Origin of the sequence: Bacillus cereus group sp. BfR-BA-01408 (assembly GCF_022663305.1) — a bacterium.
In the GTDB taxonomy this organism is placed as follows: domain Bacteria; phylum Bacillota; class Bacilli; order Bacillales; family Bacillaceae_G; genus Bacillus_A; species Bacillus_A pacificus.
In genome coordinates, this window is the sequence record NZ_JAKUFF010000033.1 from 1 (window position 1) to 45,316 (window position 45,316).

The window sequence follows — 45,316 nt, forward strand, 5'->3', positions numbered from 1 at the left end:
AATCGATTACGCATTTTAATATAAATTGTTTGTTCCAATTTCCATTCACCTCTTCACTCTTCCTCGTAGTTGTAGTATGGTTATTCAATTTTTTTCTAATACAATTTTTTCATAAAAAAACATCTGTACCATTTCGGTACAGATGTTTTTTAGTTTATGCTTTTTTCTTAAATAAATTTGCAATGCTTAATGCGAGCCCTCCCCAAATGACTACTATTCCAATAACCATCATCATAATCGCCGATCCACTCATTATGAAACACCTCGATCTTTCCATTCTTTTTCAAGCTTAGCAGAATCTGAATGTATTTGTGCATTCCATTTCTTTAAACTAATGATTAGCGCAATGATAAGGAACGCTGCTGCAATTGACCAACCATATGTTACGACAAACTCCGTTGAGTAACCTCCATAGTTCTTTTTAATATTTTGGATTGTACCATCAATTAACATGTACCCTAACATAAGCGGAGTAATAACGAGTAAACTCACCCTCCAAAACGTCCCTAACTTAATATCAGATACGAAGTTTGCGTGGTTTTGATAAACCGGTAAACGACGTAAAATGAGTCCTATCGTAACTACTTCCGCTAGAGCAATTGTAATTAATCCGAAGTTATTAGCGAAGTAATCCACAACATCTAAGAACATAAGCCCGCCACGTGTCGCAAAAACGAGAGAAACGAGTACGAGAAGCGTCCCCATAATTCCAATTGTTTTCTGGCGGCTTAAGCTAAACTTTTCAGATACGGCAGCAAAACAAACTTCCGCAAGCGAGATGAGGGATGTAATTCCGGCAACCGTTAATGATAAGAAAAATAATACGCCAAATAAAGATGACATCGGTAATTCATTAATAATTTGCGGGAATACTACGAAAGCAAGCCCTACACCAGCACTTGCTACTTTATCAACTGGTACTCCCATATTGTTTGCCATAAATCCAAGAGCCGCAAAGACCCCAATCCCTGCTAATAATTCAAATCCTGAGTTTGCAAACCCAGTAATAAAAGCGTTATTTGTTGTATCTGAGTTTTTCGGTAAATAACTAGAATACGTAATCATAATTCCGAATGCTAAAGATAAGCTAAAGAAGATTTGACCGTAAGCAGCAAGCCATACTTTTCCGTCAAAAATACGACTCCAATCTGGTTTAAAGAATGCATCTAATCCTTGCATCGCACCTTCCATCGTCACTGCACGAACTACGATAATAAGGAACATAACAACTAGTAAAGGGATGAAAATACGGTTCACAACTTCGATTCCTTTTTTAACTCCTTTAAAAGCAACACCAAGCACAATAATCCAAACGAGAGCTAGTGGAATTAATACTTCCGGTACGAGCCCTCCAAACTGTCCAGGTTTATCTGCAACATGTAAATACTCTTTAAATAAAAATGATTCCGTGTCTTTCCCCCATGCGCCAGTAATTGCAAAATACGTATAAGAAATAGACCAAGCAATAATTACTGCATAATATGTTGAAACGATAAACGTTACACACATTTGCCACCATCCGATGAATTCAGCACGCGGATGAATACGAAAGAACGTAAGTGGCGCTGAACCACGGTGACGATGCCCAAGAGCAAATTCAAACGCCAATAATGAAATCCCAGTCGTTAATAATGCGAATAAGTACGGTAAAAAGAATGCGCCTCCTCCATTTTCATACGCCGTATAAGGAAAACGCCATATATTTCCTAATCCAACGGCAGAGCCGACCGCTGCAAAAATGAATCCAGCCCTCGTTCCCCATTGTTGCCTCGTTTCCATATTTCCTTCCCCCTTTGTGACAAGTTCATAACTGGATTATATTTTAAATTTACTAAATTATCAATAAATTCTGTTAATTTTTAAGAAAGTTTACAATCTCCTCCTATTAAAGTCATAAAAAAAGATCGAATAGATAGCTATTCATCTATTCGATCTTTCATCTGTTTTAATATTTTCTTTTCAAGTCTTGAAACTTGCACTTGCGAAATACCTATTCGCTCTGCTACTTCTGATTGAGTTTGGTCTTTATAATAGCGTAAATATACAATTAAACGCTCTCTCTCATCTAATTCTCTAATTGCTTCTTTTAAAGCAATTTTATCAAACCATTTCGTTTCAGATTGATCTGCAATTTGATCTAAAATAGTAATTGGATCTCCGTCGTTTTCATACACCGTTTCATGTATGGATGAAGGGGCACGACTCGCTTCTTGCGCCAGAACCACTTCCTCTGGCGTTAGTTCTAACGCTTCAGCTACTTCATTAATCGTTGGAGCCCTTCCGAATTCTTTCGAAAGCTCGTCTCTCATCTTTCGAATTTTGTTTCCTGTTTCTTTTAAAGACCTACTTACTTTCACTGATCCATCATCACGTAAAAATCGTTGTATTTCGCCAATAATCATGGGAACTGCATATGTTGAAAATTTCACGTCGAAAGATAAATCAAATTTATCTACCGATTTTAAGAGCCCAATACATCCAATTTGAAACAAATCGTCTGGTTCGTATCCGCGATTAAGAAAACGCTGCACAACCGACCATACGAGACGCATATTACTTTGAACAATTGTATCTCTTGCTTGTTGATCTCCATCTTGACTTTTTTGAATTAACGCTTTTAGCTCGTGGTCCTTTAACTGAGGTTTCTTCTTCTCATTTTTGACCTCTATGTCCATAGGCTATTCTCCTTAATTGCATAGAGCGTTACTATTTGATAAGTATTTTGTCAAATGGATTGTTGTCCCGAAAGATTCGTTTGAAATAACTTCTACTTCATCCATAAAATTTTCCATGATAGTAAATCCCATTCCGGAACGCTCTAATTCAGGTTTAGTTGTAAAAAGGGGTTGTCTCGCTTCATCTAAATTAAAGATGCCAATCCCTTCATCTCGAATCGTGAGTTTCACCATTGCTTCTTCCAAAATTACAGAAATATAAACAACACCTTCTGCATTTCCTTCGTACCCATGAATAATTGCATTCGTAACCGCTTCTGACACAACTGTTTTAATCTCTGTAAGTTCTTCCATCGTAGGATCTAGTTGTGCAATGAAAGCAGCTACTGTAACGCGAGCGAACGATTCATTTTGACTTAATGCTGAAAATTGAAGGTTCATTTCATTTCTCATTTATGCCACCCCCAACGTCGCGAGCGCATGCGCTTCACTTTCTTCTAAGCGAACAATTTTAAATAAGCCCGACATTTCAAATAAACGTTTAACAGGCGGTGAAATTGCACAAACAACCATTTCTCCACCTAATCCCTTTACATGCTTATATCGGCCTAATATAACACCTAAACCAGAACTATCCATAAACGATAAGTTCTCTAGGCTCAAAACAATATGATGAACACCATGTGTCTCAATCATATCTGTTACTTTCGTTCGCAACTCTTCAGCAGTATGATGATCTAATTCACCCGCTAGCCTCACACATAGGACGTCACGTTTTACTTCTAATTGCATGGAAAGACTCACACGATTTCCTCCTTATGCTCAAACTTTACTCATTTACATACATAAAGATTTTCGTGATACAACATAAGAATCCTTCTTACTGACAAAAGAAGAACTATTTCGCCATAAAGTGAAACCATTCAGCAATTATTTACTTACATACGAATAGAAAAGCGGCAAAATGTTTGCCGCTATTTTGATGTTGAAAACATCCCAAAACTTCTTTTAAATAACTCCCACCAGCTCGCTGCAGCAACATCTTCTTTTGCTACAATTGTTTGTTTTAATAAAACATCTTTATCTTTTTTAATAACAAGTGTACCAAGTGCATCGCCCTTTTTAATCGGCGCTTTCACTTTCTTTTCAGCAATTACTTCTTGCTTTACCTTGTCCATATTTTCGCCCTTCTTCATAAGAAGAGATACATTGTCTGACGCAACTAAATCTACTTTTTCTTTCTTCCCTTTTCCTACTTGGACAGTCTTAATTTTTTCGCCTCGTGTATACAATTTCTTTGTCATATATTGACCAAATGCGTAGTCAAGAAGCTTCGTTACTTGATTGTTCCGTTCTTTTGATGTAGGTGCTCCCATAACAACTGAAATAACACGCATCCCATTCTTTTCAGCCGATGCTGTTAAACAATATTTTGCTTCTGTCGTAAAGCCCGTTTTTACACCATCTACTCCAGGATAAAAACGCACTAACTTATTCGTATTAACGAGCCAAAACTTCTTATCTGTATCTTCACGTAAATAGTCTTCGTATTTTCCTGTGTATTTGCGAATAAGTGGGTACTTCATCAATTCTTTCGCCATTATAGCCATATCATTTGCTGTGGAATAATGATCTTTAGCCGGAAGACCTGTCGGATTTTGAAAATGAGTATTTTTCAGTCCTAAATCTTTCGCTTTTTTGTTCATCATATTTACAAAACCTTCTTCTGAACCAGCGATATGCTCCGCTACTGCAACAGACGCATCATTTCCAGATGCAATTGCAATACCCTTTAGCATTTCATTTACGGTCATCTCTTCTCCAGGCTCTAAAAAGATTTGTGATCCACCCATTGAAGCTGCATGCTCACTTGCTCTCACTTTATCGGTCAGTTTTAGTTTTCCTTTTTCAACTTGTTCCATAATTAATAGCATTGTCATAATCTTCGTCATACTAGCAGGTGGTAACTTCTCATTTGGATTTTTATCAAACAAAACTTTACCTGTATCTTGTTCAATTACAATTGCTGATGACGCTTGTTCCGCTAACTTCGGTGTTGTTTCTTCTGTTTTCTCCTGCTTCGTCTTCTCAGATTGTGCGAAACTAACTGAAGTACCAGAAAGCAATAACATGAAACAAACAAGTATTCCAAAAACTCGCTTCATGACTAACCCTCCATTCTATATCAAACCTATTTTTTCCAATTCACTGTTTTTTAATACCATATTTTTCTAACATTTTCAGTTGACAAACACATTCATCACCTTTATTGTATTAAGTGTATTACACATAGTAGTACACTTAATACAAGTCAGAAAGGAGACATTGCTCTTGCATATTCAACTTGATCCAAGAAGCAACACTCCGATATGGGAACAAATTGTTCAAAATATAAAAGAACTCGTATTAAAGAACATGTTAGCTCCAAGTGACAAACTACCTTCTGTACGGGAACTCGCTTCTTTACTCGTTATAAATCCAAATACAGTGAGTAAAGCGTATCAAGAGTTAGAGCGACAAGGGATTATTGAAACATTACGAGGAAAAGGAACATTTGTATCCCAATCGATTACCCCAACATTAGACGAAAGGAAAATCGCTATGGTTGAAAAGCAATTTCATCAATTACTATTAGAAGCCTCTTATCTTGGTGTTACGAAAGATAAAATTCATGATTGGATAGATTCATACTATAAAGAGATTGGAGGAAATGCGAATGCTGAAAGTGACAAACTTGAAGAAGACAATTGATAATCAAACAATTTTAGACGATGTTTCTTTCACATTGCAAAGAGGAAATATCATCGGATTACTCGGAAGAAACGGTGCGGGGAAAACAACTTTATTACGAACGATGGTCGGCATTTTAGACCCTGATGAAGGATGTGTTACATATGAGGATACCGACATTCATAAGAATCCTGAAACGAAACAAAAAATCGTATATGTTCCGGATTCTACTAACATACTGAACGGCTATACGGTAAAAGAAATTGTAAAGTTTTATAAATCAGTTTATGCCGCATTTGATGAAGCATATTTCTATGAACTGTTAGAACGTTTTAACTTACCAAACAAACGAATTCGTAGTTATTCAAAAGGAATGAAAGCACTGCTTGCTATCATTTTAGCGGTTTCTACAAAGGCAGAATATATCATTTTAGATGAACCGACAAATGGGCTTGATCCTATCGTTAAACGGCAGATCCTCCAATTTCTCGTTGGAGAAGTTGCAGAAAAAGAAATTACCATTTTCATCTCAACTCACCATTTAGATGAAGTGGAACAAATTGCAGATACAATTATTATATTAAAAGGCCATACTATAGCTTCTATTACATCACTAGACGATGCAAAATCACAATTTGCTAAAATCCAAGTAGCTTATGAACGTTCACTACCTCAAAAACTAGAAAACTTAAGCAATATTAAAATATTAAATCAAACAGGAAAAGTATATACAATCTTAATTGAGGGAAATGTGGCTACAACACTGGAAAAGTTTTATAAAGAACAACCGCTGCTCATTGAAGAATTAACAATGTCGCTTGAAGATGTCTTCGTTACGACACTGGAGGAGGATGGGTATGTTTCATAAAGCGTTATGGATGTGGAATTGGAAGCGCGGAAAATATGCTGTGTTACTATTCTTCTTTAGTTCGCTTTACTTGTTATCTTTTGGATACTATAGAAGTGCTCAGATGGAACTCGATAAATATTACGAATTACAAGAAAAAGGGAAACAGTATTATTATTTTTATACCTTTTCGCAAGGGGAAGGTAATAGTTTTTGGTTAACTGTTCTTATCATTGCTTTAGCCTGCTTATTGATAGGATGGGAACGTAGCAACCAATCGAATACACTACTTATGACATTGCCATTTAAAAGAAAAGATGTTTTCTTATCTAAATGGGCTTTCGGTTCATTTTGTATTGTGGGCTCATTACTTATCAATTGGGTTCTTATGTATGTTATTTATAGAACAACTATTCATTTTGATTATCAATCTTTTAGTCCGTTTCATCGATACTTTCTTTATGCGATAGTTTCTTATGTTGCAGTCTATACAGCTGCCTTATGTATCGGTACTTTTACTGGAAGCATCGTTTCGCAGATTATTTTTTGTATTCCATGGTTACTAGCAGGGGTTACATTTATTACATTACTATACACTTTTACAACTAACCATTTATACGCTGCAAATATTAAAAATGAAAACTTATATCGACAACTTTATGAAATCAATCAAAAAACAAATACAGCTGCACCAATTAGTCATTTTTCTATCAATTATTACTATGATCCGGAATCCCGTAAGATCGAGAACAATCCAACTACTTTAAGAAATCCAGCATCTCATATATATTATTCAGCCAAATCAATGTTAGTACCTATTTTCTATACGATATTTTATTTACTACTTGGGACATATTTATATACACGATCGCCAAATGAAAACGGTCAGAAGATATTTATTTTCCAAAAGCATTTACGAATATGGATATGGGGGACAACCATTTACTTTGCATTACTAGGCGGCTATAAAATAAACCATTTTCATTTCTTACCTAGCTACTATATCGGTTTGTCTCTAACTGGAATCATTACTTATGTTATATTATCACGCCTAACAAATTATAAAGTTTTTTAAAGGAGAGATCCTATGTTTCAAAAAGCACTATGGCTAAGAACGTATCACCAAAGTAAATATGTTGTTTGGTTATTTTGGCTCGTCAGCTTCTATACTTTGTCATATAACTACTATATGACTTCTATTCAAGAGCAGCAATTTCTAAATGACAATAAAAAGTGGAACTATATATATCATTACACCTTTGATTTAACACTACTAGATCCTGTCATGCTGTTAGGTAGTGTACTTATCGTGCTAGCTTTTACGTTAATTGGATGGGAAAGACAAAATAACGCTAGCGACTTACTATGGTCTATGCCCTTTAAACGTTCACACCTTTATATAACAAAGTGGTTGTTTGGAATTTGTAATATCGTCGCTGTTGTCGTTTTAAACTGGGGACTATTTGCTATTATGAAAAAGTTAACTTTTCATAATAAATATCAAGTCTTCTCCCCCTTTCACAGTTACTTTATATACATGTTAATTGTATTAATTGCTATTTATACACTTGCCTTATGTATAGGTACAATTGCAGGGAATATTATATCACAAGGATTTCTTACTATAGCTATATTAATCCTCCCAGCTTTACTTCCATCACTCATCTCAGGAGTCATTGCCGTTCACTCAAACACTGAATTTCATGAGGACAATGGTCTTGTACATGATGTGATGGAAAACATACGTATTTCTAGTCCGGCAGAAGATTTTGCTATTCGCTTTAATTACAGTCCTCAAAGTGCTTATACTGATGAAGATGGAGTACGTCATAACGAACCAAACTTTACAAAAATTCCACCGGCAAAAACATTGATTGGACCTATCGCACATATCATTGTGTTATTACCACTCGGTATATATTTATATGCCCGTTCAGTCAATGAGCGAAATGGTAACTACTTATTATATCCAAAACTACAAAAAGTAGTTTTAGCTTGTGCGATTTTCTTTGGTGGGATCGTTGGAGGTTTAATACTAAGTCGTGCGCACTCATTATCCAGCTTTTACATCGGATTTTTAGTAACTAGTTTCATTACATATTTCCTACTACCTAAAATATTAAAATGGAGAGTCTCTTGGAATTTTAAATAAAATAACCTCCTCTTATTGAGGAGGTTATTTTACATTCTCTCTCCTATCCCCATACACCATCTCTTCTTTCATCCCAAATCCATCACCATTTTGCACAATTTGCTCTGTCGGTGCAACTACACTTTCAGCAATTTTCCATTCCCCACGCTCTTTCACAAATACTTGTAGAAAATAGTTCATGCCATCTAATTGATATGCATTTTCTTTTTTCACATTATAGTGAATCGCAATGTAGTACACTTGAATATTTTCTTTTCCTATTTTTGATACGTATTGCGATAGTCTCGGTATATAGAGTGCTGCTTTCTGAAAAGATAGTTGCTTCGCTTTAACAAGCGATGAACTTGTTACATTACGTAATGTGTCCTGATTACGAATATTATCGCTATGGTGGAATAATACTGTGTTTTGCATAGAACGAACCCATAATTTTGAATATAAGACTGTATTATCGTTTTCAATGTACTTCACTTCTTTTCGCACCACTTGGATAGGCGTATCTGCGTACGTGAATGTTTGAAAATAGAAAAAACCACCAAATAAAATGGTAAGTGCAGCAATATATTTCATAATCTTTCCTCCGATCTTTTAATTAAAGTATCGGAGTTTCAAAATGTTTTTATTCAAAAGAAAAAGGATAGGAAAGCTGTCGCTCCCTATCCTCATTTATTATAATACGCGGCCAAATAGCTCTAACACCATTTCTATTTCTTGGTCGCTCCAACCTTTAAATCTCTCTTTATAATACTCTTTACGCACAGCTTCAAGTTTTTCAGTTACTTCTCTTCCGTGTTCTGTAATTTCTAAGTACACGATACGACGGTCTGAATTTGAACGTTTTCTTTCTACAAACCCTTTTCGTACGAGACGATCAGTAACAGCTGTAATATGACTGGAGGTTACGTTTACTTCACTCGCAATTTGCGAAGCCATCTGTGGACTTTTTAAAAATAATGCGCGTAATACAGAAAATTCATTATATGGCATATGTTCTGCAAAACGTGTATTAATATCATTTTGTAATAAACGTATCATCTTTCTAAATGATCCGGATAACTCTAAAATCAATGTTTCTCTTTTTTCGTTCACTAGCCTCGTCCCTTTTTTATCATATTTACACATATTATAATCTATAAATACCCTCGTTGTATATGCTTTCTTTCTTTAACATTCCCATTTATGTAACTTTTTCATACAAATTTCTTTTTTGTTCACACATATACATATAAAAAGGATGGTGATGGAAGATGCAAGGTGGAATGAACCCTTATTTACACAACGTACGTACAGCAAATACTGGTAAAGAAGCTACCATTACGGTGCAAGGTGAAGGCGTTGTGAAAGCAAAACCAAATGTCGTTATATTAACAATCGGTATTCGTACAGATCATAAAAATGTAAAACAGGCACAAGAAGAAAATGCAGTGCAATCAAAACAATTATTAGATGCACTGAAACAACTAGGTATCGCTGAAAAAAATATAGAAACCATTTCATATACGATTACGCCTCAATACGAATATATAAATGATAAAGCATTACTACAAGGATATCGTGTGGAACATTTGTATGAAATTACCGTTTTAAATGTACAAAAAGCAGGGGAAGTATATGATATAGCCGTTTCAAATGGAGCAAACGTAGCAAAAGGATTACGTTTTAGAATATCTCACCCAAATAAATATTATGAGCAAGCTCTCATTCAAGCTCTGCAACAAGCGGTAGAAAAAGCTCGTGCTATTGCGAGTACATACAATTTAAACATTAATCCTGTTCCACTCTCATTCGTTGAAGAATCTGCTCAATTACCACGGGAAGTTGCATCCTATGCTGCTTTACATGCACAAGCAGCTCCTCCCATTCAATCGGGAGAATTAGAGATCATTTCTACAATACGAGCGATTTTTACGTATTTATAAATAATTTCATTTATAAGTAAACGTTATCATTTTCCTTGTTGTAAAAACATGATGTTCTGATATAATAAAGGACGGTGAGCTCTTACAAAAGAGATATCACGGGTGGGAGAGGGATATGAAAAAGAAGGTTTAACATGAAAGGAATACTTGAAAGAACATTTAAATTAGGTTTACACGAAACATCACCAAAACAAGAAGTTTTAGCTGGAGTTACGTCATTTTTTACGATCGTATATATTATGATTGTAAATGCATCCATTTTATCCGATGCTGGCATTCCTCTTGAAGCTGGAATTTTAGCAACTGTTTTCAGTTCATTTGTCGGATGTCTGCTCATGGCATTTTGGGCAAATGCACCTGCTATTCTTGTCCCTGGTATGGGTGTAAATGCATTCTTCACGTACACTGCTGTGCATACGCTCGGATTAACTTGGCAGGAAGCATTAGCAGCTGTCTTCATCTCTGGTATTATTTTTGCAATTGCTGCGTTTACACCAATCGCTCGCGTGCTTTCAGTATCGATTCCAAAGTCACTAAAGGAAGCTATCACTGTCGGCATCGGATTATTTTTAGCATTTATCGGATTGCAAAAAGGTGGTTTAGTCGTTTCGAATCCAAATACTGCTGTTGCAATGGGTAAATTAAGTAGCCCTGTCGTTCTTGCGACCGTGCTTACTCTTATCGTTGCACTCATATTATTTATTCGTAACGTACGTGGAAACTTTTTATGGACGATTGCAATAGGAACTGGTATTGCATGGCTATTTGGCCTTGTTGATACAAGTCAAATCGGAAATAGTTCATTCTCATTCGCGAGTTACGGCGATGTGTTTGGGGCTATGTCATTTGGCAAACTTTCTTCCTTACCATTTTGGATTGCAACATTCTCCTTAAGCATGGTGCTTATTTTTGAGAACATGGGACTTCTGCACGGTTTATTAGAAGATGACCGTAAATTCCCACGTGCTTACCAAGCCAATGCAATTTCAGCAATGACATGTGGTCTATTTGGCACAAGCCCTACCGTATCAACAGTAGAGAGTGCCGCAGGTATTACTGCAGGTGGGAAGACAGGTCTGACGTCTATCGTTACAGGGTTGTTATTCTTTGCCTCATTGTTTGCACTTCCGTTTGTCAAACTAATTCCTGATAGTGCCATTGCACCAATCTTAATTATTATTGGCGGCCTGATGATTACAAGCATTCAACAAATTCCTCTGAACGATTTTTCAGAAGGATTTCCAGCGTTCTTAATTATCGTCATGATCCCGCTCACATATAGTATCGCTGATGGCATTGCGTTCGGATTTATTGCTTATCCTATCTTAAAAGTTGCTCTTGGAAAGCGTAAAGAAGTCGCACCGTCTATGTATATCATTACATGCTTATTCTTAGCCATGTTCGTATTACATGCTATTGGTTAAGTAAAAACACCGAGGAATTTTCCCTCGGTGTTTTTTATTTAAACCATCCTTTTTTATAAAACCAAGCCATCATGCCGCCGCCAATTAGTGCCATAATAAGTAAACAAATAAAATAACTATATTGTCCACCGAGCTCTGGCATATGCGTAAAGTTCATTCCATATACTCCCGCAATAAATGTTAATGGCATGAAAATAGTCGAGAATACAGTTAATGTTTTCATAATGTTATTCATATGATGCGAGTTTAATGAAAAATAGCTATCTCGAATATCTGCTGTTAACTCCCGGCTTGCTTCAATCATTTCGGTCAGTTTAAGCAAATGATCATGTATATCTTTAAAATAAATTTCATGATCACTTATACCGTAAAAACGAGTCGAATTTAAAATGCGATACAATAAATCACGCATCGGAATAATTGTACGTCTTAACTTCGATAAATCTGCACGTATATCAAATACTTCTTCTAGTACACTTCCTGCCGTTTCACCCGTTAAATTATCATCAATTGCATTTAAATGATCCTCAATGTAATATACAGGCGCAAAATAGTCATCTACAATTTGATCGATAATTGTATGCGCTACGTGTAAAGGACTATTTTTAATACGCTTCTTTTCTCCAAGCGTTTTCCATACTCTTTCAATTGCATTGTTATGAGAAAAGTGGAAAGAAACAATATAACGATCACTAATAAATAAATCAATCTCGTGCGGTTCTAATCCATCCTCACCAAATGCATGAAGAACTAAAAAGTTATATCCATCATAAAAATCAACTTTTGGCCTCTGTACATATTCTATGCAGTCTTCAATTGCAAGGGGATGGAACTTAAAATGATCTTGCAAAATGTATGTATACTCTTCTTTCGTTGGCTTATATAAATCTAGCCAATACCATACAATATGGTCTTTCTTTGTTTCCTCTAGCGAAACATCATATAATACTTCATCTGTTTTTGTTATTGCACAAATTCTAATCATATTTTCACCCATTATTATTATAAACAAAAAATAGTAAAAAAAGCCAAGGAGAAATACTCCCTGGCCCTTCTTTATTATTCAGTAACGATGCCGTGCACTAATGTTGGTGCATCTACATGCTCTTTAGAGATCTTCATGTTCTCATAAATTTTTGCTTTTACGTCTTCTACATTTTCACGGTTTGCGTAAATGGTAACAAGGGATTCACCTTTTTTCACGCTGTCCCCTACTTTTTTACGAAGCATTAAGCCAACAGCTAAATCAATTTCAGATTCCTTCGTCGCACGTCCTGCTCCTAAAAGCATTGCTGCTGTTCCGATTTCATCTGCAACGATTTCTGATACATAACCGTCTTCCTTCGCTTCCACTTCAATTTTAAATTGTGCTTGTGGTAATTTAGAAGGATCATCAACAACAGATGCATCGCCGCCTTGCGCTGATAAGAACGTTTTAAATGATTCTAGCGCCTTACCGTTGTTCATTACTTCAATTAATTTCTCACGTGCATCTTCTAGAGATGAAGCTTGTCCAGCAAGGTATACCATTTGACTTCCAAGCGTTAAACATAACTCTTCTAAATCTTTCGGTCCTTTACCTTGTAACGTATCAATTGCTTCTTGTACTTCAAGTGCGTTACCAATAGCCTCACCAAGTGGTTGACTCATATCAGAAATAACAGCCATCGTATTACGACCAACGTTATTACCAATGCGTACCATTGCTTCTGCTAAACGTTTTGCATCTTCATCTGTTTTCATAAATGCACCTGCTCCAGTTTTTACATCAAGAACAATTGCATCTGCACCAGCAGCAATTTTTTTACTCATAATTGAGCTTGCAATAAGCGGAATTGAGTTTACTGTTGCCGTTACATCACGAAGTGCATACAATTTTTTATCCGCAGGTGTTAAGTTTCCACTTTGACCAATAACTGCGATTTTATTTTCATTTACAAGACGCATGAATTCATCATTTTCGATTTCAACATGGAATCCTGGAACTGCTTCTAATTTATCAATTGTACCACCAGTATGTCCTAGACCACGTCCAGACATTTTTGCAACCGGTACACCTAAAGCGGCTACTAATGGACCTAATACAAGTGTTGTTGTATCACCAACGCCACCTGTCGAGTGCTTATCTACTTTTACTCCTTCAATAGCTGATAAGTCGATTGTATCACCGCTATTTACCATTGCCATCGTTAAATCTGCACGCTCTTGATCGTTCATATTTTGGAAGAAAATTGCCATTGCAAGTGAACTTACTTGATAATCAGGAATATCACCATTTGTATATCCTTCAACAATAAAGTTAATTTCTTCTGTCGTTAATGCATGTCCGTCACGTTTTTTTGCAATTAGGTCCACCATTCTCATTGTGAGGTCACCCCTTCATTTGTTTTACGATTGCTTTTACTAATGCTAAGAAGTTAGCTTTAACACGTTCTGTCGTTTCGATTACTTCATCGTGGTGAAGTGGCTGATCTAAAATACCAGCTGCCATATTTGAAATACAAGAAATACCAAGTACTTTCATACCAGCATGACGCGCTACAATTACTTCAGGTACTGTTGACATACCAACTGCATCTCCGCCAAGTGTACGAAGCATACGAATTTCAGCAGGTGTTTCATATACAGGACCTGTCATTCCAACGTATACACCTTCTTGTACTTTAATATTTAAGTCTGCTGCAACTTGTTTCGCCATTTCGCGAAGCTCTACTGTATATGATGTAGACATATCAGGGAAACGTACACCCATTTCAGAATCATTTGGTCCGATTAATGGATTTGTACCCATGAAGTTAATGTGATCTGAAATTAACATAAGATCGCCTGGTTCGAATGATGTATTTACACCACCAGCTGCATTTGTTACAACAACTGTTTCTACCCCTAGTTCTTTCATAACACGAACTGGGAATGTTACTTTTTGCATATCGTATCCTTCATAGAAGTGGAAACGTCCTTGCATTGCTACTACCGTTACACCTTGAAGTGTACCGAATACTAGTTGACCTGCATGGCCTTCTACAGTTGAAACTGGGAATTCAGGGATTTCACTGTAAGGTACTGTTACTGCGTTCTCGATTTCATCTGCTAATACACCTAGTCCAGATCCAAGGATTAGTCCTACTTGTGGTGTCTCTTGAAATTTCTCTTTTAAGTATGAAGCTGATTTTGTAATAAGTTCACGATTCATTTGTTTATCCCCCTATTTCTTTAGCTCGTTTAAGAAGCTTGTTCCGTATTCTGGCATTTTCACACCGAAGTTTTCTGCTACAGTTGCACCAATATCAGCAAATGTTTGACGAAGTGGTAACTCTTTTCCGCCTTCTTTCATGCTTGGGCTATATGCTAATAACGGTACATATTCACGTGTATGATCAGTACCATGATGCACTGGGTCATTACCGTGGTCTGCTGTAATTAATAATAGATCATCTTCTTTTAGTTTTTCGAATACTTCTGGAAGACGTGCATCATATTCTTGCAGAGCTTCTCCGTATCCTTGTGGATCACGACGGTGACCGAATAATGCATCAAAGTCAACTAAGTTTAAGAAGCTAAGACCTGTAAAGTCCATATTTAATGTATCTACAAGCTTATCCATTCCATCCATGTTAGACTTCGTACGAAGTGATTCAGTTACCCCTTCACCATCATAGATGTCAGAGATTTTACCGATAGCAATCACATCATAATCACTATCTTTTAATTCATTCATTACTGTACGGCCGAATGGTTTTAATGCATAGTCATGACGGTTCGGTGTACGTGTAAAGTTTCCAGGCTCACCAACGAATGGACGAGCAATAACACGGCCTACCATGTACTTCTCATCTAACGTTAATTCACGTGCAATTTTACAAATTTTATATAACTCATCAAGCGGCACTACTTCTTCGTGTGCTGCGATTTGTAGTACGCTATCAGCAGAAGTGTAAACAATTAAAGAGCCTGTTTCCATTTGTTCTTGACCAAGTTCATCAAGAATTTCAGTTCCAGAAGCTGGTTTATTACCGATGATTTTACGGCCTGTTTTTTCTTCTAATTCATCAAGTAATTCTTTTGGGAATCCTTCTGGGAACACTTGGAATGGTGTATCAATGTAAAGACCCATAATTTCCCAATGACCTGTCATTGTATCTTTACCAGTAGATTTTTCTTGCATTTTTGTATAATATCCAAGTGGTTTTTCTACTTTAGAGATGCCTTTCATTTCACGAATGTTACCAAGACCTAATTTCACCATGTTAGGCATTTGTAACCCATTCATATGTTCAGCAATGTGACCAATTGTGTCAGATCCTAAATCACCAAATTGTTCAGCATCTGGTGCTTCACCGATTCCAACAGAGTCCATTACGACTAGGAATATACGTTTATATTTATTCATAACTGCGACCTCCTATAAGTTCAGTTCTACTTCTTGTAGTATGTTCAAAACGCTATAAAGTGAAACTGTTCTCCATAAGAATTATCTTTCGTTCTCATTATCGAACAGTACTTCTTTAAATCATTCTCTAACCTATTTCGTTTACCTTGAAACGACGCAAAAACATTTCTAGTTTTTTCTAAGTCAGATGTCAGACATCTGATACTGATATCATAACATGTTTACGCTTTCTTTTTAATACATTTTCGTAGAATTTCTCATTTTCTTCACACTTCTATTGTAATCCATTATGCAAAGAAGTGCTAATTATTTTATGATTTATTCCTTCATATAAAGTAAAATTTTAATCAGTGGCGGTTTTGTTCTTTCCCACTGATCATTTTTCGGGATAAAAATAAAAAAAGTAGCTCTAAAGAGCTACTTTTTTATTTTACTTCTACTGTTTCTTCTTTATGTTCATGCAGTTCGCCTTTTTTAACATGAACTTTCACTTTGTAAGAACCGTTTTCTTTGAAAGTATGTTTCGTTTCATACTCCCCTTTATTTCCTTCTTTCGCTGGAATAAATTCGTGTTTTTCAACACCATCTTTCCAAATTTCAAGTTGGACTTCAGCACCAGTTAACGCTTCTTCTTTTTGTTTTAAGTGAACTTTCATTGTTGATTCAGCATTTGCTTTTATGTCACCAGCCATAAGGTGGATCATTGTATCGCTTTTATGATCGCCATGTCCCGCACCATGATCACTATTTTCTTTTTTCGCATCTTCTACCTTCGCATTCCCTACAGCCACTTTTACTTCTGGCATAACATGCATTTCACGTGCATTTGTGTGAGCAATAATGTGGTATACTCCATCCGTTTCGAACGTTTTCTCTACAGCATAAACACCTTTTCCTTTATGCTTACCTTCTAGCATCTCGTGCTTTTCGTCGCCAGCTTTCCAAATTTCAAACTTTACATCATCAGCATCTGTTACCTTTTCTTTTCCTTGTGTAACAAGTGCTTGTACTTCTGTTTTTTCACCAGGTTTAATTTCTTTCGGATTTGTTTGAACTGCTACTTTTACAGCTTCTAGTTTCTGTTCTTTTTTCGGTTCTTCTTTGTTTGTATTACAGCCAGCCAATGCTAGCATCGCGATAAATAAAGTCATAATAAGTTTTTTCATCATCATTTCCTCCTTCATACTTTATTTAGTATAGAGGAAAAACATTGTAATATTCTAGTCTTCTGCTGAAAACAATGTACGAAATGTTTGTGAAGTTTCTGTGAAGTGCTATAGCCTTTTGAATCTATGAAAAAAGAGCATAGTATCTATGCTCTCGGATGAAACTGTTTATATACATCTTTTAATCTAGTTTTTGAAACATGCGTATAAATTTGTGTCGTTGAAATATCTGCATGTCCAAGCATTTCTTGCACAGCACGTAAGTCTGCTCCATTTTCTAATAAATGCGTAGCAAAAGAATGACGCAACGTATGAGGTGTAAGCTCTTTTTCAATATTTGCTTCTTTCGCTAATCGTTTTAAAATTTTCCAAAATCCTTGTCTTGATAATCGATTGCCATGATGGTTTAAAAAGAGTGCATCTACTACTTTTTTTCCCATCAATTCTCTTCTTCCCTTTTCAATATACTTTTGAATCGCTTCCGTCGCTAAACTTCCTAGTGGAATAATTCTTTCTTTATTCCCTTTCCCTATGCATCGAACAAATCCCATCGTTAAATGTACATCTTCTAAATTTAATGCAATTAATTCTGAAACACGAAGTCCTGTTGCATATAATAACTCTAGCATCGCTTTATCACGAACCCCAAAAGCGCTCGTCATTTTTGGTGTCTGCAGTAACGCCTCTACTTCATCAACTGACAATACTTTCGGTAATTTCCGTTCACCTTGCGGTGTTTCAATATGTACGGATGGATCGTGCTCTACTGCTCGTTCACGAAGTAAAAATTGGTGAAACGAACGAATCGATGCAATATGACGTGCTAATGTTTTCGAAGATTTTCCGTTTTCTTTTAAGTGCTGCAGAAAATTAACAATGTGCAAGCGTGTCACTTCGTGAAAGCTTTTCGCTTGTTCTACATTTTGCAAATACTTTACATAACTTTTTAAATCACGTTCATAAGATACTACTGTATTTTTCGCTAGCCCTTTTTCAACAACCATATAATGAATAAAATCTTTTAATTGATCTTCCAATCTACACTACTCCCCATTTTCATAGAAAAACATCATTCTATTTACGAAAGCATCCTTTGCCGGCTCTTCATTCCCTGATACTTTTTCTACTGTCTCTTCTTTTGGCTTTTCATAACGATGATAGCTTTCATATTCTTCATTTATCCATAGTATAGCGAAATAAAACAAAATCGTACAACTTGTAAATAATAAAAATACTTTTATCCCATCAAAAGTTAATTTTAAAGCTCGACGCATTGTAAATTCCTCCAAAATATAAGTTATTACAACATATGCCAAGCTTTCACCAATTTATACCTTATTCAAATAAAAAACCTCTTCCTAGTTAAATAGGAAAAGGTTATTTTTCATCCGTTTCATTTTCTTGACAATTTTTACAAATCCCATGGAATGTTAAACGATGATCCTTCACCTTAAAGCTCCAGTCATGTTCTACTTTCCTTTCCACTTCACCAAGTAAATCTTCTTGTATTTCTTGTACAGCACCACATTGTGTACAAATCAAATGATGGTGGAAACGCTGCGCACCTTCTTGGCGTAAGTCATAGCGTGAAACACCGTCTCCGAAGTTAATCTTATCGACAACTTTTAACTCAGATAATAGTTCTAAAGTTCGATAGACGGTTGCTAATCCGATCTCTGGCGACTTTTCTTTTACAAGGAGGTAAACATCTTCTGCGCTTAAATGATCTTCTTCATTTTCTAGCAGCACACGAACTGTTGCTTCACGTTGCGGTGTTAATTTGTAGCTCGCTGCATGTAATTGCTTCTTAATTCGTTCAATTCTTTCTTCCATTCGGTACTACTCCCTCCTCGCCACTCTTACACCATTATATCAGAAGAAGGGCTTCTGTCAAAAGAAAAACAATAAAAACAAATTGATAATTATTCTCATAAAGTATTTATTGTTTATTAATAGCCTCAACGACTTCTTTCATTAAAACTGGTGATGCATAAGCTTCCACACTAGAAGCAAGAGCTAGCACCGCTCCAATTACAAGAAAGAAGCATGTATAACGGATCAATAATGGTAATAGCGGCTCAGTTATTTTTCGTATAAATTGATGCCTAATCATGCGTAAGGAAAAACTTGCGGCAATTGTTGTCATAACGAGAAATACTGGGATGATAATGAGATTTTGTGGCAATACAGAAACGAATGCTAATAATAATCCATTCCATCCATGCTGACTTACTAAGAAACCTACTGTAAATCCGACAACTACTCCTTTTGCAAATAATAAAATAAAAATGAGTGGCAATCCAATAATTGAAATCCCTAAAATCCAAATAAATCCAATGTATTTTAATTGTGAAAAGTAACTTTCTCGAAACATTTCGCCTGCAATAGCAAATTCTCCTTTAGAAACTTGTCCAAAAAAACGTTGCAAATAAAAAGATAAATCTTGTTTTTGATTTAATTGTAAACTATTTACAAGAATCGCTCCAAATATTACTCCCATCAATAACAAAACAGCGTTAAATATATATAATGAAGAGTTTTCCTGTATGTGAGACATTACACGGTCTTGCCAAGTTTTTCTCCACATTTTTCTTCCCTCCGTTCACACTCTTACTAAAAATGTATGAAAGAAAGAAAAAAGTATGACGAATTAACATTGAAATTCCGCTCTACTTTGCTAAACTAAAAAGTAGAGAATAGGAGGGATTTCTCTTGAAACCATTATTATTAGATTTTCCAACATTATTTCAAACTGAACGCTTACAAGTTCGTAAGCCATTTCCAGGTGATGGTGCAGAAGTGTATGAAGCAATACAAGCTTCTCTAGAAGACTTAGTACCGTGGATGCCAATTAACGCTGAAACAGAAGAAAGTGCTGAAGAAATCGTTCGTAACGCTCACGGACAGTTTTTACTTCGTGAAACACTTGATTTTCACTTATACGATAAAGTATCTGGTACATTCATCGGAGCTATAACGCTCAAGCCTGAAAACTGGGATATTCCAAAGTTTTCACTTCACTTCTGGCTACATAGCGCTTATACAAAACAAGGCTATATGACCGAAGCTGTGAAAGGTGCCATTCAATTTGCCTTTGATAAGCTAAGCGCTCGAAGAATTGAAATTCGTATTGATGCAACAAATACAAATGCATGTAACTTAGCAGAACGTTTAGAATTTATTCTAGAAGGTACAATGGAAAATGATTTCATAGCACCAGATGGTAGCTTACGTGATGCACGCGTATATGCAAAAATTAATTAAAAAACACTCGCCTTTGGCGAGTGTTTATTTTTGTAGTTGTAAATATTGTACTGCAAACATCGTCTTCGCATCGTGAATACGAAAATCTTTCATAAGAGTAGTTGCTTCTTCTAATGATACTTCCATTAATTCCACAAACTCATCTTCATCTAACGCAGCTTTATTTTCTTTTTTCGTCAAACCTGTCGCTTTATATACATATAAAATTTCATCTGCAAATCCTGGAGATGTATAGAAAGAAGTAATAAGCTCCATATTTTCACATACATAACCTGTTTCCTCTTCTAATTCACGAACTGCTGTCACCTCAGGTTTTTCACCTGGTTCTAACTTGCCAGCCGGAATTTCTATAATCGCCTTTTCAAGCGCTTTACGATACTGCTCAACAAGCACAATTTTCCCCTCATCAGTAATAGCAATAATAGCAACTGCACCAGGGTGATTTACAATTTCACGTTTACTCATTGCTCCATTTGGTAATACTACATCATCAACACGAACTTTTATAACTCTACCATCAAAAATCGGCTCAGTTTTTACTGTTCTCTCTGCAAGATTACTCATACTACTTCATCTCCCTGTTCTATTTCCTATTCTTTCCTCATACATTTTACCACATTGAAAGGAGCGTGATAGAAATGAAAGTTTATATTTTACCAAATCGCGTCACTTTAGTCGGAAAAGCATGGCAAATTCGCCATAAGCTAAAACAATATGGCAAAGAGTATACAACTGTACAAGAGTGGATTACAGCAACTAAAAAGTAAACGTTTGTCAACCTCTTTTCCCTTGCGTACAATAAGAATAAGGAGAAGGAGGTTGACTTATGAAAAAACGTCAATTAGGAAACTCAGATTTATATGTGACAGAAATGGGACTTGGCTGTATGTCTCTCGGTACATCTGAAACAGAAGCCCTGCGTATTATCGATGAAGCAATCAATTTAGGAATCAATTTTTTTGATACAGCGGATTTATATGATTATGGATTAAACGAAGAATTTGTTGGAAAAGCCTTAAAAGGAAAACGAGACCAAATTGTCCTTACAACGAAGGTTGGAAATCGATGGACAGAAGAAAAAAATGGCTGGTCTTGGGATCCTTCTAAAAATTACATAAAGGCTGAAGTGAAAGAAAGTTTACGTAGACTTCAAACTGATTATATTGATCTTTATCAACTTCACGGCGGAACGATTGAAGATCCTATAGATGAAGTAATTGAAGCCTTTGAAGAATTAAAAAAAGAAGGTATCATTCGCCATTACGGTATTTCTTCTATACGTCCAAATGTCATCCGTGAGTATGCAAAGCGTTCAAATATCGTTAGTGTTCTAATGGAATATAGCCTTTTGAATCGTCGCCCTGAAGAATGGTTCCAGCTTCTTAATGAACATCAAATTAGCGTCATTGCTCGCGGACCACTTGCAAAAGGAATTTTAACTGACAATAATGCAAGAAAGATAGAAAGAGTAAAAGAAAAAGATTACCTTTCTTATTCTTACGATGAATTATATGCGACGCTTACGAATGTAAAAGAAATAATTGGAGAAAACGCCTTAACTGGAACAGCTATTCAATATTGCTTACATAACGAAACTGTTGCAGCTGTTATACCTGGTGCAAGCTCTATTCAACAATTACGAGAAAATGTACAGTCTAGTAAACAAACACAGTTAACAACAGCAGAATATACACAGCTTCAGCAAATTGTGAAATGTGATACGTACGCATTACACCGATAAAAAGACGCTACCATACTGGTAGCGTCTTTTTATAACGTATCATATTTATCAGGATTCGTTCCTACATGTAAATTACGATTTAACGTATTAATTTGAGTCATCTCTTCTTCCGTTAGTGAAAAATCAAAGATAGAAAAATTCTCCTGAATGCGAGATGGTGTAACAGATTTAGGAATCGTCACAACCCCGCTTTGAATATCCCATCTTAATATAACTTGCGCAGGTGTTTTTTCATATTTAGTAGCAATAGCCTGAATAATTGGGTGCTGAAATACTTCTCCACCTCTCATTAACGGACTCCATGCTTCCATTTGAATTTGCTCACCTTGACAGAAATTACGCAATTCAAATTGTGTTAACATTGGATGAAGTTCCACTTGGTTTACCATCGGCTTTACTTTGCAATTTGGTAATAGCAGTTCTAAATGATGTTTATGGAAATTAGAAACACCAATCGCGCGCACTTTACCTTCTTCATACAGCTTTTCTAACGCTCGGTACGTATCAACATACTTCCCTCTTATTGGCCAATGTATTAAATATAAATCTACATAGTCCATTTGTAATTTTTTTAAGCTTTTCTCAAAAGCCTCAAGTGTTTCCTCGTATCCTTGATCATCGTTCCAAACTTTTGTTGTAATAAAGATCTCTTCTCTCGGAATCCCTGATTCACGAACCGCTTCTCCGACACCGCTTTCATTTTCATATACAGTTGCTGTATCAATCGAACGGTATCCAACTTCTAACGCTGTTTTTACTGCTTGTTTTATTTCGTCGCCTTCTTTCGCTTTATAAACGCCTAAACCAATCATCGGCATTTTTACGCCATTATGAAGTGTAGTTGTTGGAATGTGCACAGTCGTCTCCCTTTCATTATTACATTTTTTTATAAGCCACCACTTTATTTGAACAAGATTCAACAAAAAAGTCAAAACATATATACAGTTTACATAATAAACTTATATACTTTCTAAAATAATGCGAACTCATTCATTCACATTATTTTCTATCCATTTCTTCGCTTTTTCATCAACATTACGTACAAACTCAGTTTTCCCTTCCGAATATAACGCACCATCATATGTATACTTTTCAGCTAATTCTTTCTTTAAAGTTGCATATGCCTCAGCTTCTTCACAATGAGCCATCATATAATCACGAAATGCTAAATGCCTTACTATCTCAGGGTTTCCTTTTTCAAACACGTGTAAGTGATACGAGCGTTTTTCCTCCGTTCCATGAATAAAATAACGGCGTCTTGAAATACCATTCTCCCCTTTTACGATATAGCCAAGCTCTTCAAAACGTTCATTCCACCTATCTACTCTGTCGATACTCTCTACTTCCATAATCATATCTATAATTGGTTTCGCTGCCAGTCCTGGCACCGACGTACTTCCAATATGATGGACCTTCACCTTTTCTGGCATCGCCGCTTTTAATCTTTCAGCCTCCATTTGAAATTTTTCACCCCAATGATTTTCATGCGGAACAACTACAATTTTTCTCATTCTAACTCCCCTTTTCTTACAAGCTCGTCAAAAAAATGATCAGCGTTATTCACTGATCATTTTCGTTATTATTTAAAGTCTTTCCAAGTAAGGTTACTTTCACTTAACAGTTCTTCAAATGATTTATTCTTTTCACGTTCTTTTTGTTCTTGGCGCTTTCTTTCCTGTTCAGCTGCCTCTTTTTTCTCTTCTCTTACTTGCAACTCTTTCTTCTTATTCTTTAATTGCTGCATGAGTGAATCATTTAATTGATCACCTAATGTAAGCGACTCTTTCTTTTGTTGATTCACTTGCGATTGTCTTTGCATTTGTCTTTGTTTCTTTTTCTTCATACTACTCACCTTTTACTTTTTTTCTCCATTATAGTAGATACACAATGAACTCGACAATAAAAAAGGGTCTTTACTCTATTATTCATCTTTTGTAAATATGTTAATTTTTCGAAAAAACCAAATTTTTGTATAGATATAATCCTATGAATCTATTAAAATTATGTCGTATGATGTCAGATTATAAAAAAGGAGAATTATATTATGTGGAAAAAAATTATTCCTGCTGTTGCCGTTTTAAGCACCATTACTTTTTCAACCGTATTTGCCGCTCCCCCATCCCAGGCTCCAGCTGAACAAAACCGCTACATAGACGTACAAATACTTGGTATTAATGATTTCCATGGACAACTAGATACTGTTAAAAAAATTAATAACAAAGAAGCTGGTGGCGCTGATTACTTAGCTACTTATTTAAAAGAACGTAAAAAACAAAACCCGAATACACTTCTCGTACACGCTGGTGATATTGTCGGAGCTAGTCCACCAGTTTCAGCATTATTACAAGATGAACCAACGATTGAATTTTTAAATGACTTAAAATTTGATGTTGGTACAATCGGAAACCACGAATTTGATGAAGGTATCGATGAAATGAAACGTCTCATTTATGGTGGCTATCACGAAAAAACAGGAAATTTCAAAGGTGCTAATTTCCCTTATGTCGCTGCAAACTTCTATAATAAATCCACTGGCCGCTTATTTTTACCGCCATTTACTGTAAAAATGGTAAATGGTGTGCCTGTAGGATTCATTGGCGTAGTTACAACTGATACACCAAATGTGGTGATGCCTACTATGCTTAAAAATGTAGAAATCACTGACGAAGTAGAAGCAATTAATAAATCAACACAGCAATTAAAGCGTCTTGGCGTTAAATCCATTGTCGTCCTTGCTCATGTCGGCGGAACAACAGATGAGTCTGGTGTGACAAATGGAGACCTTACTCGAATTGCAAATGAAACAGATCCGGAAGTTGATGTTATTTTTGGTGGGCATAGTCACACGTATGTAAATGGTACTGTAAATAATAAACTAATCGTCCAAGCAAACTCTTACGGAATGGCTTTCTCAGATGTAGATGTAACAATTGATCGTAAAACAAAAGATATTGTAAAGAAAAGAGCTGAAGTTGTTACAACATACCATGAAGGTGTAGAACCTGATAAACAAGTAAAGAAAAAATTAGATCAATATAAAGAAAAAATTGCACCACTTGTAAATGAAGTTGTCGGAAAATCTACAGCACCTATCGACCGTAAACAAAATGATGCTGGTGAGTCCACTCTTGGAAATTTAGTTGCCGATGCCCAGCGGCAAACGATGCAAACTCAAATCGCACTTATGAATCCAGGTGGCATTCGTAATGACTTAGATGCTGGCGATATTACATGGGGCGAATTATATGGCATTCAGCCTTTTGGAAACCAATTAATTAAAGTAGATTTAACAGGCCAAGATATTCGTGACATTTTAAATCAACAATGGCAAAAAGGTACGACGAGAATGCTTCAAATTTCAGGTATTCAATATACGTGGGATGCAAATAAACCAAACGGTGAAAAAGTTACAAATATACGTTTAACAAACGGTGAAGAATTATCTCCATCTAAAACGTATAGCGTAGTGGCAAATGCCTTTTTAGCTTCTGGCGGTGATGGATTTGTATCATTTAAAAATGGTACAAATCCAGAAACTGGTCCAAACGACTTTGAAGCGCTAGTCGATTACGTAAAACAATTAAAAGAACCTATTCAGCCAATTATCGATGGTAGAATTCAAAAAATAAATTAAGTACACTCATAATAAACAACCTTAATTTTTCATCGTAAAAGATACACATGGACCTTTTATTTTATCCGTCATATATGTGAAACCTAAAAAGGATACTCGTTCTGACAATGAACATAGTATCCTTTTCTTTAGTTATCAATATGTGATGTGTTGTTAAAATCATATTGTTGTAAAAATTGTTGTAACGCCTCTTCTACAAGTTTAGATTTTTGAATTCCTTTCGATTCTGATATAACGTCTAGTTTTGCTAATATTTCTTTATTAATAGAAAAGGTACGTTTCTTTTTTTCTGTACTTATATTCATCATGGGCGCAATTACTTCTTCTTTCTTTCTTAATAACTCATAAATACTTTGTAATTGTTCATAAATTAATAGTTGATAATCCGTTTTCGCATATTGAAGGGCTGTCGCTTCTTGGAGTTGTAAGTGACGCGGTTCTTCTCCATCTCCTACAAAAATACGCTTTTTCTGTTCTCCATCATATTCGTATCCAATCAATCTTAATTTCTTCGATAATGTATACGGGCTTATTTCAAGACGTTTTGCTATAATAGCGATGGATTCACGCCTATTTAAACAATCGATAATTTCTCCAATCGTCACAATTTCCCTCCTCCCGTGTTGAAATGACACTAGTATGGTATGTTACAATGATTTTCTAACAGTATATGCAAAACGAATAGCCTGTGCGATTCATACGATTTTAGAAAAGGAGGTTTTCAATATGCTTTTTCGTAGCAATACCCCGCAGTTCTATAATAAAAATAAAAAACTCATGCCTAATAGTATCGCTACGATGGAAAGCGTTATGATTAACAACCGAAAACAAACTCTCCTTATGCGCGGGCAAAACGTAGAGCAGCCTATTTTATTATGCTGTCACGGTGGACCAGGCATGGCACAAATCGGATTTATTCGTCATTTTCAAAAAGAATTGGAGAAACACTTCATCGTAATTAATTGGGATCAGCGCGGGGCAGGTAAATCCTTTTCAATGAAAGATTTCGGAGCAAATTTTACAATCGAACAATTCATTTCCGATGCAAAAGAAGTGATTCAATATGTACTTAAAAAGTTCAATAAACAGAAACTATTTCTCGCTGGTCATTCTTGGGGAAGTATTATCGGGCTTAACATAGCACACCATTATCCACAATATATCGAGGCTTATATCGGTATTGGGCAAATTGTACATATGAAACAAAACGAAGAATTACTATATCAGCATTTAATTCGTTCTGCAAAAAAACATAATCATAAAAAAGCATTAGCGTCCCTTTTAAAATTAGGAAAACCGCCATTTTTAGATACGAGACGCCTTATTATTCAAAGAAAATGGCTTGGCACATTCGGAGGAGCAATCCAAAACGGATCTTCCTTTTCGTTCATACGAAAAGGCTTCTTTTCCCCTGAATATACGCTATTAGATTGGTTCAAGTTTCTCGCAGGGAATTTAAAATCTGGCGTTTTATGGGAAGAAATGTTGACAATCGATTTCTTTTCTTCTATTACGAGTTTATCTATTCCAGTTTATTTTTGTTCTGGTCGCTATGATTATCAAACTCCTTATGCACTCGTTCAGGAATATTGTGATGTAATAGAAGCACCGATAAAAAAGATGATTTGGTTCCCAAATTCAGCACATTCTCCCGATTTAGAAGAGCCAGAATTATTCGCTCGTTCTTTACAATCCATTAAACAAGAGCTAGCTTTTCACCATTAGTAACAAAAGGCTCTTTTACATTTCATAAAAAACAATTTATAATAATATGTCGCAACTATGTATAAATATAGCAAGGTGCTTCATATTTACTTACCTTAACACAATAAAATTTTGGGGAGATTACATTTATTATGAATGCTGTACTCGTTGCAGTAGCAGTTATGCTATTGCTTAGTTTATTACGTGTCCAGGTCATTGTCGCCATCATTGTTGGAGCTTTAACAGGCGGAATTATCGGCGGACTCGGTATTTCAGAAACGATTAACACTTTTACAACTGGTCTTGGAAACAGTGCTCCAATCGCTTTAAGTTATGCAATGCTTGGCGGTTTCGCTATTTCTCTTTCCAAAACAGGACTTCCAGATGCCATGATTCAAACGGCATTAAAATGGATTGGCAATGAACAAGACACGAAAAAACAAGTTTATTCTAAAATACTTATTCTATTCATCATTTTAACGATGGCTTGTTTCTCACAAAATGTGATTCCTGTTCATATCGCTTTCATCCCCATCTTAATTCCAGCACTTTTAAAAGTATTAAATGAGCTGAAAGTGGATCGCAGACTTGTTACATGTATTATTACATTCGGATTGATTACTCCTTATATGTGGATTCCAGCAGGGTTCGGAAAAATTTATCATGACGTATTGCAAACAAATGCTGCGCAAAGCGGTCTTACATTTGATGTCGCGCTTATTCCAAAAGCAATGACGATTCCAGCAATCGGTATGATTATCGGATTATGTGTAGCGGTGTTCATTACGTACCGAAAACCTCGTACGTATGAAACAGAACAAATTCATACTACCGCAAATGAAATCGTTCCCTATACAAAACGTAGCATTACTTTCGGATTATTATCTATCATAGCCACATTAACTGTTCAATTAGCAACAGAATCAATGATTTTCGGTGCTTTAGCTGGGATTATCGTCTTATCAGTAAGTGGTAGTCTACCTCTTAAAGAAGCAGATGCGATATTAACAAGCGGAATGCGCATGATGTCCTTTATTGGTTTTGTTATGATTGCGGCTGCTGGATTCGGAGCTGTGCTTCGAAAAACAGGACATGTTGAATCTCTTGTGCAAACGAGTGCACATATAATTGGAAACAACAAACCACTCGCTGCATTTCTTATGCTTGTAATTGGACTTCTCGTTACGATGGGAATTGGTTCATCCTTTTCAACCATCCCTATTTTAACAACAATTTTTGTACCCCTTTGCATGCAGCTTGGATTTAGTCCAATGGCCACCATTGCCATTATCGGTACAGCCGGAGCGCTAGGAGATGCAGGATCTCCAGCATCAGATAGTACACTTGGACCAACATCTGGTTTAAACGCTGATGGTCAACACCATCATATATGGGATACATGTGTACCAACTTTTCTGCATTATAATATACCGTTACTTATATTCGGATTTATTGCCGCAATTACATTATAAAAGGTGCGTTTTATACGCACCTTTTACTTTTTTATTTTTCTCTTTAATTGTTGCAACGCTATTTTCCCATTTTCTTCGCTACAACTTTCCATTTGCATAAATGACGGACCTGCCCATTCACTGTCTATACTCCCGTTTATTCCAATAATTTTCACTTTATCCGGTATACGGATATTTAATTTTTTTGCTGCTCGAATTAACTCAAAAGTAATCTTATCACTTGAAGTTACAATTCCATCTACATACGGATTGTTTTGCAATAACGTAACAAACTGTTTATTCGTATACCCTTGTACACATTCTTCTCGATAAAAGATTCCTTCCTCCCAAACAGCATCTAAAAATCCTGATATGTACTCTTCCATTTCTTCACTATCTTCGCCCTCACCGAAATAAGCAAGAAAGTGACAACCTTTTTCTTTTAATAAAGAGACCGCTCTTTGGCCACTTTCATAATAATTTGCATGGGATTTTTTTTCATCAATCACAACAAACGGAAGTGGGATTTCTCCTATACTTTTAAAAACGGATCTTGTCAAAATAACACCTGCAACGTTATTTCCCTTCAACATATGTATGTATTTATCTTTATTCTCTATATTACAAACAATAATTTGATATCCTTCTTTATACGCTATTTCCTCAATACAATGTAGCAAAGTGATGTTTGATGGGTCATATAGATTATCTACAAGTAATGCAATTATCGTTGAATTTTCTTTAAATAGTGGCTTTGCTGCACTATTTGGCCTATAACGTAATTCCTCAATTGCTTCCTTTACTTGTTTTACTGTGTCCTCATGAACGTATCCTTTTTCATTTATAACTCGTGAAACGGTTGCGACTGAAACACCTGCCAATTTTGCAACATCACGTATAGTTGCCACATCGTCACCCCTTAATATGGTAATAGATTACAATTTTACGGTAACCTAAATTACAATATTCGTCAAGGTTAATAACTTATATTTCTGAAAATTGTTACATCATTACACTAAACTATATTCTAATTGAATTTCATGTAAAATCGGGATATTATCATACCCAATGCGAGGAATTTCTTTCTTTATTTTTCTTGCCTCTTCAACTGCATTTACATATAAATTCGTCATTAAAAAATTACGTTTTTGGTAAAAACGTAACGCATTCATATTATCATTTGTTGTTATAAGCCAAACCTGCCTGCACTGTTCTTCTTCTGCAACTCGTAATACACAATCCACAAGTTTTGTCCCTATTCCTTTTCTTTCTTCAAAGCTATCTAACGATACAATTTCGCACATATTTCCGATCAATTCATACGTTACAATTCCGATTATTCTGTCTTCTGAGAGCGCAACAAATCCTGGCAACTCTTCTAATTGATGCTCCTTACCACGTGAAACCATCAATGAACTCCCCCAGTTCTCACACATGAACATTCGGATTGTTTCTTTCATCGCTGGCGTAATTTTTTGTATATGCACCATTTCCTATTTCTCCCCTTTTCTATCCTTGTGATACAATATAAGTGTATCACATGTAACGGTATTTGGAGGATGAGGTAAAGTATGAAACGTTTTTTTGCAGCATTGTTTACTATACTAGGTGCGATAACTGCCCTTGGGATTTTCTTTACAAATAAGGTGATGTACTTAAAGAAAAAAACAGAGGAAGAAATACTCGAAAGAGAAACGAAAAAACATTTTCGTATAGAGGATTTTGATGCTCTTCATAAAGAAGAAATTCATATTCCTTCGCAATTCGGATATGATCTTCACGGATATTACATTCCTGCTGGTCATTCCAATAAGTTTATGATTTTCTGTCACGGCGTAACTGTAAATAAAATGAACTCTGTAAAATATGCAAGGTTATTTTTAAACAGAGGATATAATGTCGTTATTTATGATCATCGTCGTCATGGTAAAACTGGCGGAAAAACAACAAGCTATGGATACTATGAAAAACATGATTTAAAATCTGTAGTTGACTGGCTAAAAGGTCGTTTTGGAACAAATATAACACTCGGTATTCATGGTGAATCGATGGGCGCTGCAACACTTCTTCAGTACGCAGGACTTGTAGAAGATGGTGCTGACTTCTATATTGCAGATTGTCCTTTCTCTGATTTCTACGGACAATTACAGCACCGTTTAAAGGTTGAATTCCATTTACCGAAATGGCCTTTATTACCTTTAGCAAATGCTTTCTTAAAAGTGCGTGACGGTTATACGATTCGTGAAGTTTCACCAATCGATTGTATAAAAAACATTAACAATCCCGTCCTCTTTATTCATAGTAAAAATGATGATTATATTTTAGCTGATATGACGAAAGCACTCTATGAAGCAAAAGAAAACAATAAACAACTTTATATTGCAGAACACGGCGCACACGCTTGCTCTTATAACGAAAATAAAGAAGAGTATGAAGCAGCCATTGATCAATTTTTAAACTCATATGTAAAAGAAACAAAAAACAGGCTTGCATAAGCCTGTTTTTTTATTGCGCTAAAACGTCTGTAACTTGTTCCATATTTTCAGAAATCCACTTTATTGCATCATCTAACGTTGGAAATTCTGTCGTTTGAAATGTTACCTCATCTTGCAGTAACCAAACATCCTTTGACTCTTGTCCTACACCAGCAATGGACCAGTGCAACAAACTATATGGATGATTATCATTCAAAAATGATGCCCATGTGCGCTCATTTGCAATATTTCGTAATGTACGTAATTGTTTATCCATCTTTCGTCACCTTACTCTAGTCAGTTATAAAAAACATTATAACACTCTCTTCTCTTCCAAAGAAAGTGCTCTTTTCATATTGTCAAGTACTTCTCTTGATTATATGATGAAATTAAGCGTTTGGGAAGGAGGGATAGCGTTGGCTAAAGTACAAATTAAAGTAAATGATAATGGCTCTTTTCGCGTTACAGGGGACGTGGAATTAGTTGATTCACAAGGGAATGTATTTCCAGCAAAACCGGCATTTTCTTTATGCCGTTGTGGTTTATCAAAAAATATGCCTTATTGCGATGCTTCGCATAAAGGAAAATTTGAATCTGTTGTTAGAGCACCAGAGGCAGAATAATTTCACATGTGACATGCACATTTTTTTGTGCATGTTTTTTCTTTTGATCAACTCCATTACATCCCTTCTCCTTACAACATTTCTAATACTTCTGTCCTCATGCCAGCATACATATATTTTCACACAATTCTTCACATTCGAACATTTTTTACTAGCCTTTTTTCTTTTTTGTGCTATAATTTGAGCAAACAGCATCCTTCGGGGTCGGGTGAAATTCCCAACCGGCGGTGATGAAGTGCAAACTTCTAAGTCCGTGACCCGTTTTCAACTCGAAAACGGTGGATCTAGTGAAACTCTAGGGCCGACAGTATAGTCTGGATGGGAGAAGGATATGTTTTCTAGTAATTTTATATAGCGAATACACTTTTATTTCAGTATGCATATTTTTAAGTTTCATTTTGAATCTTTATATATGTTTTATTTTGTATACTTATGTTTCTATACTGGAATAAAAAGATACGACTAGCGTTTGAAAAATTCGATATTTTGCTAGGTTTTTTCCTTATGCCAAAATATCAATCATCGTTAGGTTTCTTTCCTATACTTTCGTATTCGAACTATATTTCTAGAAATCACGTCTCCCAAACCCCAAGGATATAAAATCCTTGGGGTTTTTTGATTTTTTCAGGAGAGGTGAAGAGAATGACAGATCAAGAATATATGAGGATTGCCCTGCAGTTAGCAGAAGGAACATCCGGACAAACAAGTCCAAATCCTATGGTTGGTGCTGTTGTTGTAAAAGATGGAAACATCGTCGGTATGGGAGCTCATTTGCGTGCTGGTGAAGAACACGCAGAAGTCTATGCTCTTCATATGGCTGGCGAAAAAGCAAAAGGAGCTACCGTTTATGTAACACTTGAACCTTGTAGCCATTTTGGAAAAACACCACCCTGCTGTGAATCGCTCATCAAAAAAGGAGTCAAACGGGTTGTAATTGCTACTCTTGATTGTAATCCGCTCGTTTCTGGCAATGGAAAAAGGAAATTAGAAGAAGCTGGCATCGAAGTAACGACTGGTGTTCTTGAAGCAGAAGCAATTTTATTAAATCGCTACTTTTTTCACTACATGAAAACGAAGCGTCCATTTGTAACAATAAAAACAGCAATGAGCTTGGATGGAAAAACAGCAACCGTAACCGGTGAAAGTAAGTGGATTACAGGTGAAGAATCACGAGCTGATGTTCACCAATACCGCCATACACATGATGCGATTCTCGTTGGAGTGAATACAGTTATAGCTGATAATCCGCATTTAACAACAAGAATTCCTAACGGGGGACAAAATCCTATACGCGTTATTTTAGATACCCATTTACGAACGCCACCATCTTCTCATGTCATAACAGATGGTTTAGCACCGACATGGATTTTTGTCGGTAATGGTGTAGATAAAAAGAAAATAGCTTCTTATGAATCTGAAAATATAGCTATATTCCAAATGAAAACGAAACAGATTGAAATACAGGATGTTTTACACCTACTCGGCGAAAAACAAATTCTTTCTCTTTTCGTCGAAGGTGGTCAAACAGTTCATGCAAGTTTCTTACAAACAAAGTATTTCAATGAAATTGTAACTTATATAAGTCCAAAATTAATTGGTGGAAAAAATGCCCCTACTTTATTTGGCGGCAATGGTTTTTCAACATTACAAGATGCACTTTCCTTGGAAATTCAAGAGATGAAACAAATTGGCGATGATATAAAAATTGTTGCGCATGCCCGAAGTGAGGTGACGGAATGTTTACAGGAATTGTAGAAGAATTAGGAACGATTGCAAACATGCAACAAAGCGGCGAAGCGATGAAGTTAACGATTCATGCCAATAAAATTTTATCAGATGTTCACTTAGGTGATAGCATCGCGGTGAACGGTATTTGCTTGACTGTAACGAGTTTCACAACAACTTCATTCACAGTAGACGCAATGCCTGAAACGATGCAATCAACATCACTTCGCATGCTTAAACCGCAATGCAAAGTAAATTTAGAGCGTGCAATGGCTGCAAACGGACGATTCGGTGGACATTTCGTTTCAGGACATATCGATGGCATCGGAACGATATTAAACAAAAAACAACACTATAATGCCGTCTATTACAAAATAGCTATTTCTGATGAATTGCTACGCTATTGTTTGCATAAAGGGTCCGTTGCTGTTGATGGAACGAGTTTAACAATATTTGATATAGACGAATCTTCCATTACCATTTCACTCATCCCGCACACAGTAAGTGAATCTGTTATCGGAGAAAAAAATGCCGGTGACATCGTAAATATTGAGTGTGACATGATTGGTAAATATATCGAACGCTTTATTTCTAAACCAGTAAAACGAACAGGTTCAATGACAGAAAGCTTTTTACAAGAAAACGGATTTCTATAAGGGGGAAGCATTATGTTTCATCGTATTGAAGAAGCTCTAGAAGATTTAAAACAAGGAAAAGTCGTGATCGTATGTGATGATGAAAACCGCGAAAATGAAGGCGACTTTATCGCTTTAGCAGAGTATATTACGCCAGAAACAATTAACTTTATGATTACACATGGGCGCGGCCTCGTTTGTGTACCAATTACAGAAGGATACGCAGAACGTCTACAATTAGAACCAATGGTAGCTCATAATACAGATTCGCATCATACTGCATTTACAGTGAGCATTGATCATGTTTCTACAACAACTGGGATTAGTGCCCACGAACGTGCAACTACGATACGAGAAATGTTAAATCCTGCATCAAAAGGTGCTGATTTCAATCGTCCTGGACATATCTTTCCATTAATTGCGAAAGAAGGTGGTGTCCTGCGCCGTGCTGGTCATACAGAAGCTGCTGTCGATTTAGCACAGCTTTGCGGAGCAGAACCAGCTGGCGTCATTTGCGAAATTATTAATGAGGACGGTACGATGGCACGCGTACCTGATTTACTACAGTGCGCAAAACAATTTGATATAAAAATGATTACAATAGAAGATTTAATTGCTTATCGCCGCCACCATGAAACATTAGTGACGCGTGAAGTGGAAATTACATTACCTACAGATTTCGGTACTTTCCATGCAATTGGCTATTCTAATTCATTAGATACGAAAGAACATATTGCACTCGTAAAAGGTGATATTTCAACAGGAGAGCCTGTACTTGTACGCGTTCATTCAGAGTGCTTAACAGGAGATGTATTTGGCTCGTGCCGCTGCGATTGCGGACCACAACTCCATGCTGCACTTGCTCAAATTGAGCGTGAAGGAAAGGGCGTTCTTCTTTATATGAGACAAGAAGGACGAGGCATTGGGCTTCTTAATAAGCTTCGCGCTTATAAGTTACAAGAAGAAGGCTTCGATACTGTAGAAGCAAACGAAAAGCTTGGCTTCCCTGCTGATCTGCGTGATTACGGTATTGGCGCTCAAATATTAAAAGATTTAGGTTTACAACATTTACGGTTATTAACGAATAATCCTCGAAAAATTGCTGGCTTACAAGGTTACGATTTAGAAGTAATCGAGCGTGTACCGTTACAAATGCCAGCAAAAGAAGAGAATAAAACGTATTTACAAACGAAAGTAAACAAATTAGGACATTTACTAAACTTATAATTAAGGGAGAGATTTATTATGGTATTCGAAGGTCATTTAGTTGGTACAGGATTAAAAGTTGGAGTTGTTGTTGGACGTTTTAATGAATTTATTACAAGTAAATTACTTGGTGGTGCTTTAGACGGATTAAAGCGTCACGGTGTAGAAGAAGCTGATATCGATGTTGCTTGGGTTCCTGGTGCATTTGAAATTCCTTTAATCGCTAAAAAGATGGCGAATAGCGGGAAATATGATGCTGTTATTACGTTAGGCACTGTCATTCGTGGTGCTACAACACATTACGATTACGTTTGTAATGAAGTAGCAAAAGGTGTTGCATCTTTATCACTACAAACAGACATCCCAGTTATTTTCGGTGTATTAACGACTGAAACAATTGAGCAAGCAATTGAACGCGCAGGCACGAAAGCTGGTAATAAAGGCTATGAATCCGCCGTTGCTGCAATTGAAATGGCTCACTTATCAAAACAATGGGCATAAAAAAATAAAAAAGAGGCTGCGGCCTCTTTTTTATTTCTTCACTTTTTTCCGTACATCTTTTATTAATTCATCCATTGTTTTTCCTTCTGTTTGTATACGAAGCGTTTGTGCTGTTCTCCATACATTCTCTCTTTTCTTCGCTTCTTCTATAATAGTAATTTCTTTTCGTACTTCCTTTAAATCTTTCCCTTCTGTTTTCAATCCAAAATGTTCAGCTTTCGTTCGAAAATGTTGTTCAATTCGTTGTTGCATCTCTTTTTGTTCAGGATTTTCGGCGGCCTTAACTGGATCAGCACTTATTGCTTTTAGTAAAATGAGACAAGTCATAATCGCTAATATATATTTGTGCATGTAAAATCCTCCAACCCAATATAAATTACATATTTACTATGTACAATTGGTGCTTGGAAAATTCGTCCACCAAAATTCTTTTTTCCGCTCAAAAGCCACTAGTATCAAACGTTCACAACTATTTATTACATTTTATTTACAAAAAAAAGCAAACTCTTTTACAAGTTTGCTTTTTTCTATTTTATAGTGCACACTCTTCAATCTCAAATCCTAAATCTTCAATCATACCCCAGTCTGCAGTCGGTTCTTGTCCAGCTGTCGTTAAGTAGTCCCCAACAAAAATAGAGTTTGCTGCAAATAAACCGATTGGCTGTACAGAACGTAAATTGATTTCACGCCCTCCTGAAATACGAATTTCTTTCGTTGGGTTTACAAAGCGCATCATCGCCAGCACTTTTAAACATTCTACTGGTGTTAACTCTTTTTGTCCTTCAAGCGGCGTACCCTTTACAGCAACAAGGAAATTACATGGAATTGAATCTGCATCTATACGTTGTAATTCGAATGCAATTTCAGCTCGCTCTTCTATTGTCTCTCCCATTCCAAAGATCGCCCCAGAACATGGTGAAATACCGGCTTGTTTCGCTTTTTGAACTGTATCAACACGATCGTCATACGTATGAGTAGAGCAAATGCTTTCGTAATTATCCGCATGTGTATTTAAGTTGTGGTTATAACGATGTACACCCGCTTCGGCTAAACGTCCTGCTTGATCTTCGTTTAAGAACCCTAAACAACAACAAATCTTCAAGTCTGTCGTTTCACGAATCTCCTTAACTGCTCCAATTACGTGATTCACCTCTTTATCTGTCGGGCGACGACCAGATGCTACAATACAATATGTACCCGCTTTACGACGAATTGCTTCATGTGCCCCTTCTACAATCTTTTCCTGCGTTAGCCATGCATATTTATCAATCGGTGCTTCTGAAATAATAGACTGTGAACAATATCCGCAATCTTCAGGGCATAATCCAGACTTCGTATTAATAATCATATTTAATTTTACTTTCTTACCAAAGTGATGATGGCGAATGATATACGCAGCATTCATAATTTCTAAAATCTCTGTATCGTCAGCCTCTAATATCGCTATTGCATCTTCTTTCGTAATCACTTTCTCTTCTACTACGTCGTATGCAAGTTTTTTCCAATCCCTTTTTGTTTGTACTTGTTTCATTTCATCTCTTCCCCTCTTTTGTTATATGCACAAATAAAGCATGATACGTTGCCATTATCCCTTCATTTCCCGTGAAGTCTCTTTCGTATATGCGAAGCATCGCACGAAAGAGTGAGGGACTTTGACAATATGATTCTTCATTACTATTGGTCGCTCCTACTTTACGAATAGAATGTAGAAACTCCCTAACTTCTGTAAATCTCTCTATGTAACACGTTTCAGAAACATGTACATCCCCTGTTTCTATCTCACATATATGGCGCAACTGATTTTTCGAATAAAAACGTTGCCCAATCGATGTTTCATTTTGTATATTTTTTTCTTCTTTCGCCCGCTGGAACGAAGCATGCAATTCTTGAAATGTTTCCTGTCCAAACGTTGAAAAGAGTAATATCCCCTCTATAGATAAATGACGAAATAAATTTGTTATCACTTGTTTTAAATCATTTAGCCATTGAAATGTGGCATTTGAAATAATGACATCATACGTTTCTTCTAGTCGTAATCTTTCAATATCCTCACAATAAAATGTTACATTGTTTACATTTTGTCTAGTTTTCGCAACTGCAATCATACTTTCAGCAAAATCAATAGCTGTAATTTGTGCTTTCGGAAATAAGTTTGATAATTGCTCTGTAACATATCCTGTCCCGCATCCAAGTTCTAAAATACGTATCGATGAATTTGTACTATATCGCCGATTCAATGTAGAAAGTAATGAATGCGCCATCTTTTTTTGTACATTTGCATATTGATCGTAGGATACAGCTGCCACGTTAAATCGTTTTTGTAGTAACGTTTTGTTGATCATGTCGTATCCCCTCTACAAATTGAATGATTTCATTTGCGCAATATTCGAAATTCGTTACGCATAATGCATGTCCAGCCTCACTTACTACTTTTAACTTAGCATTCGCATTCTCTGTCATACTATGAGCTGCAGATAATGGACATATCACATCCTGTTCTCCATGAAGAAGTAACAACGGGACTTTGACATCTATTAATTCGTTTCTCATATCTGTTTCTATTAAATAATCTAAGCCTAATTGTAATGACTGAATCGAGTCTCCTTTAAAATTCAGCGCAATCTCTTCAAAACTCGTATTCTCTTTCAGCTCATCTTTTGTAAACATATTTTCATAAAACCGCTTGAGCGTATCTTCTTTCTTTCTCGCCACATTCTTTTTTAGCCGCTCTACATGCAAAGCATTCCATCCACTCGTATAGTCGCTCGTATTTGTAAATTTGGGAGTACCACCAATTAGTACAATACCTTTTGTCTGAATCTTTTTATGTGCTTGAACTGCCGCTAACGCCCCTAGTGACCATCCAACTAAAATGACATTTTCATCCTTTGCTACATCTATTATTCGCCCTGCGAATTCACTTTGTTCTTTCACATTACGCCAATTGATACATTGAACAGAATACTCTTTAAAATACGGCAGAACTAAAGTCCAAACACCTTCTTCCATTCCCCACCCAGGAATAAAAATAATCTTTAGCTCTTTCATACGAAAAACCCCTCTTCTTTACCAATGCGTATAATATGGTGAATAGCCCATTGCAAATCAGCTATTGTATGTTGGGACGTAACTGCAAAACGGACCCGTGAACTATTAACTGGAACCGTTGGTGGACGAATTGCAATTGCAGCAATCCCTACCTGTTGCAACCTTTTACTAAACCGTAAAGCTGTTTCATTTGAACCGACTACGATCGGTACAATGTGAGTTGAGCTATTTCCAATATCAAAACCAGCTTCTCGTAAATGGCTTCTGAAATATGCTCCATTCTCTATAAGTCTCTCTCTTCTTTCATTATCTTCTTTTACAATTTCAATTGCTTTTTGTACCGCTCCTAACGTTCCTGGCGGTAATGCAGTAGTAAAAATAAAACTTCTCATCATATTGTGTAAATACTCTATATAAATTGCATCGCCTGTCAAATACGCACCATAACACCCTAAAGCCTTACTAAACGTCCCCATATGTATATCTATTCTTTGAGCAAGATCTTCTTCTATATGAGATAATCCAGCTCCGCCACTTCCATATATTCCACTCGCATGTGCTTCATCAACTATAAGAATTGCCCCGTATTTCTCTTTCAGCTCTACTAACTCCCTTACATACGCAGTATCACCATCCATACTAAAAACAGTATCTGTTACGATTAATTTCCGCTGTTCAGGTGACGCTGTTTTCAATAACTTCTCTAAATGATCCAAATCATTATGACGATACCTTTTATGCTCTGCCCCACTTAATATAATTCCATCAACAATGCTTGCGTGATTTAATTTGTCACTAAACACAATATCGTGACGACTCACTAATGAAGAGATCACTCCAATATTTGCGGTATATCCACTATTCACAACTAGGGCTTTTTCAGTGCCTTTCCAATCGCATATACTTCTCTCAACCTCTTCATACAGTGAATAGTTTCCTACCACGAGCCTTGATGCTGTCGCCCCAGTTCCATATTTTCTTGTACATGCGATAGCAGCTTCTTTTAACCTTTCATCTCCAGCTAACCCTAAATAATTATTTGACGCTAAATTTAGCATCCTTTTCTCATCTCGAATAAGCCATGTCTCTTCTGCTTGTTCTGTTACATGCAAATTACGATACTGCCCTCGCTCATGTAATTGTTGCAATTTAGATTGAAGATGTGTGCGCCACGTTTGATTCATTTCGGATAAGCTCCTCTAATTTTGAAATCATTATATATTCTTTAGCAGATTCCAAGACTTCTTCTTTTGTAAACTCACCTGGAAAGAATGGTAATAAACCTAAAACCGGTACCCCACTTAGCTCTTCAATCATTTCTTTATTTTCTTGCACTCTTTCCATTTCGCATTCTTTGCAGCCAGATAAAATGACACCTGCTACTGTTAAACCATATGCCTTTGCATAAGCGATCGTTAAAACTGTATGATTTACTGTTCCTAATGTAGGGCGTGCTACTACAATAAGTGGAAGTTGTAATTCTTTTGCGAAATCAATTACTAAAGCGTCCTCTGTATATGGAACAGCTAATCCACCTGCTCCTTCTACAAGTAGACTATTAAAATCTTTCAATCGTTCATTATAGTGATGAATAATGTCTTTTAACGTTACTGTCCTTCCAGCTCTTTTCATGGCAAGTCTCGGGGCAAGCGGCTCTTCAATAGAGTAAGGGCAAATTTCCTCTTCTTTTGTCGGTACACCTGATAATGCTTTTAGCCTTGCTGCATCTCCTTCTGGATTTGATGCAACATGTCCACTTTGCAACGGTTTATATACCCCGATGTTATATCCCAGTTCTCTAAATACACCTGCTAATGCACCGGCGACAACAGTTTTCCCCACTTCAGTATCCGTTGCTGTTATAAAAAAACCGCTCATTATTCTCCCTCCGTAACATCCGAGATTGCTTTATACAAAATACGTAACATATCATCAATCTCATCAATTGTAGAAGCAAGAGGGGGCATAAATACAATCGTATTACCGAGCGGGCGCAAAATCATACCCAGCTCCCTTGAGCGTTTACATACTTGAACACCGACTCTCTCTGTCCATTCAAACGCTTCTTTCGTTTCCTTATTCTTCACAAGTTCAATTCCAACCATTAACCCGCATTGACGAATATCCCCTACATGTTTATATGCAAAGAGGTCTTCTAATTGCGTCGCCACATATTCTGTTTTACGTGCCACCTCTTCTATTAAATTTGTTTTTTCATATAGTTCTAGATTCGCAATTGCTACCGCACACCCTAACGGATTCCCTGTATAACTATGTCCGTGGAAAAATGTTTTTTGTTCTTCATAGCCTCCTAAAAAGGCATTATAAATTTCATCTGTCGTTACAGTAATTGCAACTGGTAAATATCCGCCTGTTAAACCTTTTCCGGCTGTTAAAATGTCCGGTGTTACATTTTCATGTTCACATGCAAACATTTTTCCAGTACGCCCAAATCCAGTCGCTACCTCGTCTGTAATAAATAGAACATTATATTTTGTACATAAATTACGTAGCCCTTTTAAGTATCCTTTTGGCATTGTAATCATACCACCAGCCCCTTGCATTAAAGGTTCTACAATAATCGCCGCAATCTCTTCATGTTTATCTTTCAGCAGCTCTTCCATTTCTTCTAAATGCTTTTTTACAATTTCCTCCTTATTATTTCCATAAGGAGAACGATATGTATATGGATAAGGCATTTTAATCGCTTCGAATAAAAGCGAACTATACACTTGGTGAAACAAGTCTATTGCTCCCACTGAAACAGCTCCAATTGTGTCACCATGATACGCTTCTTTTAATGTAACAAATCTTTGTTTCTTCGGTTTTCCTTTATGCTGCCAATATTGAAAGGCCATCTTAATTGCAATTTCAACAGCGCTAGAACCGGAGTCTGAATAAAACACTTTCTTCAAACCTTCTGGTACAACTTCAATTATTTTTTCGGCTAATAAAATAGATGGAACGTTAGCAAGCCCTAACATAGTAGAATGGGAAATTTTATTTAATTGCTCACGAATTGCCTCATCTAGTTCTGGCACTTGATGTCCATGAACATTTAACCAAATAGACGAAACACCGTCCCAATATTCATTTCCATTTACATCGTATAGCTTTCTTCCCTCTCCCCGTTCAATAATGACAGGATCTTCTTCTAAATAATCCTTCATTTGTGTAAACGGATGCCATACATAGGCCTTATTTTTCTCCGATAACTCTTCATATGTATATGATGGTTTGTCAGTCGTACTCTTACTAAAAGTCACAATTGTCACCCCTAATGTTAACTAGTTTATAAATATAGTTAACATTAAAACTAAATGACTGTCAATTATTTTTAAATCAAGTAGTTCTTAAAAAAGAACAACTTATCATACGATAAGTTGTTCTACTTTCCATGTTGTATCTTTCCAATTTCTAAAATAATCTCTTCATCTTTTTTTCCTTCTGTTTCAATTCCAAGTTGTTTTGCATGTTCAATCAATAGATCATGGCGCTTCTCAAATCTTGCGGTATTTACTTCTTTCGCAACCTCTTCTTTTGTTTTTCCTTCCATAGAAACCCCTAGTTTATCAGCTGCTTTTTCCATCGACTTCTTCTCTTCAGCTTCTTTCGCTTTCTTCACTTCTAACTGCTGTATTTGCTTTTTCTTCGCCTGCTCTGATTCAGCTGCAAAAGCTGTGTAAATGCCAGCACTTCCGCCAATGACTAGTAAAGTGGTAAAAAGAATTATTTTTTTCTTCACTCTTTCCTCCCCTTTCAAATTCATTATAACGCACATTTTCCCAGGATTAAAATCGTTCTCCTTTATTTCCCTAAAAAATCATTGAATATTTTTATTGACATGTGAGACGAATATATGATAAAAATTTAACTAACATCATATGAATCGGCATTGATAGGATTTAGTAGTATTTCGATTTCTGCTTTCAGAGAGCTGGTGGTCGGTGTGAACCAGTACAGAGCGAATTATGAATTACCCCCTGGAGCTTCTTTTGCGAAACGTAAGGAGTAGTGAAAGACGGTTATAGACCGTTATATCTAAAGAGTGGTGAAACGACACTGTTTCACAATTTAGGGTGGTACCGCGAATTTTTCGTCCCTGCATATGTTGCAGGGGCGTTTTTATTTTATTAGCGCATATCATACAACCCTTTATTTTGTGATACATTCATTTCACAAGCTAGGGTGGTACCGCGATTTCTTCGTCCCTGCATAATTATATGCAGGGACGTTTTTTTATCCAATCATTTCCGTATCATATTAAAGAAACAACAATTACCGGTAATTTGTCACAAAATTCTAAAATTTAGAAGGAAATAAACAATATTGGCGAATTTTATATAAAAAAGAGCTATTTTAGATTACTTAGGAGGGGAAAACAATGGTTTCAAAAATTGAATCTGTTCTTTTAACAGTATTTATCTTTTTCTGCATTGGCTTTAGTGTTATCAAATTAGAAGTTTCACCACACATCCCAATTTTATTTGGTATCGTTCTTTTATTAGCATTTGGATTTATGAAAAAAATTGATTGGTCTACGATGGAAAAAGGAATGATAAGTAGTATTTCAGCTGGTATTCCATCTATTTTTATATTCTTACTTGTAGGCGTATTAATTAGTGTTTGGATCGCTGCTGGAACAATTCCAACTTTAATGGTATACGGCTTCCAGCTTGTATCTCCAAAAATTTTCATTCCAACTGTTTTTGTTGTTTGTGCAATTGTTGGAACAAGTATCGGTAGTGCCTTTACAACTGCCGCAACTGTAGGACTTGCCTTTATGGGCATGGGTAGTGCTCTCGGATACGATCCTGCTCTAATCGCTGGTGCAATTATTTCTGGTGCATTCTTTGGGGATAAAATGTCTCCTTTATCTGATACAACAAACCTAGCGCCAGCTGTAACGGGTGTAGATTTATTTGAGCATATTCGTAACATGCTTTGGACAACAGTTCCAGCTTTCATTATTGCTTTTATCGCATTTTTCATTTTAGGAAGCGGTACTAGTGGAGACGTTGACTTCACAAACTTCATTAGCGCATTAGAGAAAAATGCAACGATTTCTATCTTTACACTTATTCCAATTTTATTACTGTTCCTATTCGCATTTAAAAAAGTTCCAGCAGTTCCAACATTACTTGCTGGAATTATAGTAGGGATCATTATCCTCTTTATATTTAAACCTAGTACTTCTTTAACTGATTTAATGAAAATTATGCAAGACGGTTACGTTTCTAAAACTGGTATGAAAGATATTGATAGCTTATTATCTCGCGGTGGCCTGCAAAGTATGATGATGTCAATCGCTCTTATTTTCCTAGCTCTTTGTATGGGAGGATTATTACAAGGAATGGGTATTATTACGCAGCTAATGAATATCATCTCTAGCTTCGTAAAAACTAGCACACGCTTAATTATTTCTACTGCTTCAACTGCAATCGGTGTGAACTTCTTACTTGGTGAGCAGTACTTATCTATCGTTTTAACAGGACAAGCATTCGCTAATAAATATGATGAAGTCGGTTTAGAACGTCGTAATTTATCACGTGTATTAGAAGATGCAGGTACAGTTATTAACCCGCTCGTACCATGGGGAGTAAGTGGCGTGTTCTTATCGAACGTCCTTGGCGTTCCAACTTTTGATTACGTTCCATTCGCAATCTTCTGCTTAGCTTGTCCAGTTGTAACAATCATCGTCGGCTTTACTGGATTTGGCCTTTCATGGAAGAAGGAAAAAGCTGTAACACTTTCATAATATATTAAAAAGGATTACCTGAATCGGTAATCCTTTTTATATTTCTCCACTATCTATTTGCTTTCTTTCTTCTAAATAACAGAAGGAATCCAGCTCCAATAAATGCCAATCCAGCTCCAATTGTAGAAGCAACACTTGTACCTGTTTTCGGTAAATCACGTTCTTCTTTCTTTTCACTTACAGTTGTTGTTTCTTTTGCGTTTTGATTATCCGTTGTAGTTTGTCCAGATCCTGTATTATTACCTTCAT

53 protein-coding genes, 1 riboswitch and 1 other annotated feature are annotated in these 45,316 nt (G+C 36.2%); of the genes, 19 read left to right on the top strand and 34 right to left on the bottom strand.

The annotated features are described in order from the left end of the window. Nucleotides 1–154: 154 nt before the first annotated feature. From MR083_RS14885 to dacF, 6 genes are all read right to left on the bottom strand, one after another. Nucleotides 155–253, bottom strand: coding sequence for a methionine/alanine import family NSS transporter small subunit (locus MR083_RS14885; protein ID WP_000016826.1), 99 nt, complete (start codon nucleotides 251–253; stop codon nucleotides 155–157). Next, nucleotides 253–1,779 (bottom strand): sodium-dependent transporter, encoded by a 1,527-nt coding sequence (locus MR083_RS14890; protein ID WP_000450067.1) that lies wholly within the window; start codon nucleotides 1,777–1,779, stop codon nucleotides 253–255. Before MR083_RS14890 ends, MR083_RS14885 begins: the two co-directional genes overlap by 1 nt. A gap of 137 nt (nucleotides 1,780–1,916) precedes the next feature. Beyond that, entirely contained in the window at nucleotides 1,917–2,675 is a 759-nt protein-coding gene (gene sigF / locus MR083_RS14895) for an RNA polymerase sporulation sigma factor SigF (RefSeq protein ID WP_000350729.1), read from the bottom strand. 12 nt (nucleotides 2,676–2,687) lie between these two features. Then, nucleotides 2,688–3,128 carry an anti-sigma F factor gene (gene spoIIAB, locus MR083_RS14900; RefSeq protein ID WP_001243400.1) on the bottom strand — a complete coding sequence of 147 codons (441 nt, stop codon included), beginning with the start codon at nucleotides 3,126–3,128 and terminating at the stop codon, nucleotides 2,688–2,690. After that, nucleotides 3,129–3,479, bottom strand: a complete 351-nt coding sequence (spoIIAA, locus tag MR083_RS14905) for an anti-sigma F factor antagonist (RefSeq protein WP_000059133.1) — start codon at nucleotides 3,477–3,479, stop codon at nucleotides 3,129–3,131. Nucleotides 3,480–3,649: 170 nt separating this feature from the next. After that, nucleotides 3,650–4,840, bottom strand: coding sequence for a serine-type D-Ala-D-Ala carboxypeptidase DacF (dacF, locus tag MR083_RS14910; RefSeq protein WP_000831992.1), 1,191 nt, complete (start codon nucleotides 4,838–4,840; stop codon nucleotides 3,650–3,652). A 166-nt stretch (nucleotides 4,841–5,006) separates the two neighbouring features. Here dacF and MR083_RS14915 point away from each other — a divergent pair, with 166 nt between their 5' ends. Genes MR083_RS14915 through MR083_RS14930 form a run of 4 tightly spaced genes read left to right on the top strand, consistent with a single transcriptional unit; the run spans nucleotide 5,007 to nucleotide 8,404 of the window. Further along, the gene (locus MR083_RS14915) at nucleotides 5,007–5,426 is read left to right on the top strand and encodes a GntR family transcriptional regulator (RefSeq protein ID WP_000548039.1); all 420 of its coding nucleotides are present in this window, start codon (nucleotides 5,007–5,009) and stop codon (nucleotides 5,424–5,426) included. Then, nucleotides 5,392–6,273, top strand: coding sequence for an ABC transporter ATP-binding protein (locus tag MR083_RS14920; RefSeq protein ID WP_242269516.1), 882 nt, complete (start codon nucleotides 5,392–5,394; stop codon nucleotides 6,271–6,273). Before MR083_RS14915 ends, MR083_RS14920 begins: the two co-directional genes overlap by 35 nt. Then, on the top strand, nucleotides 6,263–7,327 hold the full coding sequence (locus MR083_RS14925) for an ABC transporter permease subunit (RefSeq protein WP_242269517.1): 1,065 nt from the start codon (nucleotides 6,263–6,265) through the stop codon (nucleotides 7,325–7,327). Before MR083_RS14920 ends, MR083_RS14925 begins: the two co-directional genes overlap by 11 nt. Before the next feature lie 12 nt (nucleotides 7,328–7,339). Continuing rightward, complete coding sequence (locus MR083_RS14930; protein WP_242269518.1) at nucleotides 7,340–8,404, top strand: ABC transporter permease subunit; 1,065 nt, start codon at nucleotides 7,340–7,342, stop codon at nucleotides 8,402–8,404. A gap of 24 nt (nucleotides 8,405–8,428) precedes the next feature. On the opposite strand, the gene MR083_RS14935 is transcribed toward MR083_RS14930, so the two are convergent. Next, the gene (locus MR083_RS14935; RefSeq protein WP_000873780.1) at nucleotides 8,429–8,974 is read right to left on the bottom strand and encodes a hypothetical protein; all 546 of its coding nucleotides are present in this window, start codon (nucleotides 8,972–8,974) and stop codon (nucleotides 8,429–8,431) included. 99 nt (nucleotides 8,975–9,073) lie between these two features. Continuing rightward, on the bottom strand, nucleotides 9,074–9,493 hold the full coding sequence (locus tag MR083_RS14940; protein WP_001003309.1) for a MarR family winged helix-turn-helix transcriptional regulator: 420 nt from the start codon (nucleotides 9,491–9,493) through the stop codon (nucleotides 9,074–9,076). A 158-nt stretch (nucleotides 9,494–9,651) separates the two neighbouring features. Between MR083_RS14940 and MR083_RS14945 the strand changes: the two genes are divergently transcribed. Together MR083_RS14945 and MR083_RS14950 are read left to right on the top strand one after the other, a co-directional pair. Continuing rightward, nucleotides 9,652–10,323 carry an SIMPL domain-containing protein gene (locus tag MR083_RS14945; protein ID WP_001161446.1) on the top strand — a complete coding sequence of 224 codons (672 nt, stop codon included), beginning with the start codon at nucleotides 9,652–9,654 and terminating at the stop codon, nucleotides 10,321–10,323. 134 nt (nucleotides 10,324–10,457) lie between these two features. Next, nucleotides 10,458–11,747, top strand: coding sequence for an NCS2 family permease (locus MR083_RS14950; protein WP_242269519.1), 1,290 nt, complete (start codon nucleotides 10,458–10,460; stop codon nucleotides 11,745–11,747). Nucleotides 11,748–11,781: 34 nt separating this feature from the next. Here the strand turns inward: MR083_RS14950 and corA are convergent, their stop codons facing one another. From corA to spoIIM, 9 genes are all read right to left on the bottom strand, one after another. Beyond that, nucleotides 11,782–12,744 carry a magnesium/cobalt transporter CorA gene (corA, locus tag MR083_RS14955; protein WP_001998197.1) on the bottom strand — a complete coding sequence of 321 codons (963 nt, stop codon included), beginning with the start codon at nucleotides 12,742–12,744 and terminating at the stop codon, nucleotides 11,782–11,784. 62 nt (nucleotides 12,745–12,806) lie between these two features. Next, the gene (locus MR083_RS14960) at nucleotides 12,807–14,111 is read right to left on the bottom strand and encodes a pyrimidine-nucleoside phosphorylase (protein ID WP_001243085.1); all 1,305 of its coding nucleotides are present in this window, start codon (nucleotides 14,109–14,111) and stop codon (nucleotides 12,807–12,809) included. Nucleotides 14,112–14,118: 7 nt separating this feature from the next. Then, nucleotides 14,119–14,940 (bottom strand): purine-nucleoside phosphorylase, encoded by an 822-nt coding sequence (locus tag MR083_RS14965; RefSeq protein ID WP_001078446.1) that lies wholly within the window; start codon nucleotides 14,938–14,940, stop codon nucleotides 14,119–14,121. 12 nt (nucleotides 14,941–14,952) lie between these two features. Continuing rightward, a complete protein-coding gene (gene deoB, locus MR083_RS14970) occupies nucleotides 14,953–16,137 on the bottom strand; it encodes a phosphopentomutase (RefSeq protein ID WP_001046082.1) in 1,185 nt (394 codons plus the stop codon). A gap of 425 nt (nucleotides 16,138–16,562) precedes the next feature. Next, on the bottom strand, nucleotides 16,563–17,306 hold the full coding sequence (locus MR083_RS14975) for a FixH family protein (RefSeq protein ID WP_061183923.1): 744 nt from the start codon (nucleotides 17,304–17,306) through the stop codon (nucleotides 16,563–16,565). Between the two features lie 143 nt (nucleotides 17,307–17,449). Next, nucleotides 17,450–18,340 (bottom strand): site-specific tyrosine recombinase XerD, encoded by an 891-nt coding sequence (gene xerD / locus MR083_RS14980; protein WP_000390084.1) that lies wholly within the window; start codon nucleotides 18,338–18,340, stop codon nucleotides 17,450–17,452. 6 nt (nucleotides 18,341–18,346) lie between these two features. Beyond that, on the bottom strand, nucleotides 18,347–18,577 hold the full coding sequence (locus MR083_RS14985; RefSeq protein ID WP_001250432.1) for a YqzK family protein: 231 nt from the start codon (nucleotides 18,575–18,577) through the stop codon (nucleotides 18,347–18,349). A gap of 103 nt (nucleotides 18,578–18,680) precedes the next feature. Further along, nucleotides 18,681–19,136: a ferric iron uptake transcriptional regulator gene (gene fur, locus MR083_RS14990; RefSeq protein WP_000392655.1), complete on the bottom strand. Its 456-nt coding sequence runs from the start codon at nucleotides 19,134–19,136 to the stop codon at nucleotides 18,681–18,683. Nucleotides 19,137–19,242: 106 nt separating this feature from the next. Continuing rightward, nucleotides 19,243–19,860, bottom strand: a complete 618-nt coding sequence (gene spoIIM / locus MR083_RS14995) for a stage II sporulation protein M (RefSeq protein ID WP_223290733.1) — start codon at nucleotides 19,858–19,860, stop codon at nucleotides 19,243–19,245. Between the two features lie 155 nt (nucleotides 19,861–20,015). Here spoIIM and MR083_RS15000 point away from each other — a divergent pair, with 155 nt between their 5' ends. Next, nucleotides 20,016–20,567, top strand: coding sequence for a GNAT family N-acetyltransferase (locus tag MR083_RS15000; RefSeq protein WP_000803491.1), 552 nt, complete (start codon nucleotides 20,016–20,018; stop codon nucleotides 20,565–20,567). Nucleotides 20,568–20,591: 24 nt separating this feature from the next. On the opposite strand, the gene MR083_RS15005 is transcribed toward MR083_RS15000, so the two are convergent. After that, nucleotides 20,592–21,131 carry an NUDIX hydrolase gene (locus MR083_RS15005; RefSeq protein WP_242269520.1) on the bottom strand — a complete coding sequence of 180 codons (540 nt, stop codon included), beginning with the start codon at nucleotides 21,129–21,131 and terminating at the stop codon, nucleotides 20,592–20,594. Between the two features lie 74 nt (nucleotides 21,132–21,205). Between MR083_RS15005 and mciZ the strand changes: the two genes are divergently transcribed. Continuing rightward, on the top strand, nucleotides 21,206–21,334 hold the full coding sequence (gene mciZ, locus MR083_RS15010) for a Z-ring formation inhibitor MciZ (RefSeq protein ID WP_000870299.1): 129 nt from the start codon (nucleotides 21,206–21,208) through the stop codon (nucleotides 21,332–21,334). 59 nt (nucleotides 21,335–21,393) lie between these two features. Further along, the gene (gene lolS, locus MR083_RS15015; protein WP_000747237.1) at nucleotides 21,394–22,308 is read left to right on the top strand and encodes an aldo/keto reductase; all 915 of its coding nucleotides are present in this window, start codon (nucleotides 21,394–21,396) and stop codon (nucleotides 22,306–22,308) included. Nucleotides 22,309–22,337: 29 nt separating this feature from the next. On the opposite strand, the gene MR083_RS15020 is transcribed toward lolS, so the two are convergent. From MR083_RS15020 to MR083_RS15030, 3 genes are all read right to left on the bottom strand, one after another. After that, on the bottom strand, nucleotides 22,338–23,165 hold the full coding sequence (locus MR083_RS15020; RefSeq protein WP_242269521.1) for an aldo/keto reductase: 828 nt from the start codon (nucleotides 23,163–23,165) through the stop codon (nucleotides 22,338–22,340). 129 nt (nucleotides 23,166–23,294) lie between these two features. After that, nucleotides 23,295–23,819, bottom strand: coding sequence for a GrpB family protein (locus MR083_RS15025; protein ID WP_001227169.1), 525 nt, complete (start codon nucleotides 23,817–23,819; stop codon nucleotides 23,295–23,297). A 68-nt stretch (nucleotides 23,820–23,887) separates the two neighbouring features. Further along, a complete protein-coding gene (locus tag MR083_RS15030; RefSeq protein WP_000727563.1) occupies nucleotides 23,888–24,151 on the bottom strand; it encodes a YqkE family protein in 264 nt (87 codons plus the stop codon). Between the two features lie 201 nt (nucleotides 24,152–24,352). On the opposite strand from MR083_RS15030, the gene MR083_RS15035 reads away from it, so the two are divergent. Continuing rightward, nucleotides 24,353–25,942 (top strand): bifunctional metallophosphatase/5'-nucleotidase, encoded by a 1,590-nt coding sequence (locus MR083_RS15035; RefSeq protein ID WP_242269522.1) that lies wholly within the window; start codon nucleotides 24,353–24,355, stop codon nucleotides 25,940–25,942. A 128-nt stretch (nucleotides 25,943–26,070) separates the two neighbouring features. On the opposite strand, the gene MR083_RS15040 is transcribed toward MR083_RS15035, so the two are convergent. Continuing rightward, on the bottom strand, nucleotides 26,071–26,547 hold the full coding sequence (locus MR083_RS15040; RefSeq protein ID WP_000151911.1) for a ribbon-helix-helix domain-containing protein: 477 nt from the start codon (nucleotides 26,545–26,547) through the stop codon (nucleotides 26,071–26,073). 121 nt (nucleotides 26,548–26,668) lie between these two features. Here MR083_RS15040 and MR083_RS15045 point away from each other — a divergent pair, with 121 nt between their 5' ends. Next, a complete protein-coding gene (locus tag MR083_RS15045; protein WP_000898955.1) occupies nucleotides 26,669–27,667 on the top strand; it encodes an alpha/beta fold hydrolase in 999 nt (332 codons plus the stop codon). 131 nt (nucleotides 27,668–27,798) lie between these two features. Beyond that, the gene (locus MR083_RS15050; protein ID WP_000994827.1) at nucleotides 27,799–29,118 is read left to right on the top strand and encodes a Na+/H+ antiporter family protein; all 1,320 of its coding nucleotides are present in this window, start codon (nucleotides 27,799–27,801) and stop codon (nucleotides 29,116–29,118) included. A 23-nt stretch (nucleotides 29,119–29,141) separates the two neighbouring features. Here the strand turns inward: MR083_RS15050 and MR083_RS15055 are convergent, their stop codons facing one another. Both MR083_RS15055 and MR083_RS15060 read right to left on the bottom strand, forming a co-directional pair. Next, nucleotides 29,142–30,005, bottom strand: coding sequence for a LacI family DNA-binding transcriptional regulator (locus tag MR083_RS15055; RefSeq protein ID WP_242269523.1), 864 nt, complete (start codon nucleotides 30,003–30,005; stop codon nucleotides 29,142–29,144). Between the two features lie 102 nt (nucleotides 30,006–30,107). Next, nucleotides 30,108–30,587: a GNAT family N-acetyltransferase gene (locus tag MR083_RS15060; protein WP_242269524.1), complete on the bottom strand. Its 480-nt coding sequence runs from the start codon at nucleotides 30,585–30,587 to the stop codon at nucleotides 30,108–30,110. 81 nt (nucleotides 30,588–30,668) lie between these two features. Here MR083_RS15060 and MR083_RS15065 point away from each other — a divergent pair, with 81 nt between their 5' ends. Then, entirely contained in the window at nucleotides 30,669–31,592 is a 924-nt protein-coding gene (locus tag MR083_RS15065; RefSeq protein ID WP_242269525.1) for an alpha/beta hydrolase, read from the top strand. A 10-nt stretch (nucleotides 31,593–31,602) separates the two neighbouring features. Here MR083_RS15065 and MR083_RS15070 read toward each other — a convergent pair whose 3' ends face one another. Continuing rightward, complete coding sequence (locus MR083_RS15070) at nucleotides 31,603–31,848, bottom strand: YqkC family protein (protein ID WP_000360809.1); 246 nt, start codon at nucleotides 31,846–31,848, stop codon at nucleotides 31,603–31,605. 139 nt (nucleotides 31,849–31,987) lie between these two features. On the opposite strand from MR083_RS15070, the gene MR083_RS15075 reads away from it, so the two are divergent. The 5 genes from MR083_RS15075 to ribH all read left to right on the top strand — a co-directional run bounded on the left by MR083_RS15075 (nucleotide 31,988) and on the right by ribH (nucleotide 36,261). Further along, nucleotides 31,988–32,194 (top strand): CDGSH iron-sulfur domain-containing protein, encoded by a 207-nt coding sequence (locus MR083_RS15075; RefSeq protein ID WP_001151582.1) that lies wholly within the window; start codon nucleotides 31,988–31,990, stop codon nucleotides 32,192–32,194. A gap of 190 nt (nucleotides 32,195–32,384) precedes the next feature. Further along, a riboswitch (FMN riboswitch) is annotated at nucleotides 32,385–32,528 on the top strand. A gap of 308 nt (nucleotides 32,529–32,836) precedes the next feature. Beyond that, nucleotides 32,837–33,949: a bifunctional diaminohydroxyphosphoribosylaminopyrimidine deaminase/5-amino-6-(5-phosphoribosylamino)uracil reductase RibD gene (ribD, locus tag MR083_RS15080; RefSeq protein ID WP_242269526.1), complete on the top strand. Its 1,113-nt coding sequence runs from the start codon at nucleotides 32,837–32,839 to the stop codon at nucleotides 33,947–33,949. After that, the gene (ribE, locus tag MR083_RS15085) at nucleotides 33,931–34,575 is read left to right on the top strand and encodes a riboflavin synthase subunit alpha (RefSeq protein WP_000493918.1); all 645 of its coding nucleotides are present in this window, start codon (nucleotides 33,931–33,933) and stop codon (nucleotides 34,573–34,575) included. The genes ribD and ribE overlap by 19 nt, the downstream gene beginning before the upstream one ends. Before the next feature lie 12 nt (nucleotides 34,576–34,587). Further along, nucleotides 34,588–35,781 carry a bifunctional 3,4-dihydroxy-2-butanone 4-phosphate synthase/GTP cyclohydrolase II gene (gene ribBA, locus MR083_RS15090; RefSeq protein ID WP_000468998.1) on the top strand — a complete coding sequence of 398 codons (1,194 nt, stop codon included), beginning with the start codon at nucleotides 34,588–34,590 and terminating at the stop codon, nucleotides 35,779–35,781. Between the two features lie 18 nt (nucleotides 35,782–35,799). Beyond that, the gene (gene ribH, locus MR083_RS15095; RefSeq protein WP_000230889.1) at nucleotides 35,800–36,261 is read left to right on the top strand and encodes a 6,7-dimethyl-8-ribityllumazine synthase; all 462 of its coding nucleotides are present in this window, start codon (nucleotides 35,800–35,802) and stop codon (nucleotides 36,259–36,261) included. A 30-nt stretch (nucleotides 36,262–36,291) separates the two neighbouring features. Here ribH and MR083_RS15100 read toward each other — a convergent pair whose 3' ends face one another. The 8 genes from MR083_RS15100 to MR083_RS15135 form a co-directional block, all read right to left on the bottom strand. After that, nucleotides 36,292–36,612: a hypothetical protein gene (locus MR083_RS15100; RefSeq protein ID WP_000549778.1), complete on the bottom strand. Its 321-nt coding sequence runs from the start codon at nucleotides 36,610–36,612 to the stop codon at nucleotides 36,292–36,294. A 181-nt stretch (nucleotides 36,613–36,793) separates the two neighbouring features. Beyond that, on the bottom strand, nucleotides 36,794–37,792 hold the full coding sequence (gene bioB / locus MR083_RS15105; protein WP_242269527.1) for a biotin synthase: 999 nt from the start codon (nucleotides 37,790–37,792) through the stop codon (nucleotides 36,794–36,796). A 1-nt stretch (nucleotide 37,793) separates the two neighbouring features. After that, complete coding sequence (bioC, locus tag MR083_RS15110) at nucleotides 37,794–38,603, bottom strand: malonyl-ACP O-methyltransferase BioC (RefSeq protein ID WP_000608937.1); 810 nt, start codon at nucleotides 38,601–38,603, stop codon at nucleotides 37,794–37,796. Continuing rightward, a complete protein-coding gene (locus MR083_RS15115; protein WP_000661267.1) occupies nucleotides 38,569–39,309 on the bottom strand; it encodes an alpha/beta fold hydrolase in 741 nt (246 codons plus the stop codon). The genes bioC and MR083_RS15115 overlap by 35 nt, the downstream gene beginning before the upstream one ends. Then, entirely contained in the window at nucleotides 39,306–40,493 is a 1,188-nt protein-coding gene (bioF, locus tag MR083_RS15120) for an 8-amino-7-oxononanoate synthase (RefSeq protein ID WP_242269528.1), read from the bottom strand. Before bioF ends, MR083_RS15115 begins: the two co-directional genes overlap by 4 nt. Further along, nucleotides 40,459–41,187: an ATP-dependent dethiobiotin synthetase BioD gene (bioD, locus tag MR083_RS15125; RefSeq protein WP_242269529.1), complete on the bottom strand. Its 729-nt coding sequence runs from the start codon at nucleotides 41,185–41,187 to the stop codon at nucleotides 40,459–40,461. The genes bioF and bioD overlap by 35 nt, the downstream gene beginning before the upstream one ends. Next, nucleotides 41,187–42,575, bottom strand: a complete 1,389-nt coding sequence (gene bioA / locus MR083_RS15130; protein WP_000144318.1) for an adenosylmethionine--8-amino-7-oxononanoate transaminase — start codon at nucleotides 42,573–42,575, stop codon at nucleotides 41,187–41,189. The genes bioD and bioA overlap by 1 nt, the downstream gene beginning before the upstream one ends. Before the next feature lie 122 nt (nucleotides 42,576–42,697). Beyond that, on the bottom strand, nucleotides 42,698–43,054 hold the full coding sequence (locus tag MR083_RS15135; RefSeq protein ID WP_242269530.1) for a hypothetical protein: 357 nt from the start codon (nucleotides 43,052–43,054) through the stop codon (nucleotides 42,698–42,700). A gap of 141 nt (nucleotides 43,055–43,195) precedes the next feature. Then, nucleotides 43,196–43,416, top strand: a binding site (T-box leader). A gap of 277 nt (nucleotides 43,417–43,693) precedes the next feature. Here MR083_RS15135 and nhaC point away from each other — a divergent pair. Beyond that, nucleotides 43,694–45,067 carry a Na+/H+ antiporter NhaC gene (gene nhaC, locus MR083_RS15140; RefSeq protein WP_000253747.1) on the top strand — a complete coding sequence of 458 codons (1,374 nt, stop codon included), beginning with the start codon at nucleotides 43,694–43,696 and terminating at the stop codon, nucleotides 45,065–45,067. 49 nt (nucleotides 45,068–45,116) lie between these two features. Here nhaC and MR083_RS15145 read toward each other — a convergent pair. After that, nucleotides 45,117–45,316, bottom strand: a 200-nt coding sequence (locus MR083_RS15145) for an LPXTG cell wall anchor domain-containing protein (RefSeq protein ID WP_242269531.1), incomplete at its 5' end; no start/stop codon positions are given.

Bases quoted from the DNA above. Each gene is read 5' to 3' on its own strand.
- MR083_RS15115 (WP_000661267.1), bottom strand. From the start codon at position 39,309: ATGAAAGAGCTAAAGATTATTTTTATTCCTGGGTGGGGAATGGAAGAA.
- spoIIM (WP_223290733.1), bottom strand. From the start codon at position 19,860: ATGTCTCACATACAGGAAAACTCTTCATTATATATATTTAACGCTGTT.
- ribE (WP_000493918.1), top strand. From the start codon at position 33,931: ATGTTTACAGGAATTGTAGAAGAATTAGGAACGATTGCAAACATGCAA.
- MR083_RS14965 (WP_001078446.1), bottom strand. From the start codon at position 14,940: ATGAATCGTGAACTTATTACAAAATCAGCTTCATACTTAAAAGAGAAA.
- ribD (WP_242269526.1), top strand. From the start codon at position 32,837: ATGACAGATCAAGAATATATGAGGATTGCCCTGCAGTTAGCAGAAGGA.
- bioD (WP_242269529.1), bottom strand. From the start codon at position 41,187: ATGAGCGGTTTTTTTATAACAGCAACGGATACTGAAGTGGGGAAAACT.
- MR083_RS15100 (WP_000549778.1), bottom strand. From the start codon at position 36,612: ATGCACAAATATATATTAGCGATTATGACTTGTCTCATTTTACTAAAA.
- fur (WP_000392655.1), bottom strand. From the start codon at position 19,136: ATGGAAGAAAGAATTGAACGAATTAAGAAGCAATTACATGCAGCGAGC.
- MR083_RS14920 (WP_242269516.1), top strand. From the start codon at position 5,392: ATGCTGAAAGTGACAAACTTGAAGAAGACAATTGATAATCAAACAATT.
- MR083_RS14985 (WP_001250432.1), bottom strand. From the start codon at position 18,577: ATGCGTCGAGCTTTAAAATTAACTTTTGATGGGATAAAAGTATTTTTA.
- MR083_RS15035 (WP_242269522.1), top strand. From the start codon at position 24,353: ATGTGGAAAAAAATTATTCCTGCTGTTGCCGTTTTAAGCACCATTACT.
- ribBA (WP_000468998.1), top strand. From the start codon at position 34,588: ATGTTTCATCGTATTGAAGAAGCTCTAGAAGATTTAAAACAAGGAAAA.
- bioF (WP_242269528.1), bottom strand. From the start codon at position 40,493: ATGAATCAAACGTGGCGCACACATCTTCAATCTAAATTGCAACAATTA.
- MR083_RS14925 (WP_242269517.1), top strand. From the start codon at position 6,263: ATGTTTCATAAAGCGTTATGGATGTGGAATTGGAAGCGCGGAAAATAT.
- MR083_RS15065 (WP_242269525.1), top strand. From the start codon at position 30,669: ATGAAACGTTTTTTTGCAGCATTGTTTACTATACTAGGTGCGATAACT.
- bioC (WP_000608937.1), bottom strand. From the start codon at position 38,603: ATGATCAACAAAACGTTACTACAAAAACGATTTAACGTGGCAGCTGTA.
- MR083_RS15030 (WP_000727563.1), bottom strand. From the start codon at position 24,151: ATGAAGAAAAAGAAACAAAGACAAATGCAAAGACAATCGCAAGTGAAT.
- sigF (WP_000350729.1), bottom strand. From the start codon at position 2,675: ATGGACATAGAGGTCAAAAATGAGAAGAAGAAACCTCAGTTAAAGGAC.
- MR083_RS15045 (WP_000898955.1), top strand. From the start codon at position 26,669: ATGCTTTTTCGTAGCAATACCCCGCAGTTCTATAATAAAAATAAAAAA.
- nhaC (WP_000253747.1), top strand. From the start codon at position 43,694: ATGGTTTCAAAAATTGAATCTGTTCTTTTAACAGTATTTATCTTTTTC.
- corA (WP_001998197.1), bottom strand. From the start codon at position 12,744: ATGGGTGAAAATATGATTAGAATTTGTGCAATAACAAAAACAGATGAA.
- MR083_RS14935 (WP_000873780.1), bottom strand. From the start codon at position 8,974: ATGAAATATATTGCTGCACTTACCATTTTATTTGGTGGTTTTTTCTAT.
- MR083_RS14890 (WP_000450067.1), bottom strand. From the start codon at position 1,779: ATGGAAACGAGGCAACAATGGGGAACGAGGGCTGGATTCATTTTTGCA.
- mciZ (WP_000870299.1), top strand. From the start codon at position 21,206: ATGAAAGTTTATATTTTACCAAATCGCGTCACTTTAGTCGGAAAAGCA.
- ribH (WP_000230889.1), top strand. From the start codon at position 35,800: ATGGTATTCGAAGGTCATTTAGTTGGTACAGGATTAAAAGTTGGAGTT.
- MR083_RS14975 (WP_061183923.1), bottom strand. From the start codon at position 17,306: ATGATGAAAAAACTTATTATGACTTTATTTATCGCGATGCTAGCATTG.
- MR083_RS15070 (WP_000360809.1), bottom strand. From the start codon at position 31,848: ATGGATAAACAATTACGTACATTACGAAATATTGCAAATGAGCGCACA.
- MR083_RS15060 (WP_242269524.1), bottom strand. From the start codon at position 30,587: ATGGTGCATATACAAAAAATTACGCCAGCGATGAAAGAAACAATCCGA.
- MR083_RS14930 (WP_242269518.1), top strand. From the start codon at position 7,340: ATGTTTCAAAAAGCACTATGGCTAAGAACGTATCACCAAAGTAAATAT.
- deoB (WP_001046082.1), bottom strand. From the start codon at position 16,137: ATGAATAAATATAAACGTATATTCCTAGTCGTAATGGACTCTGTTGGA.
- MR083_RS15005 (WP_242269520.1), bottom strand. From the start codon at position 21,131: ATGAGTAATCTTGCAGAGAGAACAGTAAAAACTGAGCCGATTTTTGAT.
- lolS (WP_000747237.1), top strand. From the start codon at position 21,394: ATGAAAAAACGTCAATTAGGAAACTCAGATTTATATGTGACAGAAATG.
- bioB (WP_242269527.1), bottom strand. From the start codon at position 37,792: ATGAAACAAGTACAAACAAAAAGGGATTGGAAAAAACTTGCATACGAC.
- MR083_RS14945 (WP_001161446.1), top strand. From the start codon at position 9,652: ATGCAAGGTGGAATGAACCCTTATTTACACAACGTACGTACAGCAAAT.
- spoIIAB (WP_001243400.1), bottom strand. From the start codon at position 3,128: ATGAGAAATGAAATGAACCTTCAATTTTCAGCATTAAGTCAAAATGAA.
- MR083_RS15025 (WP_001227169.1), bottom strand. From the start codon at position 23,819: ATGAGAAAAATTGTAGTTGTTCCGCATGAAAATCATTGGGGTGAAAAA.
- dacF (WP_000831992.1), bottom strand. From the start codon at position 4,840: ATGAAGCGAGTTTTTGGAATACTTGTTTGTTTCATGTTATTGCTTTCT.
- MR083_RS14950 (WP_242269519.1), top strand. From the start codon at position 10,458: ATGAAAGGAATACTTGAAAGAACATTTAAATTAGGTTTACACGAAACA.
- MR083_RS15050 (WP_000994827.1), top strand. From the start codon at position 27,799: ATGAATGCTGTACTCGTTGCAGTAGCAGTTATGCTATTGCTTAGTTTA.
- MR083_RS14885 (WP_000016826.1), bottom strand. From the start codon at position 253: ATGAGTGGATCGGCGATTATGATGATGGTTATTGGAATAGTAGTCATT.
- MR083_RS14960 (WP_001243085.1), bottom strand. From the start codon at position 14,111: ATGAGAATGGTGGACCTAATTGCAAAAAAACGTGACGGACATGCATTA.